Source organism: Oribacterium sp. WCC10 (genome assembly GCF_900113415.1).
Lineage (GTDB): Bacteria > Bacillota > Clostridia > Lachnospirales > Lachnospiraceae > Oribacterium.
Map to the genome: position 1 here is coordinate 230,687 of NZ_FOPH01000002.1, position 57,671 is coordinate 288,357.

Genomic DNA, 57,671 nt, shown 5'->3' on the forward strand with positions numbered 1-57,671 from the left:
GTATGTGAGAGCTGCCGGAGATAAGGCTATGTTACATGGCGGAAGTATTGTCCTTACAGGCGTTGTGGCTGAATGCTGCGTACTTTCAACATTTTTTCAGGGAGTGGATCTGGGATATCATTTTATCTACCTGACAGATGCCTGCGCCGGTCTTGATGATGAAACGGAGAATGCTGTAAAGAAAGTTCTGGAGGGACTTTCTCCGCTACATGTGGAGATGATGACAACGGAAGAATATTTCACGTATAAGCGTGACGTTAATACACGTTTTCGGTGATGAGTAATGCTTTAATACTATGGTCCGGTTCATCTGTGGCTGTCAAAAATAAGTATTTCAGTATATGACACTGAAGAGCAGATATTTTTTTGAGATACATGGACAATAGTCTTTCAAAAGATGTATGCTATTTAAGCTATAGAGATTATGATAGTAATAAGTTAAGTAAGGCCGCAAATCAGAGATGGCTTTATGATGTGACAAGAGGTGGGAATCATGAGAAAATCCTTTGTTCGTTCTATGTTTATAGCGCTTACGATGGGGGCCATGATAAGTACGACGGCCTATGCTGATATAGTTGAAGATGAAGCAGCAAAGGCCTTTCGTATACAGCAGGAAATAGCTGCTATCAACAACAGCACGCCTTCCAACATAGACATGACAAATATCAATTCACAGGCGGCGTCTCCGGCAGAGGCCATGGCAACAGGACAGAAGCTTTCTACTGTGAACGGGATGTCGGTTACTTATCAGATGGCGACAGGTGATACGGTGGTTCTCGATGGACTTACCATATCATCATGGGTTATCGGTAATGACGGTACAAACATAACGGTGGATTCCAATCAGGTGGCAGCTTATGTGCAGGGATTGAAGGATATATATGATACAAAAGGAGTACAGACCTGGCTTAGTGCTGATGGAACACAGAAAACATTAGCGACATCCTATGGATTTTATATAGATCTTGCGGGGGAAACTGCAGCGCTTATGGCGGATATCCAGTCGCTTCAATCGGTTGCCAGACCTCCTGTTTACTCATCTGTGGCCGCACAGGGAGCTATGCCGCAGTGGGGCAATACTTTTGTAGAGGTTGATATCTCATCCCAGCATGCGTATTTCTATCAGGATGGTGTTTGCGTTTGGGAGAGTCCGATAGTATCCGGTACGGCGACTAATGCAGGCAGAGCAACGCCAACCGGACTGTTTACAGTAAACTACAAGACCACAGACAGAATTCTCCGTGGGCCTATAGGAAAGAACGGTAAACCAACATATGAATCACATGTGGACTACTGGATGCCTTTTAACGGAGGAATCGGACTTCATGATGCGAACTGGAGATCATCCTTCGGCGGAGATATATACATCAATAACGGCAGTCATGGATGCATCAATCTTCCTCATGACAGAGCGCAGGCACTTTACGGACTTATAAATAAGGGAACAGTTGTTGTAGTTTGTGATTGATACAAAGAAATATTAAGGAAACTCTTAAAAGTATGAAACAACAACTAAAAAGTCACGAATTTCATCAAAAAATTGTGCACTTTATAAATATTTTATAAAAATCACCACTTTTTCCTAAGAATTACCTTAAGGAATGGTAAGAAATGTTTATAGGATATTTAGTTTGAGTTCATATTTAGAGTTTAGAATAACCTTCGTTGTGTAACAATGGAGGTTATTTTTGATTTTAAAACAGTATTTATTGGAAAACGCGGGAGCTAAAGCTCAAGGGATGATGAAAGGCCTGATCGTCTCTGCACCAAAGAAGGGTGGTGCCAAAAAGCTTATGACTTCTGCACTTGTAACGATGTTGACATTGATGGCGTTTACAGTACCTGCTCAGGCAGCGTCATGTCGAACCATAGACAATACAGCGCTGGAAGAGACTGTAAATGCTGAGTACGAAAAGAAATTAAAAGCAGCAGAAGCGGATGCATCCATACAGGAGGCTGAAGTTTCAACAGAGGGAAACGAAGGCGAAATAGATGATGAGGCTTTAAGCATTTCTGAAGCAGAAAGTGTGGCCGAGTCAGCTATAGAGGTTGCATTGAAGCAAAAAGCAGCCGGAGAAAGAGTAGTTGAGTTTGCAAGCCAGTTTATCGGCAATCCTTACAGATATGGCGGAAGCAGCCTTACGGCAGGAACAGATTGTTCGGGATTTGTTATGAGTGTTTATAGAAATTTCGGTATTTCTTTACCACATTCATCTTCGGCACTTCGATCTGTAGGTACACCTGTAGCCAGTCTTGCACTTGCACAGCCAGGAGATATCATCTGTTATTCCGGGCATGTTGGAATATATATAGGTGATGGAAAGTTACTGTCGGCACTTGGTTCCAAATATGGAATCACCATAAACAGCGCAACATACAAAAGAATATTGGCCATTAGGCGTTTAGTATAAAAGAAAGGGCTTTTGCCCTTTCTTTTTTTATCCACATTATATGGATAACTATGTGTACAAGTATAGAAACAATTAAATTCCACAAAAATAATGTTGATAACCGTGTTGAATTGTGCAAAAAATAGAATTGTTTTTGACAAATTTTATTATTTATTTATAATTATGAATATGGGTGAGAAAAAAGACAATAAATTGATGATGCTGAAAGCATTGGCTAACCAAACCCGACTTGATATTCTGAAATGGTTAGCGGAGCCGGAGAAGTATTTTCCGGAGCGCCGTGAAGAAAGTATGTATGACATTGACTTTTTGGGAGGGGTCTCGGTCACCGAAATTCAGAAAAAGGCAGGTAAGGCTCAGTCGACGACGTCACATGACCTGGATCTACTCGTGAAGGCCGGTTTTCTGGAAGTGAAGTACGCAGGAAGATACAGTTACTTCCGTCGTAATCAGAAGGCACTGAAAAAACTTGCGAAGTATATCAAAAATGAAGTATGACGTTAAAAAGATGACCCGGTTTCTGTTCAGATTTCCGGCTTCAATGTGAAGCGGAGATGTGAACATAAGCCGGGTCTTGCTCTATCCGGCGTCAGGGCACGGATATTTCTATGAAAATTGACGCTTCGTACCGAAAATCTGTCCGTGGAAACGCTGATTAAAGTGTTTCCACGGAGACGGTATCCTAAAGCAGCATAACTATAGATCAGGCATTCTTCAGTATAGCGTCTCTTATAGGCGCGGCGATCCTTTCGAGTTCTGATTCATCCAAAACTTTTTTTAGATCAGGATCCATGGCGAATGTCCCGCCCCATTCAAATTCGTCCTTATACTTAGGTACGAGATGCATGTGGAGATGATGTCCTGTATCTCCGTACATTCCGTAGTTCAGTTTATCAGGGTTATAAACCTTGTGGATAGCATTGGCAACGGTTGTTACATCTTCTATAAATGCATTGCGGTCTTCAGCAGAAAGTTCAAGCATTTCTGAAACGTGATATTTTGATGCGACTATACATCTTCCCGGGTGACTCTGTTCTTTAAAAAGATAAACTGTAGAAGCCGGGAGCTCACAGATTTCATATCCGAATTTTTTTACCAGTTCTCCTTTTGCGCAATAAGCGCAGTCAGGATGTTCTTTTGCCATATCCTGTGACATATAAATACCTCCAAAATGATTTGTGTAATCGCTTACATTTTGACCATAGTATAGCACGGTGATTTATAGAATGGTTAAATATGTTTGAGATTTTTATGTTATTAAATTAATGACTTGTGCAGTATTCATGTTAGTTTATAATTGTATTCCTGTGGGTTATTGCTTGGCGCATGAACCATGAAAAAATGTGAATTGAAACCGGTAGTTGGAATGGTTATATTAAGTAACTGAACAATTTAATGCATGAAAGCATAAAAGTGTAAAAGCGTTGAAGGAGAAGAGCGTTCACAGACGTTCTCCACAGAGAGCGATGGATGGTGTGATCATCGCGGGGGCAGTGAGTTGCTTATCACTCCGGAGCTGCAGCTTTGAACATTTATATCCGGCATACATATGCGCTTTTGATTATGGAGTATAGGTTATGACAGATATGGTAAGTAAAGGCTGACGTAGTATCTCACGTTACAGGGAGACGGATTGTTTGATCCATGAGTGCAGGACGTAGTCCTGAAGTCGGGTGGTACCGCGTAATATGATTTTACGTCCCGGGAGTGTTATACTCCCGGGATTTTTTCGTCCCGGCAAGATATGATTTGGAGGTTCAAAGATGAACAAGAAGAAAAGAAGTAACTTTACCGGAAAGCTGGGATATGTACTTTCAGCTGCCGGCGCATCTGTTGGTTTGGGAAATATATGGAGATTTCCTTATCTTGCAGCGAAATATGGCGGAGGAATATTTTTGATCATTTATATCCTTCTTGCTGTTACCTTCGGTTACACCATGATCATTGCCGAGACTGCGCTTGGAAGAATGACCAAGAAGTCACCTGTGGGAGCATTTGAACATTTCGGACATGGCTGGCAGTTCAGTTTGAGTGGCTGGATAAATGCAGTCATTCCTATACTTATCGTTCCTTACTACAGTGTTATCGGTGGCTGGGTAATCAGATATCTTGTTGAGTATTTTATGCAGGGGGGAGCCGAAAAGCTTGCCACTGACGGATACTTTACGAATTTTATAACAAACGGAACAGAGGTTGAAATCTGTTTTCTGGTATTCGCACTTGCAGCTTTGACTATCATCTATCTGGGTGTTCAGAACGGTATCGAAAGAGTGTCAAAGTTTATGATGCCTATCCTTGTTGTCCTTGCCGTTATCATAGCAGGCTATTCCATGACAAGACCGGGAGCTGTCAGTGGTATAAAGTATTTCCTTATACCTAATCCGGCTAATTTCTCATGGATGACAGTTGTTTCGGCTATGGGACAGATGTTCTACTCACTGTCCATCGCCATGGGTATCCTTGTTACATTCGGTTCATATATGAAGAAGGATGTCTCCATTGAAGAGGCTACTGAACAGGTCGAGATATTTGATACAGCTATCGCCATCATGGCAGGCCTTATGATCATTCCGGCTGTATTTGCCTTTTCAGGTGATGCTGCAGCAGAGAATCTTCAGGCCGGCCCGTCACTTATGTTCATTACTATGCCTAAGATTTTTGCAAGCATGGGCATGGGTGCGCCTATGGGAATTCTTTTCTTTGTACTTGTTCTTTTTGCCGCTCTCACATCTGCTATCGCGCTCAGTGAATCTGCGGTTTCAACATTTGAAGATGAACTTCACTGGAGCAGAAGAAGATCAACAGTATTTACAGGTGTTATCATGGTGGTACTCGGTACACTTTCAGCACTCGGATATGGCCCGCTTTCTGCTGTTACTGTCATCGGAATGCAGTTCCTTGATTTCTTCGATTTCCTTACCAACTCGGTTATGATGCCGGTAGCTGCGATGTGCACATGTCTTCTCATTGTAAGAGTTGTTAATATCGACAAGATCGCAGAAGAGGTTCAGCTTGACGGCAAGCGTTTCCGCCGTAAGCCTGTATTTGATTTCATGATCAAGTATCTCTGCCCGTTCTTTGTTGTGATTATTCTATTCTCATCTGTGGCAAGCGTATTCGGTCTAATCCATATGTAATTGTCATAACAGAGGTTACTGTCAAAAGTCCTGTCCTTCCTGATAATTTAAGAAGGACAGGACTTTTTTTATTGAGCAAAGTTGTCGATATAAATACCGGTGATGGTACATGTGTCAAAGGTTTTATATAAATTGAAGAATGTGTAAAATATGATACAATATAAGGAGCTTTTTAAGAGGAAATGCATAAAATCTGAAAGGGGGACGAGACTATTGAAGTTACCTGATCTTGTGTTACTGACGGCCGTATTTGTAACTGCTTTTTCTGTATCTGCATTGGCATCAGAGATAAGTACAGTGCGTCTTGATCTTTCACCTGATAAAGAAGGTACTATGGGCGCGGGAGAAATAGCAAGCGCAGAAGAACCGGCTACTTATGATGGCACTTACTTTGTATATGATTACAGTGTGTCGGGAACAACCAAAACACCGAAAACAGCATATACATATACTATTGATGTTCATCCTTCCAACGGATATACATTTTCTTCTACATGCGCGGTTGAGGTCAATGCTGCAACCAGCGTAAGCATACAGTCAAGGAGCACGGACCGCATTCGTCTGAAAGCGACAACATTTCCGTTCTATGTACTCAAGAATCCTACCGGATTCAATGAAAGCGGCAATGAGATAAGCTGGAACAAGGTGGAATATGCAGATAAATATTCGGTTTATATCTACTGGGAGGACAGTGACGGAGATGATCACGAGACACATACCTCTGTGTCAGGCAATAAAAGAAAGGTAAGTATTTCAAGTTACAATACAGACAACCGTAATCTGAAGTACATATCCGTACAGGCACAGGCTTCAGGAGAGGGCGGTAAGTTTATTGCAAGCTCTCAATATATAACAAATGAAGGATATATAGATGACGATAAGAGTTCATCGGAGTATACTTTCAATATCCCTGTTGCGAGGTCCAATTCACTGGCTAATTCTTCCACGACTACGACTGTGAAGAATAATGCAGAGAATGTATTTGGTCCCGGATTCAATCTTAAGGATGCGCCCGGAACAACCAATTCCGATCAGGGTACATGGATGAAGTATATGAATGAATGGTACTATCTGAAAAACGGCCAATTTCTTACTGGATGGATATGCCCTGATGGAGTAAACTGGTATCTGTTGGGCGCAAATGGAGCGATGCTCACAGGTCTTCAGAGAGTAAACGGCAAATGGTATCTTCTCAACACCACAGATGGTGCAACATACGGTGCGGTGCTTCATGGATGGTGGAAGATAAATGATAAGTGGTATTACTTCAACGAAAATCATGATGGCACTTTTGGCGCGATGCTTACCAACACCACAACCCCCGATGGACTGCATGTAGGTTCTGACGGAGCGTGGTTGGGATACTAAAGATTATTTATACAGTGTATTGCACACGGATGTGTGCGGGACACATAACATCTGTGAGTGGCAATATATGTTGCCAGAGTCATAGGCATTTACACACTGATCAGCGCTGACGTACACATCATGCATAATGCGCTGCATCATTATATGTGATTAAGCATGTCAGGTTCTTAACGGGAACCTGACATCTGGCGTCAGCCCATATGCCCTGGGCAAATATATGGTGGACTGACATAAACAAAGGGAGTTAATAATGAAAAAAACAGCACTTGTAATTATGGCGGCAGGACTCGGTTCTCGTTTCGGCGGCGGTATCAAGCAGCTTGCAAAGCTTGGACCAAGTGGAGAGATTATCATGGATTATTCCATCTATGATGCGCTTGACGCAGGATTTGATAAGATCGTGTTTATCATTAGAAAGGATATTGAGAAGGATTTTCGTGAGATCATCGGAAACCGTATTGAGAAGATTGCCAAATGCGAGTATGCTTTTCAGGAACTTGATAAGCTGCCTGAGGGATATACTGTACCGGATGGTCGTACAAAGCCATGGGGAACAGCACATGCACTTATTCAGGTGAGAGATATAATAGATTGTCCTTTTGCGGTTATCAATGCTGATGACTTTTACGGAAAAGAGGGTTTCAAACTTATCCATGATTATCTTGTTAATGAAATGGATGAGGATGCATCTGTATATGATATGTGTATGGCAGGTTACATCGTAGGTAATACTCTTTCTGATAACGGTACGGTTAACCGCGGCGTATGTAAGATGGGAGAAGGTGATTGTCTTAAGGAAATCAATGAGACTTATGATATAGCCAGGTTCCCGGATGGAAGTCTTGTGGGTAAAGATGTTGAGGGCAAGGAAGTACGTGTAGACGGAGATGCCATAGTTTCTATGAACATGTTCGGATTTCCGGGCAGATTCCTTGACACTTTGATTGAAAACTTCCCTGCATGGCTTTCAGAGCACGGTGAGGAGATGAAGTCGGAGTACCTTCTTCCTCAGGAGATAAGCAAGCTTATGCAGGATGGAAAGGCTACTGTAAGAGTACTTAAGGATCATGACAAGTGGTTTGGCGTAACTTATGCCGAAGATAAGGAAGCAGTGCAGAAATCTCTCAAATCTTTAGTTGATGCAGGGGTTTATCCGGCCAGCTTATATTGACAGACGATGAAACAAGAACAGAATGGATTATAGTTTTTAATGGCTGATACATACAGAGAAAACAGAAAAAATGAATTGAGAAGGAGGGTGGTGGATACCGACCGCCTTCTCGAACAGGAAAAGAACAGAAAACACGAGGATCGAGTGGTCAAAGGACCGCACCGTATCCTGGTGTTTTTGCTGATATTGATCATCATTTTGGTAATGGTGGCAGCAGGTTACTACTTTTTACACAGACAGTATCAGAGCTTTACAGTGAACTGGACTTCAGATTTTACTGCTGAAGAAGGTGCTGTGGAGTCTGATTATGAAGATTACCAGATATATGGTGAAGGCCTTCTTAAGGTTACGAGAGACGGTGCTACATACATCAATTCCGCAGGCAAAGTTATATGGAATCAGGCGTATGAAATGAACAATCCGTATGTTACCGTTAACGGTGACTATTGCGCCATCGGTGATCAGGGCAAGACAACGATATTTATCATGAATACATCGGGAACAACCGGACAGGCGGAGACCAATCTGCCTATCAACAAGCTTTCCGTTTCGGAAACAGGTGTGGTATATGCGCTTCTTGAGGATTCTGCTGCAAGTTACATTACGGTATTCACAAGAGAAGGTGCTGCTTTGGACATTTCCATAAAGTCCATCCTTGACGGAGACGGCTATCCTGTTGATATATCGGTGTCACCTGACGGAACAGAACTGATTGCCTCTTTTGCATATATAGAAGCGGGTTCTATACAGAACAAGATCATATTTTACAATCTTGACGAGATAGGACAGAATGCAGGAAACAACAGAGTTGTGGGAGGTTTCACAGATGATTTCACCGGACATCTTGCAGGGCGTGTTCATTTTTCAGACAATACCCATGCCCAGGCTTTCTATGACGGAGGAATCGCTTTCTTCAGTACAAAGGTGCTGACCAGTCCTGAACTTTTGAATAAGGTAGAGATACCCGATACCATACGTTCAATAACATATTCCGGAGATTATGTGGGGGCAATTACTCTTAATTCTGATGAGAATGTCTCTGCGGCATACAATATGACTATCTATCGTGTCAACGGACAGACTGTTTTTTCAGTCCCGGTATCGTTCAATGTAACCGGTTTTGATATTGATAACGGTATGGTATTTCTTTACAATGATAAAAATCTGAGAGTTTATGATATGAGAGGTAATATCAAGTATGACGGAAGTCTGGACAGGCCTGTATCGAAAGTCAAGGCGGTGACAAAGTCTGCCGGACCTTTCGGAATGGATATCCTTGTCGGAAGCTCAGGTTTTATGGAGTCTGTTAAGCTCAAATAAAAATCACGAAAAAGGAGAGGCTGCTATGAATCAGTATGTTGTTGGCATTGATGTTGGAGGAACTACGGTAAAATGTGGTATTTTTACCATCACAGGCGTACTTATGGACAAGTGGGAGGTTCCTACAAGAAAGGAAGATGAAGGAAGATATGTCTTACCGGATGTGGCAGATTCTCTGAAGGCTCATCTTGCCGGGAAGAAAATCGAACTTAACGATGTTGAAGGTATCGGCATCGGTGTTCCGGGTCCTGTTGAGCCCAATGGCTATGTTCATGTCTGTGTGAATCTCGGATGGCATGATCACTGGCCGGCAAAGGAGATGCAGGAACTTATGGGTGGAAACATCAGATGTGCTGCCGGAAATGATGCCAATGTTGCTGCTCTCGGCGAGATGTGGCAGGGCGGCGGAAAGGGCCACGACAATATACTTATGGTGACACTTGGAACAGGTGTTGGCGGTGGACTGATCATTGATGGACATATAATTGCCGGTGTACATGGAGCCGGAGCTGAGATAGGGCACATTCATGTGAGAGACGGAGAGCCGGAGAAATGTAACTGTGGAGGTCACGGATGTCTTGAGCAGGTGGCAAGTGCTACAGGTATAGTTCGAGAGGCGAAGAGAACTCTTGAAGCTTCCGACGAAGCATCAGCCATGAGAGACTTTGGAGATGCACTTACTGCCAAGGATGTATGTGATTGTGCAAAGGCAGGAGATCCTCTTGCTGTTAAGAGTCTCGGAACAAGCCTTAAGTATCTGGCGCTGGTTCTGTCTCAGATTTCAATGGTTGCAGATCCTGAGCTTTACGTTATAGGTGGTGGAGTTTCAAGGGCCGGACAGTATCTCATTGACGGAATAAAGAAGTATTATGATGAACTCACTCCGCTTCTTAAAGAGAAGGCAGAGATAACACTTGCTACACTTGGCAATGATGCCGGCATCTACGGAAGTGCGAGACTTGTACTCGGTAATGAATAAGCAGGCATACTGACATTGAAAAAATCATTATTCACCAAATTTATAATCGCATATATCATCTTCGGTGTGCTGGGATTTGCGGTTGTTGCTTTGCTGTCATCGAGACTTACCTACAGATATCTTCTTCAGGAGAGGGCTAACAGTCTTTACAGTGAGGCAACATTGATTGCGACGACCTATTCAGAAACCAGACATACAAGTCTCAGTGAAGAAGTGGTAAATGAACAGATGAATGCGGTTTCCACATTCCTGCATGTCGATATCTGGATAGTGGACAGAAACGGATATATACTGAGTGATGCTGCCGGAGCAAGTCATAAGGGTCAGAGTATTGAGGCTTTTGATACGACACGTACGGGAAGCAGATACGAGGTAGGAACATATCATGATATGTTTCCGTCGGATGTGCTTACGGTTATGGCTCCGGTTACGAGAGATTACAATACTATAGGATATGTGATCATTCACAATTCTGTACAGAATATTCTTTCATCACAGTATGAGATACTCAATATCGTATATGTGACTGCGCTTATCATCTTCCTGCTGTCGCTGGTTATCCTTATAGTCTTTTACATCATAGTTTACCGACCGTTGAAGAAGATAACTATAGGCGCTACAAAATATGCAGCAGGTGACTATGCATATAAGATTGAAACCGGTGCTCTCGATGAGATGGGATACCTTGCAGAAACACTGAACTTTATGTCGGATGAGATATCTAAGGCTGATGACTATCAGAAGCAGTTCATAGCTAATGTAAGTCATGATTTCAGATCGCCTTTAACATCAATTAAAGGTTATCTGGAAGCCATACTTGACGGTACGGTGCCAAAGGAACTGGAGGAAAAGTATCTCAGGCGACTCATATCCGAAACCGAAAGACTTACCAAGCTGACGCAATCCATGTTGAGTCTTGGATCTCTTGATAAAAAGGGATTTCTCAGCAGAACCAACTTTGATATCAATCGCGTGATCAGAGATGTGTGTGCAAGCTTTGAAATGACCTGCCAGAAAAAAGAGATAGTTTTTGAACTTACCTTTGCGGAAAAGAAGGAGATGGTCTTTGCGGATTACTCTAAGATACAGCAGGTGCTATACAATCTCATAGATAATGCGCTTAAGTTCAGTAACCCGAAATCATCCATCAGGATAAAGACAGGTATCAGAGGAAATAAGGTGTTTATATCCGTTAAGGATACGGGGATAGGTATTCCCAAGTCTGATCTCGGCAAAATCTGGGACAGATTTTATAAGGCGGATCAGTCGAGAGGAAAGGACAGGCATGGCACAGGTCTTGGACTCAGCATTGTCAAGTCCATAATCAATGCCCATGGAGAGAACATAGACTGTATATCTACAGAGGGAGTTGGGACGGAATTTATATTTGCGTTGATGCCGGCATACTACCCGGATCAGAAAACAGATGAATAGAAGATCATTTCGATGATTTGAAAGAAAAAAGAGTGAACCCGCATAATTGGTTCGCTCTTTTCTTATAATTGGGTTTAATCTATTGATAGAATCAGTGTTTTATTGGGATTTTATCCAACCCGGAACTTATAGCCGATACCCCATACGGTTGAAATCTCCCATTCGGTATTGCCTGAGATTTTTTCGCGGAGACGCTTTATATGTACATCTACAGTACGGCTGTCGCCGGCAAATTCATACCCCCAAATGTGATCAAGAAGCTGTTCACGAGTAAAGACCTGATTGGGAGATGAAGCCAGGAAGAACAGAAGTTCAAGTTCCTTTGGAGGCATCTCAACAGCGTGACCTCTGTAAAAAACAGAGTAGTTTGTTTTGTTGATAATGAGATCAGTATATTCGATGAAATTACCGCTTCTCAAAGCCTCTTCGCTTTCACTTTGGACGTGACTTCGTGTTGTTTCAGCTGAGGACTCTGCGGTCTGCTCATGCTGATATCTGCGTAGTACCGCTTTCACACGAGCAACCAGCTCCTTTGATTCAAAGGGTTTTATCATGTAGTCGTCAGCACCAAGCTCAAGACCGAGTACCTTGTCAAAAGTTTCTCCTTTGGCAGAGAGCATGATGATAGGTACAGGGCTTGTAGTTCGCAGTCTACGGCATACTTCATAGCCGTCTATGCCCGGAAGCATAAGATCCAGTATTACAAGATTCGGTTTGTATTCAGGAAAAATCTTAAGTGCTTCTTCACCATCTTCGGCGCATGTCGTGTCGAACATTTCTTTTTCGAGATATAGAGATATGAGTTCCGATATGGAAGGGTCATCATCAACTATAAGAATTTTCTGCTTTTCAGCCATTTTTTCCCCTTTGGGCTTTTGAGCCACAAAAATATTTTGATATATGGGGCAAAGGCGCTAAATCACGTACAATAACGTAACTATAGACCTTATGCCCACAGCACACACAATCGTTTGATCAAAACAGGAAACCTTCAGAATTCCTTTGAATTGCTCTAAGGAGGCACTGATTATATCAGTGTTTCCTCAGAACCTCCGGCGTCAGGGCACGGATTTTCAAAGGAAGTTGATGCTTCGCATCGAAAATCCTGTTGGGAAAACGCTTTAATCAGCGTTTCCCTAAGTTGCGTGATTCATTTCTTGAAAAATACGATAGTAACACCATCCTGTCCCTCGCCAAATTCACCGAGTCTGAAGGAATCGACATACTTTAGCTTCTTCAGCTGCTGGTGAACGGCTTTCCTAAGAGCTCCGGTTCCGCGTCCGTGTACAACACGTGCCTGTGGCAGGTGGGCAAGGTAAGCATCATCAAGGTACTTCTGGAGTTCAGGAATGGCCTCGGATGTAGTCATGCCGATGAGGTTGATCTCCGGAGATATACCGAGAGTTTTCTGCATGCGGATGTTTCCGCCGGAAGTGCTGCCTTTTTTTTGTTTACTGCCGATATCTATGCCAGGGCCGGTGACTTTTCCGCTCTCTACAAACTCAATATCCCGTACAGATACCTTGGTTCGTATGATACCTGCGGTAACATACAGTTCTCCCTTGTGATCAGGAAGGGTAGATACGGTGGCATTGATATTCATGGATGCTACGTGAACAATGTCTCCGATATGAAGATTTCTGGCTGATACAGGTTTGGCCGGACCCTTCTGTTTCTGTATCCCTGAGAGACTCGCCTGTGTTTCGCGAAGTTTTCTGTTGAGCGTGGATCTGGTCTTTTCGGCATCCAGAGTTGCGGACCCGTTTTGCTCATGCTTTCTAAGCTCCTTGACAATGCTGTCAGCAGTTTCTTTGGCTTCGGATAGAATCTGCGCAGCTTCTTCACGTGCCTTTTGAAGGAGCTTATCGCGTCCCTTCTCGACTCCGCGGGAATTCTCCCGTGCTCGACGCTTATATTCCTCGATCTCTGCTTTATACCGTTCGATCTCCTGCTTTTCCCGTTCAATAGTTACACGGCTCTCCTCGAGACTGGTAATAACATCTTCGAACTTGACATCTTCCTGTTCAAGTCTGTTCCTGGCATCATCAATAATATAGGAAGGAAGTCCGAGCTTGCTGGAAATAGCAAAGGCATTGGACTTGCCTGGGACGCCGATGAGAAGACGATAAGTTGGGCTCAGAGTGGTCACATCAAACTCACAGCTTGCGTTTTCAACACCCGGAGTGGATAGTGCATAAACCTTGATTTCGGCGTAGTGGGTTGTGGCTACGGTTCTTGTCTTCATATTGTGAAGGAAGTTGAGTATAGCCATGGCGAGAGCGGCACCCTCCGTGGGATCCGTTCCGGCGCCAAGTTCATCAAAGAGGCACAGACTGTGACTGTCCGCCTTTTCAAGGATCCTGACGGTATTGGTCATATGAGCCGAGAATGTAGACAGGCTCTGTTCTATGGACTGCTCGTCACCGATGTCTGCAAATATCTCTTCGAAAACTGCAAGCTCCGAACCTTCGGCGGCAGGAATGAAGAGACCTGACTGGCCCATAAGCTGGAAAAGACCGATTGTCTTGAGACAAACTGTTTTACCGCCTGTGTTGGGACCGGTGATGACAAGCATGTCGAAATCTTTTCCGAGATAAACTGTAGTGGGAACCACTTTCTTCGGATCAATCAGTGGATGTCTTCCGGCAATGATAGAGATATAGTATCGATCATTGAAGATCGGCATGGTGGCATGTATGGATTCTGCGAACTTTGCCTTGGCAAACACGAAATCCAGATGAGCCAGAATCTCTATATCGTTATGGATCACTGATGTATAAGGCATGAGCGAACCGGAGAGAGTTTCCAGGACTTTCTCAATTTCCTTTTTCTCCTCTGCTTCAAGCTCCTTTATATCATTGTTGAGCTTCACGATACTCATAGGTTCGATGAATAATGTTGAACCTGTTGAACTCTGGTCATGCACCATGCCAGGGAAGCTTGATTTGTACTCTGACTTCACAGGGAGACAGTAACGGCCGTCACGCATGGTGATTACGGCATCCTGAAGCATGGCTCTCGAACTGTTTAAAATGTTGTTAAGGGATGAATGTATACGATCCTCCAGTGTACGCTTTTTCTTTCGTACAGAGAGAAGCCCTGCACTTGCGTCATCCGCAACAGTATCTTCGGAAAGGATGCATCGTAGTATCTCTTTGTTGACCTGGGTCAGCGGTTCGATATCACGAAAATAACCGGAGAGGCTGTCGTCTTCGGTCTGTTCCTTCAGCTTCTCCGGATCCGGCTGATTTTTAGTGTAGTGAGCATTGAGCCTTACTGCACGTGGTACAGGGGCTTTCTTTTCGGCTGATTTTTCACTGTCTCTGGCATAGGCTTTTGCCCGACCGGCAACTGTAAGCGCACCGCTTATCTGAAGAAGTTCCGCAATGGAAAGGGATGCAGCGATATCAAGTCGCTTGAGACTTCCGTCCACATCTTTGACTCCTGAAAATGACAGGTTTCCGTAAAGACCTATTCGAAGCATGGCAGCATCTGTTTCTGCCAGTGACTGCTGTATCTCATCCAGGTCTGAGGAGGGCAAAAGCTCTCTGACAAGCTGCTTGCCCTTTTGAGAGTTGGCGTAGCCCTCGAGACGTTCTTTTATCTTATTAAATTCCAATGTGTTTAAAGCTTTATCATTCATGCATCTCAGTATATCAAATGCATCAAGTTTTTGCCACTTTCTTGCGTGGCAATTGCTAGTTGTATATAATAAAAGCTATGGGTGATAATGACTTTATTAAAGAGAATATAGTAGGGCGGCAGGATAGCTGGAAAAAGAGTGCCAGACACTATGGCCGTATAGCATTATCGGCTGTTTTATTCGGTATACTCAGTGCCGGGACCTTTGCGATGGTGGAACCGGTGATCGGAAGTCATCTGAAGAAGGATGAGCCAGAGACGGTTCATTTTGAGACTGAGCCGGAAACTCAGGAGGCAGAGACCCGGACGGAAACTGTGGCTCCTGAAACTGAGAAGGAAACAGAGGCACCAGAGGAGACTGTGCCGGTAGAGGATATTGTCAGAGATGAGATACGGAGCTATGAGTATAGCATCGAGGACTATAGACGGATGAACAGCGTTCTGAAAAAGATTGCCACCAGTGCGGATCATTCTATCGCAGAGGTCAGGAGCAGAGTCAGGTCCAGTGATCTTTTCGGTCAGGTGGAAAGACCGGGAAACAGTTCTACAGGTGTAGTTATTGCCAGAACTTCAGGTGAGGTGTTGATACTTACTTCTGACTCGGTGATAAAAGAAGCAGGCAATATAGAAGTTGTCTTCTACGGAGACAGGAACTATCCCGCATCGGTTAAAGCTGTCGATGAAGTTGATGGTATTGCTGTGGTTTCAGTTCCCATGTCCAGCCTCACATACAGAGATGGTCAGGAGGTACGTACCATTTCTCTTGGTGATTCGAACATGCTTCAACGCGGAGATATAGTGATTGCGGTGGGAGCTCCTGCAGGAACATATATGTCGTCAACTGTAGGATCCATAGCATCTGTTTCATTTAATAAACTATATGCTGACGGAAACATCAAGGATATGATAGCGGACATAGACATTGATCCTGCATACGGAAGTTTCATCATCGACACGGACGGAGAACTGGTGGGATGGGTGCTTCCTGATTCCGAAGGTTCTTCCCACGGATATGAACGGATAGTGGGAATCTCGGATTTTCTGGATGTGATTGAGACAATGTCAAACGGCACCGAGTATGCATATCTCGGATTGAAGGTTCAGGAGATGACTCAGGATATGTCAAAGGCCGGTCTTCCTGATGGATTGTATATAAGTGAGTGCATTCAGAATTCTCCTGCATATAATGCCGGTATCCAGAACGGGGATGTTCTTGTGGGAATTAATGAGACAGAGATCAGGAATATGTCGGATTATCGTACTGTACTTAAGGAACTTCAGACAGGTGATGAAGCTGACGTTACTGTGATGAGGCAGAATGGTGCAGAGTATGCCACTGTACATTTCAGTGTTACCATTGCAGGAAGATAAAAAACATGATAGTATGAGCGACGTATATTTCCGATGAAATGACGCGTATATATTTCAAGTCTCGCGTTGCGGGACTTGATTTTTTAAACTGGATTATAAAATTAGAAAGACAATATTTATGGAAATCAACGAGTTTTTTAAAGAGAGAAATGCTGAAGCGGGCGGCTCTGCCGGGATGAAGTTTATCGAAACTTTCTATGATGGTATGAGAGTTTCCGATGTTTATCTTGTAAAGACCAAGAATACTGCCCTGACCAAGAACGGAAAAGAGTATCTTAATGTAACTCTTCAGGACCGTACCGGTCAGGTTGATGCCAAGGTATGGGAACCAAACTCGCCGGGAATCAGTGATTTCGATGTTCTTGATTATGTATATGTTGAGGGTAATGTTTCTGTTTATAATGGTACAAACCAGCTCAGCATACAGAGGCTTCGTGTTGCCAAGGAAGGCTCATATGAGCCTAAGAACTATCTTCCGGTATCTTCAAGATCAAAGGAGGATATGGAGGCAGAACTCAGTCAGATGATAAAGTCTGTTAAGAATCCGTATCTCAACAAACTGCTTAATGTCATCTTTGTGGAGGATGAAGCATTCCATAAGGAGTTCATGCAGCATAGTGCGGCCAAGTCGGTTCATCATGGATTTGTTGGTGGACTGGCGGAGCATACATTATCAGTAGCGGGTGTGTGTGACTTTTTTGCAAAGCAGTATCCGGATCTTCACAGAGATCTGCTTATTACAGCTGCACTATGTCATGATATCGGAAAAGTCATAGAGCTCACTGCTTTCCCAAAGAACGACTATAGTGATGCCGGACAGCTTATCGGACATATAGTTATCGGTTATCAGAGGGTAACAGAGGTTGCCAAAAACATCCCCGGCTTTCCGCATACACTTGCCGCAGAGCTTGGACACTGCATTCTGTCACATCATGGTGAGCTTGAGTACGGTTCACCGAAGAAACCGGCGCTTATGGAAGCCATGGCATTGTCCTTTGCGGATAATGTTGATGCAAAGCTTCAGACCATGAGAGAAGCACTTGATGCAGCCGATAAGAGTGGTAAAGCAGCAGAAGGTGACGGCTGGATAGGCTTTAACCGACTGATAGATTCCAATATGAGAAGAACAAGCAAGGAATCCTGAAATATTTTTCCGAGTTACGTAATATATATCCTCATTTCTGTCGATGTACCCCTTAGATTGGGTAAGGTCACCGGAAATGGGGATTTTTTTGAGCGGAGAAATATATGGACACAACGAATTACAGTCAGGACATAATTAAGAAACTTAATGATCTTGAGGAGTATAAGACAGAAACATTTGAAATCACAATACGTATATGCAATGAGCTTCTTGCTGTTGCAAGACGAAGGAAGGATCAGTCGCTTTCCAGTTTGTGTAACTACTATATAGCCAGATACTACTTTAATATGAGAAACTGCAGCGAGTGCGTCAGATATCTGAAGAAGTCTATAAAAGAGGCTAATGAATCCAGCGCACAGCTTGAGATGTGCCGTGCATTGACATTGCTGGCAAGTACATTTACAAGACAGGGCAACAAAACCAATGCCATGCAGACTCTGTCTACTGTTATCCGTGTTGCAGAGAGCAATATCGAGGATCACCATGAGTTTGCGCATATCCTGATCCGTTCCTACGAGGATCTTTCTGATCTCTGCTATACTATAGGCAATTATCAGGAAGGTCTGAAGTATCAGCTTGCCACGGACAGATTGTTCTACCATGTCATAAGAGAGGGATTCTATCCGATCTACTACATGAGACATCTCTGTTCGCTTGTTCGTTGTTATGTGCTTCTCGGCGATACGACCAATGCGGGAGATATCATTTCCCAGATTGATAATTTTGTTCAGGAAAACAAGAATTCCATACTTGAACCTTATGTTTCGGTGGCACATATCATCTGGAACGAATATACCGGTGATCACAAGTGGGATGATGTTTATATCGATAAGCTGAATACATTTTTCTCTACGAGGAATTTCAAGGGTGATTTTATACCTGAATTCTTCTTTGTGCTGAATCTTCTTACGGATAATGATAATTATGTGGATTATTTCAAGAACCTTGTGGTAAAGATGGAGAACTACCTTAACTTCACGGATCTTTACGGTTTTAAGCAGGAGCTCAGCAATATAAAGATAAACTTCTACGAAACGAGTCAGAATGATACACGAAAGGTGGAGGAACTTGAACGATTCAGGGAGTATGCCAATGCCGGTCTTCAGGCACAGAATCGTGCCATGAGTCTGCTTATCGAAGTTGAAACAATGAGCGTCCTGGATTATGATGTTAGAGCTGCACTGGAGAAGCGTACAGTGGAGGATGATCTCACCGGACTTCCCAATAGAAAATCCTTCAATGATATGGCAGACAGATTCTTCGAGAGGTGTGCTGCCAAGGAACTCAATTTCGGCATAGCAATGATGACTATCGATAATGTAAAGCGTATCAATGATATGTACGGCTACTCTATAGGCGATCGTTGTCTGATAGAGTTCTCGAATATACTAAAGAGATATGCTTCGGAGCATCTATTTGTTGCCCGGTATGTAGGCGCAGAATTTGTTGTTCTGTTTGAGAATTTTTCAGACGATGAAGTCATTGACCGGTTGAGAAATATCAACGACGATGTGCTTAAGTCCATACGTATACAGGAACTTCCGGAATTCACTCTTTCACAGGGTGTATGCATTCACAAGCCGGAAGGACTTAATAAGATCTGGGATTACACTTCATGTGCTGATCTTGCTCTGATAAAGGCGATGCAGATAGGAACAGGACAGGCGATTCTGGTGCATAATATCAGTGAACTTAATAATGCGCACAGCACAACACTTAATGTCGCCGGTAAGGTATTTAATGAGATACAATGATGTATCATCTTGTAAAAAGGACTGCGTCATTTATACTGAGTCAGGCGCGCTATGCGGCATAAAGATCCCGATCAGGAGATTGACAGATGAATAAAAATGAGCAGTTTACAGTAAAAATAGAAGATTACTCAAATGAAGGACTCGGCATCGGTAAAACCGATGCCGGGTTTGTGTGGTTTATAAAGGATACAGTTATCGGTGATACTGTTCTTGCAGCAGCTACCAAGGTTAAAAAGAATTATGGCTTTGCAAGACTTGTGAATGTCATTGAACCTAGTGAAAACAGAGTTGTGCCGCAGTGTGGTATCGCCCGTCGTTGCGGAGGCTGCCAGCTTCAACAGATGAGCTATGAAGCGCAGCTTAAGTTCAAACAGGATAAGGTTTATAACAATCTTTCCAGAATAGGGGAAGTGGATAAGGAAATATTGGACCACGTTTTCCAACCTATAGCAGGTATGGATAAGCCGTTCAGATATCGCAACAAGGCACAGTTCCCTATATCAAGAAATAAGGACGGACGAATCATAGCCGGTTTCTACGCAGGACGAACCCATGATGTCATCGAATGCGATGACTGTCTTCTTGGCGTGAAAGAAAACAAGATCATACTTGATAAGATCATCGCCTGGATGGAAGAAAATGACATTGAGCCGTATGACGAGAATTCCGGAAAAGGACTTGTCAGGCATGTGCTTATCAAAAAGGGATTCAAATCCGGGGAACGGATGGTGTGCTTGGTTATTAACGGAACTGCCCTGCCCTGCAGGGAAGAACTGGTAGAAAGTCTTTGTAATGGGGGACAGGAAAGTGGCAAAGAAATCACCTCGGAGGCATATGAATCTATCATAGAGAGCTATGAGAAGTATGGTGAGTTACCGGAAGATGTACTTGGAATAAAAAAGCGGGATGTTAGTTCGGATAATTTTTCCGGGGAATCACCGGAGGAAAGTCTTTCAAAGCTGATCACTGTTGATTCACTCAGTTTCAGTGTGAATATGGAAAGAACTAATGTGATCATGGGAACTAAGATAGTCAATGTTTACGGTCCCGGATATATCGAGGATTATATCGGGAGGATTAAGTTCCGGATATCACCACTCAGTTTCTATCAGGTTAATCCGGTGCAGACTGAGAAGATGTACGGGACTGCACTGGAGTTCGCTGATCTTGACGGAACGGAAAATGTCTGGGATCTGTACTGTGGTATCGGAACCATCTCTCTTTTTATGTCTCAAAAGGCGAAAAAGGTTTACGGCGTTGAGATCATTCCGGAGGCAATACGGGATGCAAAACAGAATGCCGTGATTAACGGGATTGATAATGCCGAGTTTTATGTGGGAGCAGCTGAGGAAGTGCTCCCCGAGTGGTATAAGCAGCACCCGGATGAGCGCATAGATGTTGTGTGTGTAGATCCGCCGAGAAAGGGTTGCGATGAAAGAGCATTGGCAACCATAGTCGAGATGGCACCTGAGAAGATTGTGTATGTAAGCTGCGATTCGGCAACATTGGCAAGGGATGTGAAGTATCTGAGAGCTAACGGGTATGAGCTTACACACGTAAAACCTATTGATAATTTTTCACAAACTGTACATGTGGAGACTGTTGTGTTACTGCAAAAGGTGAATTAGTAGAAGTCCTTGAATTTATGCACTTTTTCGAGCATTTCACGTTTGAAAAGACCGATTGGTCAGAGCGTGGAAAGCATCTGAAAAAGTATATTCGGGTAATTGTAGCTGTTGAACTCGACACAGTAGGTGCAAAAATAGAGCCTACGTCGTGACGGTAGGTGCAAAGCCTGAACCTGTTAGATAAAACAAAATAAGAATCGTCGGAAGACGCTTAGCTTACAGCATTTCCTGTGAGTAAGCGTCTTTTTTTATTTCTGCAAAAAAAAGAAAGGAGGTACGCCAATGGGGTTTGATTATTTCTACGGAAGAGGAACAGAACAGTTTGCATTCTATCAAGTGCCGAAGATGTTGATTACAGATGATAGATTCGCAGGTATCACAATGGATTCTAAGTTCCTGTACTCACTCTTGCTGGATAGATCATCCTTGTCAGCTAAGAATGGATGGCTTGATGAAGAAGGCAAGGTCTATATCTACTACACCTTGGAGCAGATCATGGCTGATATGCATTGCGCAAATCAGAAGGCTACAAAGCTGCTCAAGGAGTTAGAGACAAAGGCAGGACTTATTGAACGCCAAAAGCAAGGGCAGGGGAAGCCAACAAGAATCTATGTGAAAGATTTTGCAACAGGACTGCATGGGGATGGAGACAGAAAGAGCAAAATCGTGACTCATGAAAATCATGATTCACAGACTCATGAAAATCGTGAGTCCAGAGATGTGAAAATCACAAGTCCGGACTCATGGAAATCATTCACTAATAATACTAATACTAACCAAACTGATTTTAGTCAGACTGATCTAATCAATCTATCGGCGGAATCAGCAAATCCAGGAGTAAAGGTGGTTAGGATGGATGATCCGATGCGAATCAGAAAACAGTATGAGGATTATCTTAGGGAGAAGCTAAGCATAGACATACTTATCCAAAGCAATCCTTATGAAGTCGGACGGATCAATGAAATCTTTGATCTTATGGTTGATGTCTTATGCAGCACGGCAAAGACAATTCGGATATCCGGAGATGACAAGCCGGTAGATGTTGTAAAGGCTCAGTTTATGAAAATTGATTCAGGGCATATGGAGTACATATTGGATTGCTTTAAGAACCAAATTACAGATATACGGCATATCAATCAATGAATTAAAGAACAAATCCATCATCCTGTAACATTCCGATAACGAGTTATGCCATGGTCCCATAAATATCATGAACTCTATTACAAATTCCTTACAAAAACAGTTCAATTTTTAATACACTATGTTATAATGCGAAAAGAGCATAGGAAGGCTCACACAAGATAGTTGAGGTAAAAGAGCATTATGAGAAAACTAACAACTTTAATCGCATGTGCATGTGCAATAACATTTTCATTTTCAACATCAGCTTATGCCGAGCATTACAACGCCGCAGAGGCCGAGGCAGCTCAGCTTGTAGCAGGCTACAATGATTTGATAAATGACATCGAGAACTGGTATCCAGAGCAGATTGCAGAGCATGAGGAAAAAATCGCTGCGGCAGAGGCAGAACTCAAGGAGATTGAAGACTACATCAAAGAGCAGGAAGACAATGGGTGGAGTTATGATGAGGACTTTTATCAGACCCTCCTCAAGCAGGCAAAGGGAAAAATCAGAAGTCTGAATGTTGACCTTGACAGATTGAAGAAAGACCTTGAGTCAAAGAAGGCATCTCTTAGCGAATACGAAATCGGTCTCAAGCAGAAGCAGGACGAGTCCTTTTCCACAGCAGTTCTCACTGGAAACAGTGTAAACTCTGATTACGAGGGTCTTGATGAATATGATGAAACTGTAATTGAATACACAGACCGCTTCTGGATTGAGAACAATGACGTAGTAGCTTGTTACAGATATTGGGACAGCAACCTCCTCTCTAACGAATGGGTTTATGTGCCTTTCGTCACACCAGATGCAACCCTGCAGCTTTACACCCTTGATGGTGATTACATTGCAATGCCAATGAGAGATGTCAACGGAGACACTGACTACGACACATATAGCACTTGCAAGTGGGTAACAGGAAAGACTCTTGATGAGAGCCAGTACATTCTAAGAGTAAATGGAGTAGATTATTATATAGACAACCACAGCTAATTTATGCATCAAAAGACCGCATTATATGAAAGATTCCGGAGGATAGGATATAAAACCTGTCCTCCTTTTTATTTACCCGGGACTAATATTTACACTCTTAACAATAACGAGATAACAACCAGCACTTAGCCTTTGTAGCTCTGATTTTATACTGTCAAAGGGTAATTATGGCCAAGGGCCAATCTCCCCATCGTCTTCCAATTTTTTTATTTAACTTTTATCATTTTAAAACTTCAAATTTTCACGAGATTTTCTTTAGAAATACCTCACAATTCAAAGAAAAGAGCTGATGGCACTTTGTATCCACCATACTATGCTTATGCTTGCAGAAATGGATACGCCAAAAGAGCTTTAGGAGGATATAAAGGACCTTTTGAATCTTCTGATAGAGAAGATAGAACTATACAAGGAGAAGACGAGGGGGAGAAGGATAAAGTCAGTAAAATTCAGATTTCCAGTCTATTATGATGGTGATATGGTAGAAGAGATAGACTTAGGGGCATACGAGGTAAAGCCCACGAACTATATCAATACCTCTATCGAAGACCAAAAGTCTAAGAAATCCAAGTCAGATAAAGAGAAGAATAATTTACCACTCAAAGATAAACATGTGGAGACCTGTTGTCTGCTCGAGCGACTGCGAAATGCAAAGGATTATATTCCGCTTAAGTTGGATATGGAAGAATACTATAAGATTAAGGACGCAGAGAAGAAGTGAGATGGCGTAAATTAAACCTTTTTTGTCAGTTGGTGGTAATAGGTAATTAACCGCTGTAAAGTTGCATTATCTGCGTTTTGCGTACTTTTTATAAGTTCAAATAAGAGAGGATCACTATCCTTATAAATGCTAACTATATCAGATGAAATATCATTAGTTTTTCCTGATAAAAAGGCAACGGACGTCTCCAATTTTTCTGCAATGGACATTAAGACCTGCGGAGAAGGACTACGATCACCCGCTTCATATCTGACGTAGGATGCGGCAGTTAATCCAATTCGTCTTGCGGCTTCTGCTTTGGAAAGGTTAAGATGTTCCCTTGCGGATTTAAGGCGCTCAGGAATAAGAGTGTAGGTTAATTCATTCATAGGTAGCTCTCCTTGACAATTACCAATGGTAACGTTATAATATTACCATTGGTAATATTATATAAATCAAGACTTTGAATGTCAAGGAAGGTGTTGGATTATGAAATTGGAAGTGGAGATGACAGAAGAACAGCTTAATTTGTTTATTCTATCCACAGAAGTATATGGTCGAATTCTAATGAATCAACCGGACCTGGTCGCTGATATCATAGCGGAAGATCGCTTCTTCTATGACAAGGAAGATCCTGATAATGACAGGAAATTTCACGAATGGATTAAGGCAAGGGATGAGCTTACAGAAAAACTTCGCGCGGCCTTGAATACAATGTTTTGTGATTCTTATAAAAGTGATACATGTCAGAATCTTATTGATATCTGGCACGTTCTCAGGCATCTTCAATATAATATTTCAGACAATATTGACAAGAATCTTTATGATGTGAGAGCGTCAGAACCATATCAGGGTGGAACGGAACCACTTATGCAGGTCCGTGTAATAGAAAAGCCTGAACTATAGGGGGATTCGTATGGAAAAGAAAGCCATAGCAGATTATAAGAAAAGATTTGATGATATCAGGCATGAACAAAATGATGTAGAGTTTTGGTATGCTCGTGAGTTAATGGAGCTTCTTGATTATGTTCAGTGGAGGAACTTTGAGAAAACTATAGAAAAAGCAAAAATCTCATGTGAAAACAATGGGATAGCCGTATCAGATCATTTTGCTGACGTCAGCAAAATGATAAAGATCGGTAAGGGTGGTAATCGAGAAGTTGATGACTATATGCTTACCCGATATGCCTGTTATCTTATTGCAGAAAACGGAGATCCGCGAAAAGAGCAAATAGCGTTTGCTCAGAGCTATTTTGCTGTGCAGACAAGAAAACAGGAACTTATTGAAGAAAGAATTGCCTACATAGAAAGAACGGAGGCTCGTGGTAAGCTTCGTGAATCGGAAAAGCGGCTGTCTCAGAATATCTATGAGCGAGGAGTGGACGATGCCGGTTTCGCAAGAATACGTTCTAAAGGTGATCAAGCTTTATTCGGAGGGTTTACTACCAAAGAAATGAAAGAACGGCTGGGCGTTAAGGATTCACGACCGCTTGCCGATTTCTTGCCAACGCTTACTATAGAATCAAAGATGAGTAACAGAAATAATATTGAAACGAGAGTCTGCAGGTGTTGGGAGAAATCCCGATGCCGGCAGGCTTTTTTGTTTACGAAAAAAATTTTGACTATTATAATAAACATGACATATAGTTGTCGTGTTGACTTTGATAAGATACATATGGAGCGTGAGAGAAATGAAGATAGACAGGCTGATCGGGATACTGTCCGTGTTGCTGCAGGAAGAGAAAACTACGGCACCTGAGCTGGCAGAGAGATTTGAGGTTTCGAAAAGAACAATAAATCGTGACATCGAGGATCTGTGCAAGGCAGGTATTCCTATCCGTACATCACAAGGTACAGGTGGTGGTATCAGTATTATGGACGGATATCGGATGGACAGGACTATCCTGACATCAAAGGATATGCAGATGATCCTTGCTGGACTGCGGAGTCTGGACAGCGTGAGCGGAAGCAGTTACTACGGACAGCTGATGGAGAAGATTCAGGCGGGATCCTCTGAGTTCATCACCGGCAGGGATTCCATTCTGATCGATCTGTCATCATGGTACAGGGATTCGCTTGCCCCGAAGATAGAAACCATACAGGATGCGATCGGATTAAAGAAGACCATTAGGTTTAAGTATTATTCTCCCGGCGGGGACACGGAAAGGGAGATTGAGCCATATTATCTGATCTTCAAATGGACAAGCTGGTATGTCTACGGTTACTGTCTCTTGAGAAACGATTTCAGACTATTTAAGCTGAATCGCATGGATAGTATCACGCATGTTGCATCCTATGAAGGGAATCGTGAGGTTCCGATGCCGGATCTGTCAAGCGAGAAAGTATTTCCTGCGAAGAACCGGGTGAAAGCATTGTTTGATCCATCGATGAAATGGCAGCTTGTGGAAGAATATGGCGTGGATTCCTTTACGGAACAAGATGACGGAAGCCTATTGTTTGAACATGAATATGCAGATGATGAGGGATTACTTTCATGGATTCTTTCATGCAGGGATAAGGTGACTGTCCTGGAACCGGAGCGGATCAGGGAAAAGCTCTATCAGATCACCTCTGAAATAGCCAAAAGATATGAAGGAGAACGGGAATGAAAAATAAAGCGTTTGCCGGATTTATTGAGGAAAACGGGATAGAAGAGTTTTATATTACCGGAGCCGATGCAACAGGCTGTGTTAAATCAACAAGCTATAATCTGGCAAAAGCCGGATATAAGGTATGTTTGATATCCGATTGTGTAACGAGTTATGATCTGAAAAAGCTGGATGAAATGTTTGCGTATTATGCGGATAAAGGCTGCGAGGTATTGATACTTGAAGAGTGCATGATGGAAAAGGAGGCTTGATGTTATGAGGTTGGACGGTTTTGAAAAGATGACAAGCCGCCGATGAGTATGTAAAGGGGTTGAATGGTCATTCCGAGATCGCTCTTTATGTTGATACCTTTGATGAGGTTGATGCTGCATTCAAGAATGCGATAGAGAATGGTGCCACACCAGTCTTTGAGCCGGAACTTGAACCGTGGGGACAGAGAACCTGCTATATTGCTGATCCGGAAGGGAATCTGATTGAGATCGGTTCATGGAATAAGCCTTTTGAAGAGAAGGATGAGGGGAGGTAGAACATGGAGTACATCAGGGTAACAAAGGATAATCTGGAAAAAGAACACATCTGTTGTGCGATTTCCAACAACAATGATGTGCAGGTATCTTCTAAGAAAGCTTGGCTTGCGGATAGGTTTGATGAAGGACTTGTTTTCTTGAAGAGTGTGGAGCGCGGCAAGTGCTTCATCGAATATATCCCTGCAGAAAATGCGTGGGTTCCGATTGAGGCAGACGGGTATATGTATATCGACTGTCTGTGGGTGTCCGGATCCTTCAAAGGGCATGGATACTCGTCAGATCTGTTAAAGACCTGCATAGAGGATAGTAAGGAAAAGGGGAAGAAAGGGTTGTGTATTTTATGTGCCGCAAAGAAAAAGCCGTTTCTGGCTGATCCAAAATTTCTGAAGTACAAAGGCTTTACCGTTGCGGATGAAGCGGATAACGGTATTCAACTCTGGTATTTGCCGTTTGACAAGAAGGCGGACATACCACGATTCAAAGAATGTGCCGGTCATCCGCATATAGAAGAGAAGGGTTATGTTTTGTATTACACGAGCCAATGTCCTTTTAATGCGAAGTATGTACCTGTCTTGGAGCAGACGGCTAAAGAGAATAGTATCCCGTTCCGGGCAATCCATATAGAAAGCAAGGACGAAGCACAAAATGCCCCGACTCCGGTCACGAATTATGCTTTGTTTCACGATGGTGAATATATTACAAATGAGCAGATGAACGATAAGAAGTTCCTAAAGCTGGTCAAAGGATAGGTAGAGTTATAAAGAACTTGAGGAACCATAAATATGAAAGTGATTGTTGAGACTGATAGATTGTTTTTGCGTCAGATGAATGAGGATGATTTTGACGCCTTGTATCTGGTCCTTGCAGATACGGAGATTATGCAGCATTATCCATACATCTTTGATGAAAAGAAAGTCAGGGAATGGATAGAACGAAACATGAATCGGTATAAAGAGACCGGTTTCGGACTGTGGGCTGTCTGCCTTAAGAAGACCGGGGAAATGATAGGCGACTGCGGACTTACATTACAGAATATAGACGGTGAAATACTTCCGGAGATAGGATATCATATTCGTCGCGATTGTCAGCATAAAGGCTATGCAAAGGAAGCAGCGAAAGGCGTGATGGACTGGGCGTTTATAAATACGGATTATCCGGCATTGTATTCTTGCTGTAAGTATACAAATGAAGCGTCCATAAGAACTGCCGAATCGGTAGGGATGAGATTTGAACGTGAATATCCCGATGAAGCGAATGGAACAACACATGTGTCGGTAATTTACAGGTAGAAAAACTCATTGCATAAGAAGAGCAATTTGAAGGTTAACAGTACAATGATTCAAAAAACTAAAAAATGTTGCGATAACTTGCATAATTCATTCACATCCCGTATTCTTAACCAAAAATGTTTGACTGATTCAATAACGGAATTTTTACCCACAGGAAACAACAGGTGAGACTGTCGTGAAATTTGTCAGGGCAGATACAAAAACAGAGCTCACCTCGTAACGGTAGGATCAACCCCTGAATCTGTTAGATAAAACAAAATATTATCGCGGTCGGACGCTTAACTTACAGAATTCACTGTAGGTTAAGTGCCTTTTTAATTACAGTGAAGTGGTCATAATATAATCACCGAATATGCCGAACTAATATACATATGGTGGTAATAAATATGAAAAAAATAATGGACAGAAAGAGATCTGCTCGTGTATTTGCCGGTGCACTGGTGGCGGCTCTTTTATGCCTGCTTTTAAGTATTGTTAAGACACAGTCGTACAACAGTATCATACATAACGATATTTATATGTGCTCAGAGCTCGGTATGACAGATGGCAGTAAAAATAGAGACAGGGACGTTTCGGTTACTGCTGTTCCTCGAAACAGTACGTGGACGAAGGCATTTGACCTATACAATGAGGGAATCACAGAACATAATTATCAGGCTTATACTTATGATGTCACTGTAATGAACAATACCGGAGATGAAATATCTGACTTCGCTATGAAGCTGGTTTTTTCCAAAGAAGCTTTTCTTGCTTCGGCATGGAATGGTGCGCTGGAAGTTCACCAGCACGTTGACGGAAAAGAAATCGTTGATACTGTGGCTGATATGCGTGAGTTTGTCAAAGAGGATCATATATTTGATACTGTTACTTTTGATGGCGAGACATTTCTTTACATGAAGCCCGGAGACTATATAGTTTATATTCCAAGCAGCAGCATGAATGCCATGGAAATGCCGATAAAGCCTTTTGAAGGAACCACACCCGGTTTTATCATGTACATTGCTATAGGTGAATCTCTTAATGATTCAACATTGGAAATACGATATAGATTTCATAGGATGCTGACAAGTGAACCGCTGTTTTGGATAGCTATAGCCGGAATGGTAATATGGTTAATATCTTTGGGGAACTATGCATTTATTACGGCAGAGATCAAAAAATATAATGAGCGACATGAACGTGACAATAAGATAATCAATGAATCAATAGAGACATTTACCGGATTTATCGACGCCAAGGATCCCTACACAAACGGTCATTCCAAGAGAGTTGCGGGATATACAAAACTCATAGCAGAGGAGATGGGATTTGAGGGAGAGGAACTGGACAGGATTTATTATGTTGCCCTTCTTCATGATTGCGGTAAGATCGGAGTGCCGGACAGTATTCTCAGAAAACCGGGCAGACTTACGGATGAAGAATTTGAAATAATAAAAGCTCATACTGTAAACGGAGGTTCCATACTCAGCAGTTTCAAGAGCCTGGAAAATGCAGGAGAGGGTGCGATGTATCATCATGAGCGTTATGATGGAAAGGGATACCCTGAGGGAAGAACCGGTGAGAAGATCCCTCTTATCGCACGTATAATATGTGTTGCGGATTCTTTTGATGCGATGAATACTAATCGTGTATACAGACATAGACTCACAAAGGAACGAATCATCAGCGAGATAGAAAACAACAAGGGACGGCAGTTTGATCCTGATATAGCGGATATCATGCTGAGACTTCTCAGTGAGAATAAGATAGTTATAGATGAAAATTAACCCCGGACTCGCGGAGTATGAAGAGTTCGATTTATATTGTCAGCAAAAGCGTAGGTTTTCGTAAAAACAGAACAATGCAGTAATCGAAAAAGGCAGGAAATATGATCACTGATGAGATAATTGAAGAGTTATATAAAAAGCAGGATATAAAGTACAGAGATTTTCAGGCAAAACTCATACCCACGATAGAAGCTGATACTGTGATAGGCGTGAGGACCCCGGAGCTCAGAAAATATGCAAAGGAGTTGTTGAAAAGAGAAGATGTTTCGGCTTTTCTGGGAGAGCTCCCACATAAGCATTTTGATGAGAATCAGCTGCATGCTTTTATTCTGTCCGGGATGAAGAACTATGATAAGTGTCTTAGAGAAGTGGAACGATTTCTGCCATATGTAGACAATTGGGCAACCTGTGATCAGATGTCACCAAAAGTCTTTAAGAAGCATAGACCGGAACTGTTGGATGATATCAAAAGATGGATTCATTCAGGAGAAACCTATACAGTAAGATTTGGAGTCGGTATGATGATGGAACATTTTCTGGATGAGGATTTTTCTCCGGAGTATCCGGACTGGATAGCTGAGCTCAGGTCAGAAGAATACTATGTAAATATGATGATTGCCTGGTACTTTGCTACAGCATTGGCCAAGCAGTATGAAACTATCGTTCCGTACATTGAAGAAAAACGTCTGGATGTCTGGACTCACAACAAGACAATTCAGAAAGCCGTGGAGAGTTACAGGATATCAGATGAACAGAAGGAGTATCTGAAGAGCCTAAAGATAAAATAATGGTGAGCTGTATATTATATATGTATACGTGGGCGGCAGAAATTAGCGGCAGGCACTTTTGATACTGAATTTCAGGATAAACATATAGGTGTTTAACGCATGATATTGTGTCAGGAAGGGATGGTGCGCAGTCTTGAAAAGAGCTGATACTCAAAAGCAAGTATATACGTTTTTTATCTCTGTCTTAATATCACTGTGTCTCGTTACAGGGGTATTTGCCGGAACGGAAGATGTTTCAAGGGATACCCTTAATGTTGGGGTGCCTGTGGACCGGTGTCCTATGTTTTATCTTGATGATGAGGGCAGGATAACCGGCATAGGGGCGGATATGATGCGGGCGGTTTCGGAAGAAGCAGGTTATGATGTTAATTTTAAACGCATAAATGAAGTGACACTTAAGGAGGCGTTGGATAACGAAGAGTATGATGTTGTTATGCCGTTCGGAAGTGCCATTTCAAGTGCAGCGGGTTATGAAACCATTGTTTCGGAAAATCTGTTACAGACTCCTTTTACACTTGTAAAGGGAGGAGACAGAAATCTTTCTTCGATAAACGAACTTAAAGTCGGAATGTTAAAATCCCTTGGCGGTGCTGCAGAGACTGTAAAGCAGATTTTCCCGGGGATGGAAATAGTATTTTACGCCAACATGGATGATTCCGTTAAAGCACTTCGTGTCGGAGAGGTGGATGCTCTTCTGAACAATTCCTATGTATGGAGCTATGTGCTTCAAAAACCGGCCTATGGAGACCTTTCGGTTCAGCCTTCCAATATGTTTTCGATGGATTTTCGTGTGGGTTCTTTGGATACACCAAAAGGTCATGAAATAATAGAACGTCTGAATACCGGAATAGCGGCAGTACCCGATACGCATCTTCAGGCCATAGTTCTCGATCATACTTCGAGGAAACTTTATAAATATGATTTCTATGACTATCTGTATCAGTACAGATTGTTTCTGATTTTTGGTGTAATGCTTTTCACGGCACTCATCATCATAACAACCATGCGAATGAGAGTCATGAGACTTGAACAGGAAGAAAAAGTGCGTCAGCTCATAGACAGGGATCCGCTTACGGGAGTTCTGAGTCTCAATGGCTTCAGAAAGCGTGTTGAGGAGTTGCTTCGTGAACATCCGGATGTGCCATATCTTATTTCATATAACAATATAAAGAATTTCAAATATATAAATGACAGTCTCGGTATGACGGCCGGTGACGATCTGCTCAGATTCTGGGCGCAGAAGTCCATGGAGGTTATGACGGATGAAGATGCCATTGGAAGAATAGAGGGAGACCACTTTGTGGTTCTGAGAAAAGCCGGTAGCGATGAAAAAATGCTTCGTGATGAAATCGACGTGTTTGAGCCGGTCAGGAACTATTTTATTGAAAAAGGAAAGGGAAACAAAGTACAGATTTGCAGTGGCGTCTATGTTCTGACTCCAAGAGATCATCAGAATATCGATGTAGATCATATGATTGACTTTGCAAGGGTTGCAGAGAAAAGAGTCAGAGACAATAAGAAAGAGGGATATGAGTTCTACAATCCTGAGCAGTGGGAGAGAGGAAAGAAAAGCGCTCATATCATTGCACATCTTCCTGTTGCCATTAAAGATGAAGAAATACAGGTATGGTATCAGCCGCAAGTGAACTATGAGACGGGAAAGATAACAGGAGCAGAGGCTTTGTGCAGATGGAATCATTCCAGGCTCGGATGGTTACGTCCGGTGGAATTCATTCCTGCTTTGGAAGATGCAGGTCTGATATATGATCTTGACTGCTATGTATGGGAAAGAGTGTGTAAGGATCTCAAGAAGTGGAAGGATCAGGGTAAATACCGTTCTGTATCCGTAAATCTTGCAAGATGTGATATCAGCGAAGAGAGAAATATTTCGGGACACTTTTATGATCTCATAAAGAAATATGATCTTGAACCGGACCAGCTTCATATTGAGATTACCGAAACTGCCTATACAGAGGAACCCGAGCTTCTCAAAAAAACGACCGAAAAACTCAGAGAATTTGGTTTTCATGTGGAAATGGATGATTTCGGAAGCGGATATTCTTCACTTTCTATGCTGAAAGAAGTTCCGATGGATCGTATAAAGTTGGATTTCCGTTTTCTTACGGGGGCAGGTGACCCTGAAAAAGGTCGTATCATAGTGAGCAATATTATAAAGATGGTTCATTCTCTTGGGATGGATATAATTGCAGAGGGTGTAGAGAAAATAACACAGGCCGATTATTTGAAGGCACAAGGATGCATTGAGATGCAGGGCTACTATTTCTATAAACCTATGCCGGTTTCGGAATTTGAAGAATTGAATAACAGGATAGAGGCGGAGTAGTCGGAAGGAGCGTCACAGGATGGTTCAATGCTGTTTTATATAAGATAAGGTGAGAACCGCAATTGTTTTGAACATTGAAATAGTCAAAAAATATGTTAAAATAACTATATATTCAATCCGAAGAGAGCAGAGAGTCGGGCAATATTCACAAATATTGCTCGACTTATTCATTTTACTGCAGGTATTAGGTCTCCGGAGTACCAAGGTGAACGTATATTTCTTTTTTGTGCAGTATATTTCACACCAAGGTGTGCGTAAATGATTATCAGTAGGTGGAAATTGCTTTTGAAACGTATGTGATAATCTGTCACAGAGAATCGGGAAAGCGGGTGTTTCAGTATGTCAGCAGTTTGGTATGAAAAGTTGGGAATAGAACCGGTGGCGGTGGTGATCATCGCTCTTTCGTTGATGCTTGCCACGGGTTTTCTCATGACACGTATCACCAAAAGGCTTAAACTGCCAAATGTAACGGCATTTATCGTTGGTGGTATTTTGATAGGACCATATGTATTGAACCTTGTTCCTGACCGCATTCTAAAGGGAACGGCTTTTCTTCCGGATATTGCGCTTGCGTTTATAGCATTCAGTACCGGAGAATTTTTTGAAATCGAAAAGCTTAGAAAAAACGGCAACAAGGTGGTGGTCATTACCATCATGGAATCAGTCCTGGCTGCCGTTTTTATATTTATTCTGACCTTTTTTATACTGAGACTTCAACTCGCATTTTCGGTTGTTCTTGCAGCTCTCGCTACAGCTACGGCTCCGGCTTCCACTATCATGACCATCAGACAGACAGGAGCAAAGGGAGACTTTGTTGAAACACTTCTTCAGGTTGTGGCTCTTGATGATGTGGTGGGTCTGGTGCTCTACAGCGTAGCCATATCTGTTGCGGTGGCAGCGTTGTCCGGCGGAAGTTTTCAGGTTTCAAGTGTGCTTTTTCCTGTGATGCAGAATCTTGCCATGCTGGTTCTGGGAGCAGTATTTGGACTCCTGATGAAGCTTAACATTGCGAACAGGCAGAAATCGGATAACCGACTGATCATAGCGCTTGCGTTGCTCTTCAGTTACTGCGGCATTTGTGCGGCAGCGGGGATTTCACCACTTCTGGGATGCATGATGATGGGTACGGTATATATCAATACCTCAGGAGACAGTTTGCTGTTCAGGCAGCTAAACTACTTTAGCCCGCCTATACTTTTACTTTTCTTTGTGCGTTCGGGAGTATCATTTGATCTCGGAGCATTGACGGGTTCCTTCGGAGCCATAGGAAGTGCGCCGCTTATACTGATAGGCGTTCTTTATTTCTTTGTGAGAATCATAGGAAAGTATGCCGGGGCATTTGCAGGGTGTCAGATAGTTGGAAAGGACAGAAAGGTCAGAGACTTTCTGGGACTGGCCCTTATCCCACAGGCCGGAGTTGCCATAGGACTTGCCGCCCTCGGTGCCAGAACCCTTGGAGGAGAGATGGGTAATGCTCTCGAAACCATCATTCTATCGTCAAGCGTTCTGTATGAGCTTATAGGTCCCGGATGTGCCAAACTGTCACTTTATCTTTCCGGATCTTATTCCAATGAACTGGAGAAGATGGTGGAAGTATCCGAGACTACAGAGGACGGAGCACCAAAGACTGAGGTGGAACTTCTCATAGAACGAATCCGGAAGATTCAGGAGGAACTGCCTGATCATGACGAGAATGAAAAGGCCTATAATGACGCTGCGGAGGAGTTTGAGAGTCTGTACCGGAATATCTACAATCAGAGAGGAAAGAGGAAATTGCTATGAGTCCAAATGATTTTATTAATACCTGGGGAACCGTTCGCGATCCTATAGCAGAGATACTTGGACCATGGTCTGAGGGACTTACTACCGGTTCCATTCTTTTCAGGATAATGTTGTCGATCCTGTTCTCATCCGTCATAGGATGGGAGCGTTCCAGTAAAAGACATTCTGCGGGACTCAGAACATTTATACTTGTCTCACTGGCATCCACTCTGGTTATCATGGTGGATCAGTATATATCGTATTTCAGAAACGGCGGTGGATTCGTACTTTCTGCGGCAGCCATCATAGCAGTTGCAATCATAAGTATTAATTCAATGTTTTACAGTTCCAGAAACCAGATAAAGGGACTGACAACTTCTGTAGGACTTTGGGCGTCCTGTATAGTCGGATTGTCTTTGGGAATAGGGTTTTACACCACCACATTTATAAGTTTTCTTGCACTATTGGGAACACTTTCCTGGTTTCCTGTACTTGAAACATACCTTAAGGATCGTTCCAATCATTTTGAAGTGCATCTCGAACTGAAGAACAGTGTATATCTTCAGGATTTTGTATCAACCATAAGAAGACTGGGATTAAGCATTGATGAAATAGAACTTAATCCGGCATATGCGGGTTCGGGACTCAGTGTATATTCCATAGCCATATCCATATCAAGTGATGAGCTTAAAAAGTATAAGACTCATGCCGAGATCATAGAGGCACTCCGTTCCCTGGATTATATCTATCACATTGAAGAGATGCAGAGATGAGGCGGGGATGAATTTTGATTCAATCAGATTTATCCGGAAAGAAAACACCAAAAGAGCTGTATGGTTATTTCCGTACAGTTCTTTTATATGCTAAAGACTATGGATATTTTGCTTATGGATAGAATGATTCTATCAATCTAATCCGGTTTTTTGTATTGTACAATTCGAAAAGTTTGCGTGTACAATTTCGACAATGTACTTGAGATATTAGAAAAACTAATTGTGAACAATATAACATTTGTTCACAATCACATCAAAATGTGCTTAAATCTTATATAAGAACACTAAAAAAAAGTCAAAAATGCATCCATCTTTCGTGATTATAAACACAAAACAAGGATGCACAAAAGGAGTCCCAATTCTTTGTATAGCATAATTCAGAGAGAGGATACTCCTAAAGTAAGGAGGTAACACCATGAGTAGATTGAGCATTGTAACACAAAACAATGCGCAGAAAACGGTGGAGGAGCTCTATAAGGATCTGGAGCGAAGGATCACAGCGAGTCAGCCCGGACTTTGTCCGGTGGATCTGGCTGCTTCTTTTTTGCACCTCTGCCATGCACAGTCTTGTGGCAAATGCGTTCCGTGTCGTGTGGGACTTGGTCAGCTTGAACTTCTTATCGAGTCGGTCCTTGACGGCACAGCCACTATGGAAACATTGAATGTTATAGAGCAGACAGCAGAAAGCATTTACTATTCTGCTGACTGTGCCATAGGTTCGGAAGCTGCCCGTATGGTCTTAAAGGGAATCAGAGGCTTCCGTGATGATTATGAAGAGCATGTACTTCACGGTCGCTGCTCCGGACATCAGGATCAGCCTGTACCTTGTGTTGCTCAGTGTCCTGCGCATGTTGATATTCCGGGATATATCTCCCTTATCCATGAAGGTCGATACAACGATGCTGTTGCACTTATCAGAAAGGATAATCCGCTTCCGGCAGTATGCGGTATGATTTGTGAGCATCCATGTGAGGTTCGATGCAGAAGAACCATGGTGGATGATCCTATCAATATCCGTGGACTCAAGAAGTATGCGGTTGAGCATGAGGACGAGTTCAGAATCGGTGAGAAGCAGCCGGCTACGGGAAAGAAAGTTGCCGTTATAGGCGGCGGCCCTGCAGGGTTAAGTGCGGCATATTATCTGTCGCTGATGGGTCATGAGGTAACTGTATATGAGCAGAGAAAGAAAGCCGGAGGAATGCTTCGCTATGGTATCCCTGCCTACAGACTTCCGAGAGAAGCTCTTGATGCAGAGATTGAGTGCCTGAAGAAGAGCGGATTCGAGCTGCGTACCGATGTAAGCATTGGTAAAGACATTTCCATAGCTGATCTGAGAGAACAGTATGATGCGATGTTTGTTGCAATTGGTGCCCATACAGACAAAAAGATCGGTATCGAGGGAGAGGATGCAAAGGGTGTCATCTCTGCCGTTGAGATGCTGAGAGCTATCGGTGATGATGAGTATCCGGATTTCACAGGACTGGATATCACAGTTGTCGGCGGTGGTAATGTTGCCATGGACGTTGCACGATCTGCCATCAGATGTAACGCAAAATCTGTCAAGATCCTTTACAGAAGAAGGGTTAAGGATATGACCGCGCTTCCTGAGGAAGTAGAAGGCGCTATCGCAGACGGATGTGAACTTGTTGAGCTCAATGCTCCCCTTCGTGTTGAGAAGAAGGAAGATGGCAGTGTTGCTGCTATCTGGGTACAGCCTCAGATTGTTGGTCCTATAAGTGGCGGAAGACCTAAGCCTGTAGCAGCGGATACATCGGAGGTTCGTATTGCCTGTGACAGAGTACTGGTTGCTATAGGACAGGGTATAGATTCCCGTAAGTTCGGTGAGTATGGTATGCCTGTAGAGCGTGGACAGATTCAGGCTTTCGATACCAGTGGAATACGTGATGCAGAGGGAATCTTCGCAGGTGGAGACTGTGTCACAGGTCCTGCAACGGTTATCCGTGCCATTGCAGCAGGAAAGGTTGCGGCGGCCAATATCGATGAGTATCTCGGATACTTCCATGAGATCAAGATGGATATAGATCTTCCTCCTGTAAGATTTGATGATCATAAGCCGTGTGGAAGAGTAAACATGAAGGAGCGCTCACCTGAAGAGAGAAAGCATGATTTCAAACTGATGGAGTGCGGTATGTCAGACGAAGAGGCATGTCAGGAGTCCGGCAGATGTTTACATTGTGACCACTTTGGATACGGAGTTTTCAAGGGAGGCAGAGAAGCAAAATGGTAAATGTTACTATAGATGGAATAAAAGTTCAGGTTCCTGAAAAAACAACTATACTGGATGCTGCCTCCAAAGCCGGAGTTCACATCCCTACCCTGTGTTTCATGAAGGAACTTAATGAGATCGGCGCCTGCCGCATCTGTGTAGTTGAGGTAGAGGGCTATGAGAGACTGTTTACAGCCTGCAACAATTCGGTTGCCGAGGGAATGGTCATCCATACAAATTCAAAGAAGGCGAGAGATGCGAGAAAGGTTAATGTCAAGCTTATCCTTTCGCAGCACAACACCAACTGCGCAGTCTGTGTAAGAAGCGGTAACTGTACACTTCAGAAGGTGGCCAATGACCTTAATATCCACAGTCTTCCGTATAAGAAGCAGTTACCGGAGAATAAGGGAAGTGTAAAGTTTCCTCTGATCCGGGATTATGATAAGTGTATCAAGTGCATGCGTTGTATACAGGTGTGTGACAAGGTACAGAATACAAATATCTGGGATGTGGTTAATACAGGTTCAAGAGTTACGGTTGATGTAACCGGAGTTTATAACCTTGAGGATTCCCAGTGTGCACTTTGCGGTCAGTGCATTACACACTGTCCTGTGGGGGCTCTTCGCGAGCGTGACGACGTCGACCGTGTAATTGAGGCAATAGAAGATCCTGATAAGATAACGGTAGTTCAGATCGCACCGTCTATCAGAGCCGCATGGGGAGAACCTTTCGGGCTTGATGCTGAGTTTGCCACAGTAAAGAGACTTGCTGCAGCTTTGAGAAGAGTCGGCTTTGATTATGTATTTGATACTAACTTTACAGCTGACCTGACTATCATGGAGGAAGGATCTGAGTTCCTTGAGAAGCTTCAGCATCCTGAAAAGAACAGGTTCCCGATGTTCACATCATGCTGTCCGGGTTGGGTAAGATATGTCAAGGCTCACTACCCCGAGTTTGTAGACAATCTTTCCAGCGCCAAGTCACCGCAGCAGATGTTCGGTGCAGTGACCAAGAGCTATTACGCGGAAATACTGAATGTTGATCCGTCTAAGATATTCTGCGTATCCATCATGCCTTGCCTTGCAAAGAAGGCAGAGTGTGCTTATCCGTCAATGGTGGATGCTCAGGGCAATCCTGAAGTTGACTGTTCGCTTACAACACGTGAGATGAATCGTCTCATCCGTTCCGACCAGATCATGGTGAAGGAACTTCCTGAGGAAGAACTGGATATGCCGCTAGGCATAGGCTCAGGTGCCGGCAATATTTTCGGTGCCACAGGCGGTGTTATGGAAGCAGCGCTTAGAAGCGCATACTTCCTTGTTAACGGAAAGAATCCTGATGCAGATGCATTCAAGGCAGTAAGAGGAATGGACGGCTGGAAGGAAGCTGAGTTCGAACTGGCGGGAAAGACCCTGAAAGTTGCTGTCACCAATGGTCTCGGTAATGCAAACAAGCTTCTCACATATCTGAAGCAGGGGCGAGTTCACTATGATTTCGTTGAAGTTATGGCATGCCCCGGCGGATGTGTCGGCGGCGGCGGACAGCCCATACATGACGGAGTTGAGATGGCTCCGGAGAGAGCGCCGATCCTATATTCGCAGGATGCGAATATGGACCTCAGATTCTCTCATGAGAATCCTTCCATAAAGAAGATTTACGAGGATTATTTAGGAAAGCCGCTTTCAGAAAAGGCACATCAACTTCTGCATACCGATCATCACGCATGGAAGATGCCGGGTGAAGATTAAAACATTAAATCTCTTTTGATACTGTGATTCATTCTTTAAAACAGTTATCAAAAGAGATTTTTGTTTGTGCATCATTCTATATTGGGAAAAAATGTTTATATAAAGAAGAAAAGCAACCGAAATTACAAGGTAGAGGACTGAATGGATTAGTGGCTGTGTCTTTCGTTTTTTATGGAAACGCTGACTAAAGTGTTTCTTCAGATATATTTTGTATATTGGAACCTTATCGTAAGGCAGGACCTGCGGTTATATTATTTCGCCATGATGTAAATAAACCTATGAATCAAAAGTACCGTTTTAGCGACGAAAAGTTAAGAGAGATAGAAAGTTCGGATGTTGCATATGCCGTTTATCAGGTTGTTGATAAACGGGTAGTGACACTTGCGCTTTCGGGAGGATTCATCGAGATGTTCGAGGTTCCGAAGGAGAAGCTGTATGCCATCATGGATAAGGATATGTTCATCAATGTTCATCCTGATGATCTTGCAAGATGCCAGAATGATGCATATTACTTTGCAATTCATCCTGAAGAGACTTACAGCACAAGCTACCGGATTAAACTTTCGAAAGATGACTATTACGTTATTTTACGCTCTCAGGGCAAGCATAAGACCATGGAGGACGGTACAGATGTCTGTATAGTATGGTACACCAAGTCAGCAGTTTCGGCAGATGAGATAAACTTAAGAGCAAACGTTCAGGAGAAAAGAGAGATAGATCTTCTCCGCAAAGAGAACAGTCTTATCAAGAAGACCTACTATGATGTACTGACAGGTCTTCCGAATATGATACATTTCCTTCAGCTGGCAGATACTGCGCTTATGGATGCGGAAAAAGAAGGCAGAAGCTTTACGATGATGGCATTTGACCTTATCGGGATGAAATATTTCAACAGTAAGTATGGGCTCGATGAAGGAGACCGGCTTCTTTATGCATTTGCAGACATACTGCGCCATCATTTTGGTAATGAAAGCTCATCGAGATTCGGTGAGGATCATTTTTATGCATTTACCACAGAGGAAAACGTTGAGGATGATCTGAATAATGTTTTCACTGAATTAAAATCCGCAAATGACGGGAAAAATCTGCCTGTAAAGGTTGGTATATATAAGTACAGCAAACATGATCTTCCCATAAGTACTATCTGCGATCGGGCCAAGATGGCATCGGATCATGATAACCAGGCTTATGTTTCAAAGTTCGTTTATTTTAACGAAGAAATGCGTATTGCCGTTAACAAGAGAGATTATGTATTGCAGCATCTTGATCAGGCGTTGGAAGAGAAGTGGATACAGGTTTACTATCAGCCTATAATGCGTGCGGTTACAGGTCTTATATGTAATGAAGAAGCATTGGCAAGATGGATCGACCCGAAGCTTGGTATGATTTCTCCGGGAGACTTTATCCCAATCATTGAAGAGGCAAAACTCCTTTATAAACTGGATCTTTATGTGATTGATCAGGTTCTTGAATATATAAAGAAATACCGGGATGGCAGTGTCATACATGTTGTTCCTGTTTCTGTAAATATCTCAAGATATGATTTTGTATACTGTGATATGGTTTCGGAGATTCTCAAGAGAGTTGAGAAGTCGGGGGTTTCTCCTCGTTATCTTGTGATAGAGATAACTGAGAGTGTCATGGAGATGGATCTCAGGTTTATTCTGGAACAGATAAACAGGCTCCAGAAAAACGGATTCAAGGTCTGGATGGATGACTTCGGAAGCGGCTACAGCAGTCTTAATGTTCTTAAGAATTTCGACTTTGATCTTATTAAACTCGATATGAAATTCATGAGGGATTTCGGCAAGAATGTCAAGAATGAAGGCATTGTTAGAAAGATTATCGAAATGGCGGAGCAGCTTGGTGTGGATACACTTGCTGAAGGTGTTGAGACCGAGGAACAGCTTGAGTTCTTGAAAGATATAGGCTGTGATAAGGTGCAGGGATTTTTGTACAGTGCGCCGAATCCGTTGGATGAGATCATAAAGAGAAACAAACTCGGCATAGGACTTCATCGTGAGAATATCGATGAGGCGGAATTCTATGATCTGATAGGTCAGGCGAGTCTCATGGATGCTGAGATAAACGGTGATGCCGGTATGCTGGTATCAGAGACATTTGCAGGTATAGGTATAGGAATCCTTGAGTATGATGGTGCGGAAACCTATCGCCTGATGCGGGCGAATACAGCATATAAGGAATATGTCAGCGCTCTTTATGAGAGAGAAATCAAGGTTACGGACTCGATGAGCTATTCAAAACTGGACAGGGATCGTATTTACGAAAAATCGGTAAAAAGATGTCTTAAGTCAGGTAACTGGGAAACAGCATATGATATAGCATTTACGAATGAATATAAGCTGCATACAAATACAAGGATATTTGCACAGGATAAAGTTACGGGGGCCTATGCGCTGCTTGTGGTCATTACATCCGAGAAGCGTATTGAAGCCGTTGAGAACTATGAATATGCTGTGCCGCCGGTTCAGGATTTAGATCTTCAGACAGAAAGGGCTATGCTTGAACGGAGCAATGTGATGGATAATGCTATCATCCGGATAGCAAAGCATCTCAATACATTTGAAGATTATAATGTATCCATGAACCATGTGCTTATGGAACTTAGCAATGTCATCAGCCCTGACAGAATATGTATCTTTGAAAAGGTTGAAAACAGGGTGACCAATTCCTTTGAGTGGTGCAGAAAGGGCATCATGTCGCAAAAGGAGTTTATAGGGGAGCTTGAATATGAAAAGTACTTCAAAGTATGGGTAGATATGAGTGAGGAAGGCAGAGCTGTGATTATCGATAATATAGCACAGCTTAAACTGGCTGCCAGGGATGTATACTATCAGCTCAGGTGGATGGGGGTAAAGCGCATCATCATGGCGCCTGTTTATTCAAAGGATGAGATCATTGGTTTCATAGGGGCGGAAAACTACAGACTGGATGAAGCGGAGGATACGGAATTCATTCTTTCCTCGGTGTCTGTTTTCCTGTCCTTCAGAATCGCCAACAGTACTCTGGTGCATCGTCTTGTTTATATGGCGGATCATGATTCTCTGACTTCGGCTCACAATCGTAATGCCATGATAAAGAAGGAAGCTGAGTTTTCGGCAGGAGAGGGTTCTGTCGGAATTGTATTTATAGATATTAACGGGCTTAAGGAAACCAATGACAATTTCGGACATGATGAAGGTGATATGCTGATCATCAGAGCAGCAAAGCTGATATCTAAACATTTTGGTATCGAGCATCTGTATCGTGCGGGAGGAGATGAGTTCGTTGTCATGATGCCTGATGTGGATAGATATCAGTTTGAAAGAAAGCAGTATCAGTTCCTACAGGATCTGAATAGTAATGACAAAATCAATATGGCCTCCGGCTTTGTCTGGATACCGGACAGAAAGAACATATCAGAAGGAATAAAGGAAGCCGACAGACTGATGTACGAAGATAAGGCCAAGTATTATATGACACACGACAGAAGACATAAAACTTCATAAATGATTCGACATAGAAAGACAGGGTAGTTCTATTGGAACCACCCTGTCTTTTTAATTTGCTGCATTATAAAAAAATTTTCAAGTCTATAGAGAATATTTTTATCGAAAAATAAATGAAATTTTCATGAAAAAAGTCGGTGTAAGCGCTATCATAGTGTTCAGAAGGAAATTATTTTCAGTATTATTGTTGTTTTTTTTAAAGGAGTAGTATGAAGAATGCAATAGTTGGACAGTCCGGAGGTCCTACCTCAGTTATCAATTCATCACTGGCAGGTGTGTTTGAAGCCGCAAAGAATCGTGGCGCCGGGCATGTATTTGGCATGTGTAACGGTATTGAAGGATTTCTTGATGGCAGATACATTGATATGACTGCTATTTTCAAAAAGAAAATGGATATCGAGCTTTTAAAGCGCACTCCTTCAAGTTATCTGGGAAGTTGTCGTTATAAACTTCCCGAGCTTGATGCAGATGGAGCGAAAGAGATATATGAAGATATATTCAAAAAGCTGTGTGACATGAATATCGGCTATTTCTTCTACATTGGCGGAAATGACTCCATGGATACTATCAACAAGTTGGCGGCCTATGGAGAAAGAGTGGGGAGTGATATAAGATTTGTGGGAGTTCCCAAGACCATTGACAATGATCTCACTGTGACGGACCACACTCCGGGATACGGTTCCGCAGCCAAGTACATCGGCGTTGTAATGAAGGAAATCATCAGGGATGCCACTGTTTACGGCACCAGATATGTGACAATCGTTGAAATCATGGGTAGAAATGCAGGCTGGCTTACTGCTGCAGCAGCCCTTGCAAAGGACAATGACTGCGAAGGCGTGGATATGATTTGTCTTCCTGAGGTTCCTTTTAACGTTGACCGCTTTGTTGAGAAAGTCCGTAGGATGCAGGAGAAGAAGAGCAGTATCGTTATCGCTGTATCCGAGGGTGTTAAGCTCGAAGATGGACGTTATGTTTGTGAACTGTCAGATGATGTGCATGCGGTGGATGCATTTGGACACAAGGCGCTGACCGGAACAGCCAGATTCCTTGCAAATACTGTTGCAAGAGCTATGGATACCAAGACACGCTGTATTGAACTTTCAACATTACAACGCTGCGCTGGTCATCTAACGAGCCGCACTGATATTACTGAGGCATATCAGGTAGGAGGCGCTGCAGTTAAGGCTGCCTTTGAAGGTCATACGGGTGAAATGGTTGCTCTTAAGAGAATATCAAACGCACCGTATCAGTGTACCACAGAGCTGCATCCTATCTCGGAGATAGCTAATCTTGAGAAAAAGGTTCCTCTTGAGTGGGTAAGTGATGATCATACACAGATGAAGCAGGAATTTGTCGATTATGCGTTGCCGCTTATACAGGCTGAACTTACACCGATTTATGTGGGAGGACTTCCACAGCATATCTATATGGGTGAGGAAGCCTAAACAGGCAAAAAGAATGGTTTTATATGATCAGTAAGCTGAATCAAGATTAGAAAAGCCCCTGCATATCTCGCCGGTATGCAGGGGTTTATGATATATAAAGGGTAAAGGGTGAAATTGTTTTAAGGGTATTTATAGAAATGGCGAGAAAAGGGGTAACGATTTATTATGTAAGCGGGAATCAGACAATGAGGTCATGCTGATCCTCGACGGATCCGTAAGTTTTAATCATATAATCTATCATATCGAGATACTTTTTCTGTATGCCCTGTTTTTCTGTTTCAGCCTCGAAGGCAGCAACCTTTTCATTAACAGAATCAAGGACAGCCTTATCAAGCTGCTTTTCGGCGAAAGGATAAACTACAGCATTTTCTTTTTTTATGTGTCTGGTGAGAAGTGTTGCGTAGCCCATGGCAGCTTCAAGGATATCAAGTTTATAAATGGTCTTTTTCTCTTTCTCCCAAAGACTGAGTGCATTTTCGAGGTCAAGGATGTGAGCACGACAGAGCTCGTGCTCTACCAGCATGCCGTGTCGAATGAGATTCTGTCCGATGGCACCCATACGTGACTCCATTTCGTTGAAAAGAAACTTCTCTTCCTTTCCGTGATGGTGATGGTCAGAGTAGTTTCTTGCAAAATCAATGATCTTGCAGAAGTCCTCAGTGACAAGCTCTGAACCGTCAAGTACCTTGCAGCACATACTGCGGACAGCTGTTAAAAACCGGAGGATGTTTTCATGCTCCTCCACCATGATATCTGTACAATACATAGTGTTCTCCTGTGATTGTTGTGTTACTGCCGGTTATGTGAAAAAATCTGCAGGCTCTTTCCGGCTTTTCTATAAGTGTTTCCCTGACCGGATTTTCAATGCGAAGCATCAACTCCCTTTGGAAATCCGTGCCACGACGCTGGAGGCTCTGAGGAAACACTGATATAATCAATGTTTCCTCATTTTAATCCAAGCTGCTGATTAAGGTATGCAGTTACTTCATCAGCATCCTTGCCATGCACAAGTGCAGCGCTTTCAAGAGATTCACTGAGTGAAGCAGGGCAGGATATACATCCCATGCCGATGCTCATAAGTGCAGCTGCCGCACCCTCATAATTGCTTACAATTTCTCCCATTATCATATCTTTTGTAATCATATTTTGCTCCTTTTATCATAAAAATGTTACAGTAGTTATATATTTAATGAAGTTCATACATTCTGTCACCTACAACCTGAAGCCGGTGACCTGAATTTTCAAGCATACCTTCGATGAAAGCCAGTCTCAGCGTATAAAAATCATCTCCGTCTCCGCCATACTTTTTCCAGTATTCGGTGTGAGTATCAGAGACATAAGAAAATGCGATACATTTTTCGGAAGATCCGGTTATGTTCATGGCTCTGTCGCAGGGCATGCCGTCAAGCAGGATGTCATTTATAGCCTGAAAAGCCTCCTGAAGGGTTGATCCTTCACAGATCCTGTTATCAAGTCCGAAGGAATGAACCATATCTTTGATCAAGTCGAATCTTGATCCGTCGCGATGCAATAGTCCGACTATAAGCTCTGCATAACGGTTTTCAACACCCTGTATAAGACTTGAAAGTGAATAATGAATATTTGAAAGATCTATCACCTCTTCGATAGGGGGGAATGTTTCCCTGGTGAAACTTTTCAGTGGTTTTCCATTTATTGCTGTTTCCCAGTTATTGTCTTCTGCTGTATTAATGATCTGTCCTATAAGTTCTTCTCTTGTAAGAACCTTTTTGTACATCCATTGGTGGATAGGACCCAAAACTGCGCTCATTTTTTCTCCTTTTTCATTTGCCATGTCAGAGAATGATGTCTCCGGCATGGCATGTTGTGCTTCGGGTCATTGGTGACTCCGGAACAGTTTTTCTGTGTCTTTTGAACACGCAAGATATTAATGGAATTAATCAAAAAACGATGTTGCGCATGCAACAAAAATGCCATAGAATGGAAACATTATGAAAAAAGAAATAACATATAAGGAAATACCATTATTTTCAAACATCAACGAGATGGATCTCAATCAGCTTTTCATGTGTCTGAGAAGCTACAGGCAAAAGTATAAAAAAGGTGAGAATATCATCATGGAGCAGGATAGCGTTCAGTACATAGGTGTAGTGCTCTCCGGCATGGTGCATATGCTTAAGGATGATATCTGGGGCAATCAGATCATGCTGGGATACATGGAGCCAGGTGACCTCATAGGAGAAAGCTTTGCAGTTCAGAAGGTTTCGGAATCATATGTCAGATTTCAGGCGGTGAAGGACTCGGAGATCATTTTTCTTGCAGCCTCCAGTATCATACATAACTGTCCGAGGCAGTGTGGATTTCACTCTCAGATCACTCAGAACATGTTCCAGCTTATGGGAGAGAAAAATGTTCAGCTTATGGAAAAGATAGAGGTTTCATCAAAAGCATCTCTCAGGGATAAGATACTTGCATATCTTTCCATGCTGTCTCAGAAGCAGCATTCGCGTTATGTGGAATCACCACTCAGCCGAACGGAGCTTGCAGAGTATCTGTGTGCCAATCGTAGTGCCATGACAAGGGAGCTTGGCAGTATGAAGGAGGAAGGGATCCTCGACTATGATAAAAATACCTATAGCCTAAAAAAATAAGACAAAAACAGGATAAGCCATTTAAAAGTGATGCTTTTGAGGCATTACAAAGGGCTTGTACATCCGAAAGTGAAGGATAGTAATGAACAAGAAAACTTTAAAGATAACATACGGTGCCATGATAGTGGCGCTGTTTGCTGTGCTGTTACTCATAAATCGACAGACTGGCGGTATGCTTCAGGGCATACTTATGTATATACTTCCGATACCGATGGTGGCTTACGCTGCCAGATACGGTTGGAAAGCCAGCATTGCAGCCTGGGCGGCATCTGCGTTTATAAGCATTTTCGTCAGCACGCCAACTACCATCATTTATGCAGGCTGTGAAGCATTTGTTGGCATGGTTCTGGGAACCTGCATTTACCATAAGAAAGATATGACCAGATCCCTGCTTCTGATAATGCTTCTGTGCGTGATCAGTGAGCTTGTCAATCTGGTCATAGTTGCGGCAATATCAGGTCAAAGTATGTCGCTCTATGTTGCAGAGATGCAGGCGGGAATGAATGAGTCGATGGAACTTATGAGCAAGTATATGGGAAATAACCCGAATTCAGCAGCCCAGATCGAACTTATGAAGTCTATGATGTCAGATTCCTTTATTCTTAGGATACTACTTGTTTCCATGGCATTTGCAGGAGCTATGCAGGGATTTCTGATTTATGAGGTGAGCCTTCTGATACTCAGACGTCTTCATATAGCTGTGCCGAAACCGAAGCCCATAGCACTTTACACGCCTCCTTCATGGACGGCCTATCTTGGTGTATTGGCCTTCATACTCTATAACTATACATTTGCAAAACCTTTTGAGAATGAAGTGGCTCAGAGTATAGCGCAGGTTATAGGAATAGTTGGTTTCCTCTATCTCCTTTGTTTTGGCGTTATAGCCATGAGTCTTCTGGTGCAGATTTATGTCACAAGGGCGAAGATTCTGGTAGGTCTTATCTCAGTACTGAGTCTCTTTATGATACCGCAGGTGGTTCTTTTCCTTGGTGCGTTTTATGTAGCGGGACAGTTCCACAGATTCCTTCTCAGAAAGCTTGGTTATGAAGTACAGGAATTGCCGGATAAGGGGACGAACTGACACTCACGTCATTATATATGATTTAATCATGCAGATGCCCGATCTTTATGGACGGACATCTGCATTTTTTATATTTAATGTGCCTACTTTGTTTCTATTTCTGTTATAGTATATGTATATAATTCCTGGACGTGAGGGACTATTTCGTTCAAAAGGAGAAACAGAGTATGGATTATAAGGTAATCACAATCAGCCGTAATTATGGAAGTCATGGACATGAACTTGCGCAAAAACTGAGTGAGAGGCTTGGGCTTCCGTATTACGATAGAGATTTTGTCAAGAAGACAGCAGCTGAAAGCGGCATTTCTCAGGAGCTTATAGATGCGGATGGTGAAAAACTCAATATGGGAACCAGATTTCTTGAGATGCTGTCTCCGGCTTCCCTGAATTCCAACCATGATGAGATATTCAAGGCACAGGCAAGGGTGGTGCTGGAACTTTCTCAGGCACCATGTATTATAGTAGGAAGATGTTCCAACTATATTCTCAGAGAGGCAGGTATTCCATCCTTTGATATCTATCTTACCGCAGATAAAGAGTGGCGTATTGAAAATGCCCTGAATCACAAGACTAAGAAGGAGCAGGTTACAGATCAGTACATTATTAAGAAGGATAAGGAGAGAAGCGACTACTATAAAACTTATACCGGACGTGTCATGGGGATGGCGGATGACTATTCCATTTGCCTTGATGTAGGAAAGATCGGAATGGACAAGTGTGTAGATATTATCTGTAATATTTTGAAGTAAATATTAATAAAAGTGTGTTATAATGCCCGTATTCATGCATAAAAATGCAGAATCCGGGTATTTTTGATAATTATGCGTTCAAGAGGAGAAGGCCATGAAAACAAAGATTTACATTGACGGACAAAGTGGAACAACAGGACTTCAGATATATGATCGAATCGGTTCAAGAGAAGATCTTGAACTCCTGCGTATACCGGAGGATAAGCGCCATGATACAGAAGAACGTAAAAAATATCTCAATTCTGCAGATATTGTTTTTCTTTGTCTTCCGGATGATGGAGCCAGAGAGGCTGTTTCGCTCATTGACAATGATAATGTAAGAGTTATTGATGCTTCTACAGCCCACAGAACAAACGATGACTGGGTATATGGTTTTCCTGAGTTTTCCGGAGAACAGCGTGAGGCGATCCGTACCGGTAAAAGGATTGCCAATCCCGGATGTCATGCTACTGGATTTATATCTGTGACGGCACCTCTTGTACGTATGGGCATACTTCCCAAGGATTATCCTGTGACCTGCTATTCCCTTACAGGATATTCGGGAGGCGGCAAGAAAATGATTGCAGATTATGAGGCAGAAGGACGTGACGAACTTCTCAGTGCGCCGGGAATTTACGGACTTTCTCTTAAACATAAGCACATTCCTGAGATGCAGAAGATGACAGGACTGATGTATCCTCCTGTATTCATGCCTGTAGTAGATGACTACTATAAGGGAATGGCAACAACAATCATGCTTCAGAACAGACTTTTAAATGGAATTCCGACTGCAGAAGAAATATGCGGAAAGCTGATGGAATATTATAAAGATGAGTGTTTCGTGAAGGTTGTTCCTTTCGGAGAGAACGACAGTAAGCTCTATGCAAACAGGCTTGCGGGAACCAATGAACTTCAGATAGTTGTGTGCGGCTATGAGGATCAGACAACTGTTACAGCTCTTTTCGATAATCTCGGAAAAGGTGCCAGCGGTGCAGCAGTCCAAAACATGAATATCATGCTGGGACTTCCTGAAGACACCGGACTTTAAGCGGTCCAAAGGTATATGAAAGATTCCTTTTTTTAGGGAAACGCTGATTAAAGCGTTTCCCTGGCCGGATTTTCGATGCGAAGCATCAAATTCCTTTGAAAATCCGTGCCCCGACGCCGGAGGCTCTGAGGAAACACTGATATAATCAGTGTTTCCTCAGAACACTCGAAAGAGTTGGGGAAAAGTGCAGATGTTTTTTTATAACCGGAGTGATTGAACAAAAATTGTGATATCACTTCCGGTTATATTTGCGTGTTCAAATCAATATAAGACATTGAAATAAAATAGTGCGACAATAAAAAGATAACAGGATATAATTAATCTATGATTCTGTATCAGCAGGAAAGTCCGGTGCATTTTTATATCCGGGATATGTGATGCAGATTTATGGAGACTATATTGGTTTTGTCAGCCCTTCGCCATGCGAATAATTATGGCTGACGCGCCTTATTCAGGAGGAAGTAATATGCGCAGTGATTTAGTTAAGCAGGGTATTGAACACACCCCACATCGTTCACTCTTAAAAGCAGACGGACTCACAGACGAGCAGATGAGACGTCCTCTTATCGGTGTTGTCAACTCATTTACAGAAGTGGTTCCGGGACATGAGCATCTTCAGCAGATTTCAAGAGCCGTAAAGGACGGTGTGCTCATGGCAGGAGGTACGCCGCTTGAGTTCAATACCATCGCTGTATGTGACGGCATCGCCATGGGACATGATGGTATGCATTTCTCATTGTCGTCACGTGAGCTTATCACTGATACTATCGAGTGTATGGCTACAGGACACGCTCTTGATGCGCTTGTATTCATTCCTAACTGTGACAAGATTGTTCCGGGCATGCTCCTTGCCGCACTTCGTCTTAACCTTCCTTGTGTATTTGTTTCCGGTGGCCCGATGCTCTCACTTCATCAGCGTGATCTGAATACAGCATTTGAAGCAGTTGGTGCCTACAAGGCAGGTCTCATGGATGAGGCCGGAGTCATGGATGTTGAAAACAGCTGTTGCCCTACATGCGGATCATGTTCCGGTATGTTCACAGCCAATTCCATGAATTCACTTTGTGAGGTTTTGGGAATCGCCCTTCCGGGTAACGGCACAATTCCGGCTGTTTATTCGGAAAGAATCCGTCTTGCCAAGACAGCGGGGATGCAGGTCATGAAAGTTCTTGAGGAGAATATTCGACCGAGAGATCTTATCAAGGCAGAAACCATTGAGAATGCCATCACTGTAGATATGGCTCTCGGCTGCTCAACCAATACAGCACTTCATCTTATGGCGGTTGCTCACGAGGCTGGATTCCCGTTTGACCTTCACAAGATAAACGAGATTTCCGACAGAACACCTAATCTTTGCCACCTTGCCCCTGCTGGACATCATCACATGCAGGATCTCATGGAAGCAGGTGGAATCTATGCGGTTATTCATGAGCTTGACGAGCACGGACTTATTCACAGAGACTGTATGACTGTCCTTGGAAAGACTATCGGTGAAGCTACAAAGGATGCTGTAAACAGAAATCCTGAGGTTATCAGGCCATTCGACAATCCATATCTTAAGGAAGGCGGTCTTGCTGTTCTTTATGGAAATCTGGCTCCTCACGGTTCTATCGTTAAGCGTTCTGCAGTTGCACCTGAGATGATGGTCAATGAGTGTACTGCAAGAGTATTTAATTCAGAGGAAGAAGCTATCGGCGCTATCTACGGCGGGAAAATCAAGTCCGGAGATTGCGTTGTAATCCGTTATGAGGGACCTGCAGGAGGTCCGGGAATGCGAGAGATGCTGAGTCCGACTTCAGCCATAGCAGGTATGAAGCTTGATACCACAGTTGCACTTGTCACTGATGGTCGTTTCTCCGGTGCATCCCGTGGTGCTGCTATCGGCCATGTTTCTCCCGAGGCTCAGGCCGGCGGACCTATCGCTTACGTTAAGGATGGAGATAAGATCAAGATTGATATTCCTAACTATTCCATTGAACTTCTGGTTTCTGATGAGGAGATGGAAGATAGAAAGAAGACAATGCAGATTCGTGAGCAGCGTAATCTTACAGGTTATCTCAGAAAATACGCGAAGCTTGTTCACTCAGCTGATACCGGCGCAATCGTAGAGTGATTTAATAGCTTTCGGGATAATCAGGGAGTGCCGGTTCGGTAGAGTATAAATATAAATCGGAGCCAGAGGGCATCCGTTTTAATGCGTTGAGCGAGGACGTGAAAAAACAAAACAGTCCCTTTAGAATCACTTGGAAAATTTTCCTTAGCTCCCTCGACAAGTCAGAGGTTTCATCAGGAAAACTCTGACATTGTCGAGGACCTAGTGGTTCTTAGGGGACTGTTTCTGATTTTTTCCGCCTTAGCGACCCGTATTAAAACGGGTGTGCACTGGTTATTTTTTGAATATATACTACGGAAGATTTTTGTGAAAGCAACATATATATGTGACATTTAGTAAGGAATGTGTGGTAAAATCAATGAAGATTGTGCAAAATTGATTCTGTGATGGGAGGATGTTTGGAGTGAAGATTCTTGGCGGTATGCCTTTTAGTGAAGAGGACAGAAAGTATCTTGAAAGTAAGGCACGGGGCTGTGAGATTATATATAAAGACAAGGAATTGGTTGTGGAGGAAGATGTTCAGGATATAGACATTATCCTTGGTAATGTTTCTCCAGAAGTTATTGCCAAGGCTCCGAAGCTTAAGTGGCTTCAGACCAATTCTGCAGGAGTAGATGTCTACTGTAAGGACGGGATTCTTCGTGAAGATACATTACTAACCAGTGCATCCGGTGCCTATGATACAACTGTTTCCGAGTGGATGGTATCTGTTTGTTTCATGCTGGCTCGTAAGGAAGATTTGTATATGCGTAATCAGGTGGAGAGATGCTGGAAACATGAGGGTAAAGTGGTATCTATAGAAGATTCGGTAACGCTGGTGCTGGGACTTGGTTCCATAGGGAAGCATTATGCGGGAAAGATGCATGCGCTGGGAAGCTATGTTATCGGAGTTACGAAGCATCAGCATAGTGATAAGCCGGACTTTGTTGATGAACTTACCACCATTGAACACCTTGATGAGCTTCTTCCGAGAGCGGACTATGTTGCCATGGTTCTTCCGGGAACGGAGGAAAATGTTCATATCATAGATACCAAACGTCTTAAGCTTATGAAAGATACGGCATTTCTTATCAATGCGGGCCGCGGTAATGCAGTAGACGGTAAGGCATTGGATGAAGCACTCAGGAACGGAACTATAGGAGGTGCGGCTCTTGATGTTACAGAGCCTGAGCCTCTTCCTGAGAAGGATCCTCTTTGGGATGCGCCGAGATGTATCATTACACCTCATATCGCAGGGCAGTTCTATCTTAAGAAAACCTTTGTGAATATTGTGAAGATAACAGGAGAGAATCTTGAAAAGTATCTGGCCGGAGATATAGCCGGAATGAGAAACAAGGTTGATCATAAAAAGGGATATTGATAGAAGATCGGAACGCAACATACGGTATAACGTCATTGAAAGTATTTTCAATTTGTTTCAATATTATTGAAATTAAAACCGCAAAGTGATATAAGTAAGTCCATGGGACGCAAAGGAGCGGAAAAAGCTCTTTTGCGTCTCTTTTTTTGCGATAAGGCGGTCGCCAACGTGTTAATAGACCATCGGTGATGGGAGATTGTAATACCGTTTAATACGGATTTGTATATCGCAAGTATGCTTGTGGATATTTGGGGAAGGTTTTTGCCGGAGAAAATCACCCCTTGGTTTCAGTAAAATGTGAATATTGCACAAATAAAAGTATGGGACCCCCAACATTGAATGTGCAAAATTCGCAATATATGAAAGAACTTTCTCAATGTATGAGATTGATTGCAAGTAATTTCTTTCAAAACTATACTGATATCATAATTATGATGTAAGGGTTATAGAGCATCATTCCGTTGTATTTACAAAGGAATAATGAATCTGATGTAACTAAAGGAAGGGGGAAATCATGGACGACAAAATCGAACAAGTCCGCGACAATCTGATCGTATCATGTCAGGCCTTGGAGGATGAGCCGTTACATTCTTCATTTATCATGGGGAGAATGGCAAAGGCTGCACAGCAGGGAGGTGCGAAGGGAATCCGTGCCAATACTGTAGAAGATATCACAGAGATCAGGAAAAATGTGGATCTTCCGATCATAGGCATTATCAAAAGAGATTATCCGGATAGTGAGATCTACATCACTCCTACTATGAAAGAAGTTGATGAACTTATGGCAGTGAAACCGGATATCATGGCTCTGGATGCTACCAACCGGAAAAGACCCGGGGATGTGAGCCTTGATGAGTTTTACAGGGAGGTTCGCAGTAAATATCCCGATCAGCTTCTCATGGCGGACTGTTCTTCGATTGATGAAGCACTTCACGCAGACGAACTCGGATTTGATTTTATTGGAACAACCATGGTCGGGTATACCTCATATACCAAAGATGACAGGATCGAGAGCCATACATTTGAGATCATTCGTGAGATCTTAAAGAAAGTAAAGCATCCGGTTATTGCGGAAGGGAACATTGATACACCGGAAAAGGCGAGAGAAGTGTTGGATCTCGGCTGCTTTGCAGTGGTTGTGGGCGGTGCCATCACGAGACCGCAGAATATCACAAAAAAGTTCGTTGCGGCAGTGAACAACAGACCGAAATATTCTGTATAAAGACATTTCGATAAGGCAAAAATTTCAAGGAGATAATAATATGCAAACGTTACAGGTTATTCTGATTTTAGCAGTATTTGTGGCAGGCGTAGCTCTTATGATGACCAAAAAACTTCCTGCCATTCTTGCACTTCCGGTTATGGGAATTCTGATCGCAGCAGTTGCGGGAGTTCCGTTTGTTTCTGCTGACAAAGAAACACAGACCATCACAAACTTTGTTATAACGCAGGGAGCTGCAAAGCTTTCCGGTACTATAGTTGTTACAATTTTCGGTGCAATCTTCGCCCGTGTTATACAGAAAGAAGGCATATCCGATGCAATCATCAGAAAAGCAGCGGAGCTTGCAGGTGATAAGGCTATTGCAATCGCGCTTGCCCTTACTGCAGCCATAGCCATCATCTTTACATCCATGAGCGGAGCAGGCCCTGTGATCATGGTATCACAGATAGCAATACCGCTTATGCTTTCGGCAGGCATCGCGCCGGTTGTTGCAGCAAGCCTTGTGCTTTTCGGACTTAATATCGGTCTTCTGTTCAATGTTTCACAGTATCAGCTCTATGTGGATACCATCGGAATGGACATGGATGTGATAAAGAGCGCATCTCTTGTGATGGGTATAGTTTGTATCATTGTTACAGTGGCCTATATATTTGTGAATGTTAAAAAAGGAGAAACCTCACACTGGGCTATGAAAGCCTCTGACAGCAAAGTTACACCTGTGGCTATGATAATGCCTATATTCCCGGTACTTCTCGTTTTTATTTTCAAGATGGATGCCAATGTTGCTCTCCTGATAGCCATTGTTCTTACTTCACTTATCACAAAGCCTTTGGAAGCGGTTCAGGTTATATCAAGTTCAGTGGTTGAAGGAATCAAGGATATAGCCGGTGTTATCGCACTTATGATGGGTATAGGAATTCTTTTAAACGGTGTTGCGGCACAGGCCACTTCAGCACTTATGCAGCCGGTGATTGCGGCCATACTTCCATCCAACAAGTTTGTCTACATCATTCTCTTTACAATTCTTTCACCGTTGGCACTTTACAGAGGCCCTCTCAATATGTACGGACTTGGAAGCGGACTTGCAAACATCTTTCTTCAGGCAGGAGCATTATCCGCATCAGCAGTTGGTATGGCACTCAGAAGCACCAGCGTTGTACAGTGTGTATCCGATCCTACAAATACCCAGAATGTAATCGTTGCTGATTATGCAAAGGTTGATGTCAATGACATTCTGAAGTCAACATTGCCATATACCATGGTGATGGCACTGGTGATTCTTGTTTATACAGCATTTGTATTATTCTGACATACAGATGAAGAAGTGAGTGAAACGCTGGAAAATGGTGAGCTGCCATCACATGATGTCCTCCGCGGGCTGACGGATGGCCAGTGTTTCTCAGAGTATTTCCGGTAGGCACGTCAGACTGTCTGCCGGGATTTTTAAACGGGATTATGCCGGTTTTTTGAACGATACATTAACATGCAGAGTCACTTTGGGGAGGTAATTTCAGATGGATAATTCAATGGAAAAACAGGTCAAAACCCGTAAAGTCCGAATTGGAATCGACGTAGGCGGAACTTTTACGGATGCAGTAGTTATAGATAACGAAACATACGAAATCATTGCAAAAGAAAAGGTTCCAACGACACATCATGCGGAACACGGGGTGGCTGATGGTATAGTCCAGGTTATAGATAAAGTGCTTACAGGTAATAATATCTCTCCCGATGATGTGATTTTCATAGCACATGGTACAACTCAGGCAACCAATGCTCTTTTGGAGGGAGATGTTGCCAGAGTTGGAATTATAGGAATGGGTACAGGCCTTGAGGCAGAAAGAGCCAAAGGTGAGACCAGAGTCGGTGACATTGAACTTGCAGCCGGGAAATTCCTTCATACCGAACATTGTTTTATAGATTCAAAGGAGCTTTCCGAAGAAAAAGTCAGAGAGGCTGTCCTTGAGCTGAAGAGTAAAGGTTGTGAAGTCATCGTTGCTTCCGAGAGTTATTCCGTGGATGATCCGACAAATGAAAAGCGTGTAATAGAAATAGCCCGTGAGTGCGGAATGCTTGCCACAGGAGGATATGAAATCTCACAGCTTTATGGTTTGAAGGCCAGGACGCGTACCGCGGTTGTCAATGCAGCCCTTATTCCAAAGATGATGGATACGGCTGATATGACGGAGGAGGCGGTTAAAAACTCCGGGATTAAAAAGCCGCTTATGATCATGAGATGTGACGGTGGTGTTATGAGTATAGATGAAGTTCGTAAACGTCCTATACTTACCATGCTGTCGGGACTTGCAGCTGGTGTTGCCGGAGCTCTCATGTATGAAAAAATAACTGACGGTGTATTTCTGGAGTCCGGAGGAACATCCACTGATATTTCAGCCATCAAAGACGGTAAAGTAATGATCAAAAATTCCACCGTCGGCGGACACAAACTGTATCTTACATCTTTGGACGTTCGTACAGTAGGTATCGCCGGGGGAAGCATGATAGTGGTTGAGGACAGAAAGATTACCGATGTGG

49 protein-coding genes and 1 other annotated feature (2 of these 50 running past the window's edge) are annotated in these 57,671 nt (G+C 42.9%); of the genes, 42 read left to right on the top strand and 7 right to left on the bottom strand.

Annotated features, from left to right (window positions below):
* The 4 genes from BM294_RS02335 to BM294_RS02350 form a co-directional block, all read left to right on the top strand.
* A protein-coding gene (locus BM294_RS02335; protein ID WP_175494430.1) for a cysteine hydrolase family protein crosses the window boundary here: on the top strand, positions 1-277 show its final stretch. Its footprint begins 449 nt before the window's first position; only the last 277 of its 726 coding nucleotides appear in the window; its start codon lies off the left edge, out of view; its stop codon occupies positions 275-277.
* Between the two features lie 216 nt (positions 278-493).
* Positions 494-1,468: a L,D-transpeptidase gene (locus tag BM294_RS02340; RefSeq protein ID WP_091204487.1), complete on the top strand. Its 975-nt coding sequence runs from the start codon at positions 494-496 to the stop codon at positions 1,466-1,468.
* A 220-nt stretch (positions 1,469-1,688) separates the two neighbouring features.
* Positions 1,689-2,411, top strand: coding sequence for a C40 family peptidase (locus BM294_RS02345; RefSeq protein ID WP_242944393.1), 723 nt, complete (start codon positions 1,689-1,691; stop codon positions 2,409-2,411).
* A 168-nt stretch (positions 2,412-2,579) separates the two neighbouring features.
* Positions 2,580-2,909, top strand: a complete 330-nt coding sequence (locus BM294_RS02350) for an ArsR/SmtB family transcription factor (RefSeq protein ID WP_175494432.1) — start codon at positions 2,580-2,582, stop codon at positions 2,907-2,909.
* A 205-nt stretch (positions 2,910-3,114) separates the two neighbouring features.
* Here BM294_RS02350 and BM294_RS02355 read toward each other — a convergent pair whose 3' ends face one another.
* The gene (locus BM294_RS02355; protein ID WP_242944394.1) at positions 3,115-3,567 is read right to left on the bottom strand and encodes an HIT family protein; all 453 of its coding nucleotides are present in this window, start codon (positions 3,565-3,567) and stop codon (positions 3,115-3,117) included.
* A 259-nt stretch (positions 3,568-3,826) separates the two neighbouring features.
* Positions 3,827-4,118: a binding site (T-box leader), on the top strand.
* Positions 4,119-4,174: 56 nt separating this feature from the next.
* On the opposite strand from BM294_RS02355, the gene BM294_RS02360 reads away from it, so the two are divergent.
* The 6 genes from BM294_RS02360 to BM294_RS02385 all read left to right on the top strand — a co-directional run bounded on the left by BM294_RS02360 (position 4,175) and on the right by BM294_RS02385 (position 11,820).
* Complete coding sequence (locus tag BM294_RS02360) at positions 4,175-5,548, top strand: sodium-dependent transporter (RefSeq protein ID WP_091204490.1); 1,374 nt, start codon at positions 4,175-4,177, stop codon at positions 5,546-5,548.
* A gap of 213 nt (positions 5,549-5,761) precedes the next feature.
* Positions 5,762-6,916: an N-acetylmuramoyl-L-alanine amidase family protein gene (locus BM294_RS02365; RefSeq protein ID WP_091204492.1), complete on the top strand. Its 1,155-nt coding sequence runs from the start codon at positions 5,762-5,764 to the stop codon at positions 6,914-6,916.
* 250 nt (positions 6,917-7,166) lie between these two features.
* Positions 7,167-8,087 (top strand): sugar phosphate nucleotidyltransferase, encoded by a 921-nt coding sequence (locus BM294_RS02370; RefSeq protein ID WP_091204494.1) that lies wholly within the window; start codon positions 7,167-7,169, stop codon positions 8,085-8,087.
* 39 nt (positions 8,088-8,126) lie between these two features.
* A complete protein-coding gene (locus tag BM294_RS02375) occupies positions 8,127-9,407 on the top strand; it encodes a DUF5711 family protein (RefSeq protein ID WP_091204495.1) in 1,281 nt (426 codons plus the stop codon).
* A gap of 25 nt (positions 9,408-9,432) precedes the next feature.
* The gene (locus BM294_RS02380; protein WP_091204497.1) at positions 9,433-10,386 is read left to right on the top strand and encodes an ROK family glucokinase; all 954 of its coding nucleotides are present in this window, start codon (positions 9,433-9,435) and stop codon (positions 10,384-10,386) included.
* Between the two features lie 15 nt (positions 10,387-10,401).
* A complete protein-coding gene (locus BM294_RS02385) occupies positions 10,402-11,820 on the top strand; it encodes a HAMP domain-containing sensor histidine kinase (RefSeq protein WP_091204499.1) in 1,419 nt (472 codons plus the stop codon).
* Between the two features lie 110 nt (positions 11,821-11,930).
* Here BM294_RS02385 and BM294_RS02390 read toward each other — a convergent pair whose 3' ends face one another.
* Positions 11,931-12,677, bottom strand: a complete 747-nt coding sequence (locus tag BM294_RS02390) for a response regulator transcription factor (RefSeq protein WP_091204500.1) — start codon at positions 12,675-12,677, stop codon at positions 11,931-11,933.
* A 293-nt stretch (positions 12,678-12,970) separates the two neighbouring features.
* Positions 12,971-15,463 carry an endonuclease MutS2 gene (locus BM294_RS02395; protein WP_091204502.1) on the bottom strand — a complete coding sequence of 831 codons (2,493 nt, stop codon included), beginning with the start codon at positions 15,461-15,463 and terminating at the stop codon, positions 12,971-12,973.
* 59 nt (positions 15,464-15,522) lie between these two features.
* On the opposite strand from BM294_RS02395, the gene BM294_RS02400 reads away from it, so the two are divergent.
* From BM294_RS02400 to BM294_RS02430, 7 genes are all read left to right on the top strand, one after another.
* On the top strand, positions 15,523-16,833 hold the full coding sequence (locus tag BM294_RS02400; RefSeq protein WP_091204503.1) for a S1C family serine protease: 1,311 nt from the start codon (positions 15,523-15,525) through the stop codon (positions 16,831-16,833).
* Between the two features lie 175 nt (positions 16,834-17,008).
* Positions 17,009-17,977, top strand: coding sequence for a 3'-5' exoribonuclease YhaM family protein (locus tag BM294_RS02405; protein WP_091204707.1), 969 nt, complete (start codon positions 17,009-17,011; stop codon positions 17,975-17,977).
* Between the two features lie 104 nt (positions 17,978-18,081).
* Positions 18,082-19,731: a GGDEF domain-containing protein gene (locus tag BM294_RS02410; RefSeq protein WP_091204505.1), complete on the top strand. Its 1,650-nt coding sequence runs from the start codon at positions 18,082-18,084 to the stop codon at positions 19,729-19,731.
* 86 nt (positions 19,732-19,817) lie between these two features.
* Positions 19,818-21,359: a 23S rRNA (uracil(1939)-C(5))-methyltransferase RlmD gene (gene rlmD, locus BM294_RS02415; RefSeq protein ID WP_091204507.1), complete on the top strand. Its 1,542-nt coding sequence runs from the start codon at positions 19,818-19,820 to the stop codon at positions 21,357-21,359.
* Positions 21,360-21,641: 282 nt separating this feature from the next.
* Positions 21,642-22,502 (top strand): replication initiator protein A, encoded by an 861-nt coding sequence (locus tag BM294_RS02420; protein ID WP_091204509.1) that lies wholly within the window; start codon positions 21,642-21,644, stop codon positions 22,500-22,502.
* A gap of 180 nt (positions 22,503-22,682) precedes the next feature.
* On the top strand, positions 22,683-23,471 hold the full coding sequence (locus BM294_RS02425) for a hypothetical protein (protein ID WP_091204511.1): 789 nt from the start codon (positions 22,683-22,685) through the stop codon (positions 23,469-23,471).
* A 373-nt stretch (positions 23,472-23,844) separates the two neighbouring features.
* Entirely contained in the window at positions 23,845-24,189 is a 345-nt protein-coding gene (locus BM294_RS02430) for a hypothetical protein (RefSeq protein ID WP_091204513.1), read from the top strand.
* A gap of 11 nt (positions 24,190-24,200) precedes the next feature.
* Here BM294_RS02430 and BM294_RS02435 read toward each other — a convergent pair whose 3' ends face one another.
* On the bottom strand, positions 24,201-24,557 hold the full coding sequence (locus tag BM294_RS02435) for a helix-turn-helix domain-containing protein (protein ID WP_091204515.1): 357 nt from the start codon (positions 24,555-24,557) through the stop codon (positions 24,201-24,203).
* A 100-nt stretch (positions 24,558-24,657) separates the two neighbouring features.
* Here BM294_RS02435 and BM294_RS02440 point away from each other — a divergent pair, with 100 nt between their 5' ends.
* The 16 genes from BM294_RS02440 (at position 24,658) to BM294_RS02515 (ending at position 44,954) form a co-directional block, all read left to right on the top strand.
* Positions 24,658-25,074, top strand: a complete 417-nt coding sequence (locus tag BM294_RS02440) for a hypothetical protein (RefSeq protein ID WP_091204517.1) — start codon at positions 24,658-24,660, stop codon at positions 25,072-25,074.
* Between the two features lie 10 nt (positions 25,075-25,084).
* Positions 25,085-25,927 (top strand): DNA damage-inducible protein D, encoded by an 843-nt coding sequence (gene dinD / locus BM294_RS02445; protein ID WP_242944395.1) that lies wholly within the window; start codon positions 25,085-25,087, stop codon positions 25,925-25,927.
* Complete coding sequence (locus BM294_RS02450; protein WP_091204519.1) at positions 25,860-26,777, top strand: helix-turn-helix transcriptional regulator; 918 nt, start codon at positions 25,860-25,862, stop codon at positions 26,775-26,777. Before dinD ends, BM294_RS02450 begins: the two co-directional genes overlap by 68 nt.
* Complete coding sequence (locus tag BM294_RS02455; RefSeq protein ID WP_091204521.1) at positions 26,774-27,028, top strand: isochorismatase family protein; 255 nt, start codon at positions 26,774-26,776, stop codon at positions 27,026-27,028. The genes BM294_RS02450 and BM294_RS02455 overlap by 4 nt, the downstream gene beginning before the upstream one ends.
* A gap of 59 nt (positions 27,029-27,087) precedes the next feature.
* Positions 27,088-27,303 (top strand): VOC family protein, encoded by a 216-nt coding sequence (locus BM294_RS02460; protein WP_330389759.1) that lies wholly within the window; start codon positions 27,088-27,090, stop codon positions 27,301-27,303.
* A gap of 3 nt (positions 27,304-27,306) precedes the next feature.
* Complete coding sequence (locus BM294_RS02465; protein ID WP_091204522.1) at positions 27,307-28,053, top strand: N-acetyltransferase; 747 nt, start codon at positions 27,307-27,309, stop codon at positions 28,051-28,053.
* 33 nt (positions 28,054-28,086) lie between these two features.
* On the top strand, positions 28,087-28,593 hold the full coding sequence (locus BM294_RS02470; protein WP_330389760.1) for a GNAT family N-acetyltransferase: 507 nt from the start codon (positions 28,087-28,089) through the stop codon (positions 28,591-28,593).
* 386 nt (positions 28,594-28,979) lie between these two features.
* On the top strand, positions 28,980-30,359 hold the full coding sequence (locus BM294_RS02475) for an HD-GYP domain-containing protein (RefSeq protein ID WP_175494434.1): 1,380 nt from the start codon (positions 28,980-28,982) through the stop codon (positions 30,357-30,359).
* Positions 30,360-30,460: 101 nt separating this feature from the next.
* A complete protein-coding gene (locus BM294_RS02480; protein WP_091204526.1) occupies positions 30,461-31,147 on the top strand; it encodes a DNA alkylation repair protein in 687 nt (228 codons plus the stop codon).
* A gap of 133 nt (positions 31,148-31,280) precedes the next feature.
* A complete protein-coding gene (locus BM294_RS02485; protein ID WP_091204527.1) occupies positions 31,281-33,491 on the top strand; it encodes an EAL domain-containing protein in 2,211 nt (736 codons plus the stop codon).
* Between the two features lie 339 nt (positions 33,492-33,830).
* A complete protein-coding gene (locus BM294_RS02490) occupies positions 33,831-35,273 on the top strand; it encodes a cation:proton antiporter (RefSeq protein ID WP_091204529.1) in 1,443 nt (480 codons plus the stop codon).
* Positions 35,270-36,025: an MgtC/SapB family protein gene (locus BM294_RS02495; RefSeq protein ID WP_091204530.1), complete on the top strand. Its 756-nt coding sequence runs from the start codon at positions 35,270-35,272 to the stop codon at positions 36,023-36,025. Before BM294_RS02490 ends, BM294_RS02495 begins: the two co-directional genes overlap by 4 nt.
* Positions 36,026-36,440: 415 nt before the next feature.
* Complete coding sequence (locus tag BM294_RS02500) at positions 36,441-38,273, top strand: NAD(P)-binding protein (RefSeq protein WP_091204532.1); 1,833 nt, start codon at positions 36,441-36,443, stop codon at positions 38,271-38,273.
* A complete protein-coding gene (locus BM294_RS02505; RefSeq protein ID WP_091204534.1) occupies positions 38,267-40,000 on the top strand; it encodes an NADH-dependent [FeFe] hydrogenase, group A6 in 1,734 nt (577 codons plus the stop codon). Before BM294_RS02500 ends, BM294_RS02505 begins: the two co-directional genes overlap by 7 nt.
* A 278-nt stretch (positions 40,001-40,278) precedes the next feature.
* Positions 40,279-43,509 (top strand): EAL domain-containing protein, encoded by a 3,231-nt coding sequence (locus tag BM294_RS02510; protein ID WP_091204536.1) that lies wholly within the window; start codon positions 40,279-40,281, stop codon positions 43,507-43,509.
* A gap of 209 nt (positions 43,510-43,718) precedes the next feature.
* Positions 43,719-44,954, top strand: coding sequence for a 6-phosphofructokinase (locus tag BM294_RS02515; protein ID WP_091204537.1), 1,236 nt, complete (start codon positions 43,719-43,721; stop codon positions 44,952-44,954).
* Positions 44,955-45,132: 178 nt separating this feature from the next.
* On the opposite strand, the gene BM294_RS02520 is transcribed toward BM294_RS02515, so the two are convergent.
* The 3 genes from BM294_RS02520 to BM294_RS02535 form a co-directional block, all read right to left on the bottom strand.
* Entirely contained in the window at positions 45,133-45,720 is a 588-nt protein-coding gene (locus tag BM294_RS02520; protein WP_091204539.1) for a hemerythrin domain-containing protein, read from the bottom strand.
* A 179-nt stretch (positions 45,721-45,899) separates the two neighbouring features.
* Positions 45,900-46,097, bottom strand: a complete 198-nt coding sequence (locus tag BM294_RS02530; protein WP_091204542.1) for a DUF1858 domain-containing protein — start codon at positions 46,095-46,097, stop codon at positions 45,900-45,902.
* Between the two features lie 43 nt (positions 46,098-46,140).
* Positions 46,141-46,743 (bottom strand): hypothetical protein, encoded by a 603-nt coding sequence (locus tag BM294_RS02535; RefSeq protein ID WP_139225836.1) that lies wholly within the window; start codon positions 46,741-46,743, stop codon positions 46,141-46,143.
* Between the two features lie 181 nt (positions 46,744-46,924).
* On the opposite strand from BM294_RS02535, the gene BM294_RS02540 reads away from it, so the two are divergent.
* The 9 genes from BM294_RS02540 to BM294_RS02580 all read left to right on the top strand — a co-directional run.
* Positions 46,925-47,584: a Crp/Fnr family transcriptional regulator gene (locus BM294_RS02540; protein ID WP_175494436.1), complete on the top strand. Its 660-nt coding sequence runs from the start codon at positions 46,925-46,927 to the stop codon at positions 47,582-47,584.
* 82 nt (positions 47,585-47,666) lie between these two features.
* A complete protein-coding gene (locus BM294_RS02545) occupies positions 47,667-48,665 on the top strand; it encodes a DUF2232 domain-containing protein (RefSeq protein ID WP_091204546.1) in 999 nt (332 codons plus the stop codon).
* 167 nt (positions 48,666-48,832) lie between these two features.
* Positions 48,833-49,414 carry a cytidylate kinase-like family protein gene (locus BM294_RS02550; RefSeq protein ID WP_091204548.1) on the top strand — a complete coding sequence of 194 codons (582 nt, stop codon included), beginning with the start codon at positions 48,833-48,835 and terminating at the stop codon, positions 49,412-49,414.
* 94 nt (positions 49,415-49,508) lie between these two features.
* Positions 49,509-50,441 carry an N-acetyl-gamma-glutamyl-phosphate reductase gene (argC, locus tag BM294_RS02555; protein ID WP_091204550.1) on the top strand — a complete coding sequence of 311 codons (933 nt, stop codon included), beginning with the start codon at positions 49,509-49,511 and terminating at the stop codon, positions 50,439-50,441.
* A gap of 466 nt (positions 50,442-50,907) precedes the next feature.
* Complete coding sequence (gene ilvD, locus BM294_RS02560) at positions 50,908-52,554, top strand: dihydroxy-acid dehydratase (protein ID WP_091204552.1); 1,647 nt, start codon at positions 50,908-50,910, stop codon at positions 52,552-52,554.
* A 403-nt stretch (positions 52,555-52,957) separates the two neighbouring features.
* On the top strand, positions 52,958-53,914 hold the full coding sequence (locus BM294_RS02565; protein ID WP_207648040.1) for a D-2-hydroxyacid dehydrogenase: 957 nt from the start codon (positions 52,958-52,960) through the stop codon (positions 53,912-53,914).
* Between the two features lie 514 nt (positions 53,915-54,428).
* On the top strand, positions 54,429-55,136 hold the full coding sequence (locus BM294_RS02570) for an N-acetylmannosamine-6-phosphate 2-epimerase (RefSeq protein WP_091204556.1): 708 nt from the start codon (positions 54,429-54,431) through the stop codon (positions 55,134-55,136).
* A 40-nt stretch (positions 55,137-55,176) separates the two neighbouring features.
* Positions 55,177-56,445 (top strand): transporter, encoded by a 1,269-nt coding sequence (locus BM294_RS02575; protein ID WP_091204558.1) that lies wholly within the window; start codon positions 55,177-55,179, stop codon positions 56,443-56,445.
* A gap of 205 nt (positions 56,446-56,650) precedes the next feature.
* Positions 56,651-57,671: the 5' portion of a hydantoinase/oxoprolinase family protein gene (locus BM294_RS02580; RefSeq protein ID WP_242944396.1), read on the top strand. It continues 1,154 nt past the right edge of the window; the window shows 1,021 of its 2,175 coding nt (coding positions 1-1,021); the start codon lies at positions 56,651-56,653; its stop codon lies off the right edge, out of view.

Bases quoted from the DNA above. Each gene is read 5' to 3' on its own strand.
- BM294_RS02340 (WP_091204487.1), top strand. From the start codon at position 494: ATGAGAAAATCCTTTGTTCGTTCTATGTTTATAGCGCTTACGATGGGG.
- BM294_RS02350 (WP_175494432.1), top strand. From the start codon at position 2,580: ATGGGTGAGAAAAAAGACAATAAATTGATGATGCTGAAAGCATTGGCT.
- BM294_RS02355 (WP_242944394.1), bottom strand. From the start codon at position 3,567: ATGTCACAGGATATGGCAAAAGAACATCCTGACTGCGCTTATTGCGCA.
- BM294_RS02360 (WP_091204490.1), top strand. From the start codon at position 4,175: ATGAACAAGAAGAAAAGAAGTAACTTTACCGGAAAGCTGGGATATGTA.
- BM294_RS02370 (WP_091204494.1), top strand. From the start codon at position 7,167: ATGAAAAAAACAGCACTTGTAATTATGGCGGCAGGACTCGGTTCTCGT.
- BM294_RS02375 (WP_091204495.1), top strand. From the start codon at position 8,127: ATGGCTGATACATACAGAGAAAACAGAAAAAATGAATTGAGAAGGAGG.
- BM294_RS02380 (WP_091204497.1), top strand. From the start codon at position 9,433: ATGAATCAGTATGTTGTTGGCATTGATGTTGGAGGAACTACGGTAAAA.
- BM294_RS02390 (WP_091204500.1), bottom strand. From the start codon at position 12,677: ATGGCTGAAAAGCAGAAAATTCTTATAGTTGATGATGACCCTTCCATA.
- BM294_RS02395 (WP_091204502.1), bottom strand. From the start codon at position 15,463: ATGAATGATAAAGCTTTAAACACATTGGAATTTAATAAGATAAAAGAA.
- BM294_RS02405 (WP_091204707.1), top strand. From the start codon at position 17,009: ATGAAGTTTATCGAAACTTTCTATGATGGTATGAGAGTTTCCGATGTT.
- BM294_RS02410 (WP_091204505.1), top strand. From the start codon at position 18,082: ATGGACACAACGAATTACAGTCAGGACATAATTAAGAAACTTAATGAT.
- rlmD (WP_091204507.1), top strand. From the start codon at position 19,818: ATGAATAAAAATGAGCAGTTTACAGTAAAAATAGAAGATTACTCAAAT.
- BM294_RS02420 (WP_091204509.1), top strand. From the start codon at position 21,642: ATGGGGTTTGATTATTTCTACGGAAGAGGAACAGAACAGTTTGCATTC.
- BM294_RS02425 (WP_091204511.1), top strand. From the start codon at position 22,683: ATGAGAAAACTAACAACTTTAATCGCATGTGCATGTGCAATAACATTT.
- BM294_RS02435 (WP_091204515.1), bottom strand. From the start codon at position 24,557: ATGAATGAATTAACCTACACTCTTATTCCTGAGCGCCTTAAATCCGCA.
- BM294_RS02440 (WP_091204517.1), top strand. From the start codon at position 24,658: ATGAAATTGGAAGTGGAGATGACAGAAGAACAGCTTAATTTGTTTATT.
- dinD (WP_242944395.1), top strand. From the start codon at position 25,085: ATGGAAAAGAAAGCCATAGCAGATTATAAGAAAAGATTTGATGATATC.
- BM294_RS02450 (WP_091204519.1), top strand. From the start codon at position 25,860: ATGAAGATAGACAGGCTGATCGGGATACTGTCCGTGTTGCTGCAGGAA.
- BM294_RS02455 (WP_091204521.1), top strand. From the start codon at position 26,774: ATGAAAAATAAAGCGTTTGCCGGATTTATTGAGGAAAACGGGATAGAA.
- BM294_RS02465 (WP_091204522.1), top strand. From the start codon at position 27,307: ATGGAGTACATCAGGGTAACAAAGGATAATCTGGAAAAAGAACACATC.
- BM294_RS02470 (WP_330389760.1), top strand. From the start codon at position 28,087: ATGAAAGTGATTGTTGAGACTGATAGATTGTTTTTGCGTCAGATGAAT.
- BM294_RS02475 (WP_175494434.1), top strand. From the start codon at position 28,980: ATGAAAAAAATAATGGACAGAAAGAGATCTGCTCGTGTATTTGCCGGT.
- BM294_RS02480 (WP_091204526.1), top strand. From the start codon at position 30,461: ATGATCACTGATGAGATAATTGAAGAGTTATATAAAAAGCAGGATATA.
- BM294_RS02490 (WP_091204529.1), top strand. From the start codon at position 33,831: ATGTCAGCAGTTTGGTATGAAAAGTTGGGAATAGAACCGGTGGCGGTG.
- BM294_RS02495 (WP_091204530.1), top strand. From the start codon at position 35,270: ATGAGTCCAAATGATTTTATTAATACCTGGGGAACCGTTCGCGATCCT.
- BM294_RS02500 (WP_091204532.1), top strand. From the start codon at position 36,441: ATGAGTAGATTGAGCATTGTAACACAAAACAATGCGCAGAAAACGGTG.
- BM294_RS02505 (WP_091204534.1), top strand. From the start codon at position 38,267: ATGGTAAATGTTACTATAGATGGAATAAAAGTTCAGGTTCCTGAAAAA.
- BM294_RS02510 (WP_091204536.1), top strand. From the start codon at position 40,279: ATGAATCAAAAGTACCGTTTTAGCGACGAAAAGTTAAGAGAGATAGAA.
- BM294_RS02515 (WP_091204537.1), top strand. From the start codon at position 43,719: ATGAAGAATGCAATAGTTGGACAGTCCGGAGGTCCTACCTCAGTTATC.
- BM294_RS02520 (WP_091204539.1), bottom strand. From the start codon at position 45,720: ATGTATTGTACAGATATCATGGTGGAGGAGCATGAAAACATCCTCCGG.
- BM294_RS02530 (WP_091204542.1), bottom strand. From the start codon at position 46,097: ATGATTACAAAAGATATGATAATGGGAGAAATTGTAAGCAATTATGAG.
- BM294_RS02535 (WP_139225836.1), bottom strand. From the start codon at position 46,743: ATGAGCGCAGTTTTGGGTCCTATCCACCAATGGATGTACAAAAAGGTT.
- BM294_RS02540 (WP_175494436.1), top strand. From the start codon at position 46,925: ATGAAAAAAGAAATAACATATAAGGAAATACCATTATTTTCAAACATC.
- BM294_RS02545 (WP_091204546.1), top strand. From the start codon at position 47,667: ATGAACAAGAAAACTTTAAAGATAACATACGGTGCCATGATAGTGGCG.
- BM294_RS02550 (WP_091204548.1), top strand. From the start codon at position 48,833: ATGGATTATAAGGTAATCACAATCAGCCGTAATTATGGAAGTCATGGA.
- argC (WP_091204550.1), top strand. From the start codon at position 49,509: ATGAAAACAAAGATTTACATTGACGGACAAAGTGGAACAACAGGACTT.
- ilvD (WP_091204552.1), top strand. From the start codon at position 50,908: ATGCGCAGTGATTTAGTTAAGCAGGGTATTGAACACACCCCACATCGT.
- BM294_RS02570 (WP_091204556.1), top strand. From the start codon at position 54,429: ATGGACGACAAAATCGAACAAGTCCGCGACAATCTGATCGTATCATGT.
- BM294_RS02575 (WP_091204558.1), top strand. From the start codon at position 55,177: ATGCAAACGTTACAGGTTATTCTGATTTTAGCAGTATTTGTGGCAGGC.